The 43,882-nt window shown below is 51.9% G+C and carries 32 protein-coding genes; 22 read left to right on the top strand and 10 right to left on the bottom strand.

The genetic code is table 11. From position 1 onward, the window contains the following. Positions 1–357: 357 nt before the first annotated feature. Positions 358–720 carry a hypothetical protein gene (locus tag NG346_RS11390; protein WP_262288757.1) on the top strand — a complete coding sequence of 121 codons (363 nt, stop codon included), beginning with the start codon at positions 358–360 and terminating at the stop codon, positions 718–720. A gap of 479 nt (positions 721–1,199) precedes the next feature. Next, positions 1,200–2,852 (top strand): glycoside hydrolase family 43 protein, encoded by a 1,653-nt coding sequence (locus NG346_RS11385; protein ID WP_262278903.1) that lies wholly within the window; start codon positions 1,200–1,202, stop codon positions 2,850–2,852. Here the strand turns inward: NG346_RS11385 and NG346_RS11380 are convergent. From NG346_RS11380 to NG346_RS11365, 4 genes are all read right to left on the bottom strand, one after another. Continuing rightward, entirely contained in the window at positions 2,849–3,919 is a 1,071-nt protein-coding gene (locus NG346_RS11380; protein WP_262278904.1) for an FMN-binding protein, read from the bottom strand. The two genes, NG346_RS11385 and NG346_RS11380, sit on opposite strands and share 4 nt — an antisense overlap. Before the next feature lie 329 nt (positions 3,920–4,248). Further along, entirely contained in the window at positions 4,249–4,698 is a 450-nt protein-coding gene (locus tag NG346_RS11375; RefSeq protein ID WP_262288756.1) for a T9SS type A sorting domain-containing protein, read from the bottom strand. 106 nt (positions 4,699–4,804) lie between these two features. Continuing rightward, positions 4,805–7,843: a PEP/pyruvate-binding domain-containing protein gene (locus NG346_RS11370; protein WP_262288755.1), complete on the bottom strand. Its 3,039-nt coding sequence runs from the start codon at positions 7,841–7,843 to the stop codon at positions 4,805–4,807. A gap of 77 nt (positions 7,844–7,920) precedes the next feature. After that, positions 7,921–8,391, bottom strand: coding sequence for a C-GCAxxG-C-C family protein (locus NG346_RS11365; protein ID WP_262278938.1), 471 nt, complete (start codon positions 8,389–8,391; stop codon positions 7,921–7,923). A gap of 293 nt (positions 8,392–8,684) precedes the next feature. On the opposite strand from NG346_RS11365, the gene hemN reads away from it, so the two are divergent. Genes hemN through NG346_RS11350 form a run of 3 tightly spaced genes read left to right on the top strand, consistent with a single transcriptional unit; the run spans position 8,685 to position 12,220 of the window. After that, entirely contained in the window at positions 8,685–10,049 is a 1,365-nt protein-coding gene (gene hemN, locus NG346_RS11360) for an oxygen-independent coproporphyrinogen III oxidase (RefSeq protein WP_262278907.1), read from the top strand. A gap of 1 nt (position 10,050) precedes the next feature. After that, positions 10,051–11,412, top strand: a complete 1,362-nt coding sequence (gene hemG / locus NG346_RS11355; protein WP_262278908.1) for a protoporphyrinogen oxidase — start codon at positions 10,051–10,053, stop codon at positions 11,410–11,412. Between the two features lies 1 nt (position 11,413). Next, positions 11,414–12,220: a uroporphyrinogen-III synthase gene (locus tag NG346_RS11350; RefSeq protein WP_262278909.1), complete on the top strand. Its 807-nt coding sequence runs from the start codon at positions 11,414–11,416 to the stop codon at positions 12,218–12,220. Here NG346_RS11350 and NG346_RS11345 read toward each other — a convergent pair. Next, positions 12,174–13,448, bottom strand: a complete 1,275-nt coding sequence (locus tag NG346_RS11345) for an MFS transporter (RefSeq protein WP_235899276.1) — start codon at positions 13,446–13,448, stop codon at positions 12,174–12,176. The two genes, NG346_RS11350 and NG346_RS11345, sit on opposite strands and share 47 nt — an antisense overlap. Before the next feature lie 31 nt (positions 13,449–13,479). Then, positions 13,480–15,537: a TonB-dependent receptor gene (locus NG346_RS11340; RefSeq protein WP_262278910.1), complete on the bottom strand. Its 2,058-nt coding sequence runs from the start codon at positions 15,535–15,537 to the stop codon at positions 13,480–13,482. A 164-nt stretch (positions 15,538–15,701) separates the two neighbouring features. Between NG346_RS11340 and hemE the strand changes: the two genes are divergently transcribed. The 13 genes from hemE (at position 15,702) to NG346_RS11280 (ending at position 32,497) form a co-directional block, all read left to right on the top strand. Further along, positions 15,702–16,736, top strand: a complete 1,035-nt coding sequence (hemE, locus tag NG346_RS11335) for a uroporphyrinogen decarboxylase (protein ID WP_154534043.1) — start codon at positions 15,702–15,704, stop codon at positions 16,734–16,736. Between the two features lie 106 nt (positions 16,737–16,842). Beyond that, positions 16,843–16,998, top strand: a complete 156-nt coding sequence (locus NG346_RS11330; protein WP_154534042.1) for a hypothetical protein — start codon at positions 16,843–16,845, stop codon at positions 16,996–16,998. Between the two features lie 104 nt (positions 16,999–17,102). Further along, a complete protein-coding gene (locus NG346_RS14640; protein WP_396266821.1) occupies positions 17,103–17,387 on the top strand; it encodes an HU family DNA-binding protein in 285 nt (94 codons plus the stop codon). Positions 17,388–17,398: 11 nt separating this feature from the next. Beyond that, positions 17,399–18,388, top strand: a complete 990-nt coding sequence (locus NG346_RS11325; protein ID WP_262278911.1) for a hypothetical protein — start codon at positions 17,399–17,401, stop codon at positions 18,386–18,388. A 144-nt stretch (positions 18,389–18,532) separates the two neighbouring features. Further along, positions 18,533–18,763 carry a hypothetical protein gene (locus NG346_RS11320; RefSeq protein WP_262278912.1) on the top strand — a complete coding sequence of 77 codons (231 nt, stop codon included), beginning with the start codon at positions 18,533–18,535 and terminating at the stop codon, positions 18,761–18,763. Between the two features lie 398 nt (positions 18,764–19,161). Continuing rightward, the gene (locus NG346_RS11315) at positions 19,162–20,421 is read left to right on the top strand and encodes a dicarboxylate/amino acid:cation symporter (RefSeq protein ID WP_262278913.1); all 1,260 of its coding nucleotides are present in this window, start codon (positions 19,162–19,164) and stop codon (positions 20,419–20,421) included. Between the two features lie 142 nt (positions 20,422–20,563). Then, positions 20,564–21,091 carry a sigma-70 family RNA polymerase sigma factor gene (locus NG346_RS11310; protein WP_262278914.1) on the top strand — a complete coding sequence of 176 codons (528 nt, stop codon included), beginning with the start codon at positions 20,564–20,566 and terminating at the stop codon, positions 21,089–21,091. 32 nt (positions 21,092–21,123) lie between these two features. Further along, positions 21,124–22,146: a FecR family protein gene (locus NG346_RS11305; protein WP_262288754.1), complete on the top strand. Its 1,023-nt coding sequence runs from the start codon at positions 21,124–21,126 to the stop codon at positions 22,144–22,146. 143 nt (positions 22,147–22,289) lie between these two features. After that, positions 22,290–23,687: a TonB-dependent receptor plug domain-containing protein gene (locus tag NG346_RS11300; RefSeq protein WP_262288753.1), complete on the top strand. Its 1,398-nt coding sequence runs from the start codon at positions 22,290–22,292 to the stop codon at positions 23,685–23,687. Continuing rightward, the gene (locus NG346_RS11295; protein WP_262288752.1) at positions 23,608–25,794 is read left to right on the top strand and encodes a TonB-dependent receptor; all 2,187 of its coding nucleotides are present in this window, start codon (positions 23,608–23,610) and stop codon (positions 25,792–25,794) included. Before NG346_RS11300 ends, NG346_RS11295 begins: the two co-directional genes overlap by 80 nt. Positions 25,795–25,849: 55 nt before the next feature. Then, positions 25,850–27,265 carry a RagB/SusD family nutrient uptake outer membrane protein gene (locus NG346_RS11290; protein WP_262278917.1) on the top strand — a complete coding sequence of 472 codons (1,416 nt, stop codon included), beginning with the start codon at positions 25,850–25,852 and terminating at the stop codon, positions 27,263–27,265. 531 nt (positions 27,266–27,796) lie between these two features. Next, on the top strand, positions 27,797–29,134 hold the full coding sequence (gene gdhA, locus NG346_RS11285) for an NADP-specific glutamate dehydrogenase (RefSeq protein WP_262278918.1): 1,338 nt from the start codon (positions 27,797–27,799) through the stop codon (positions 29,132–29,134). 765 nt (positions 29,135–29,899) lie between these two features. Then, on the top strand, positions 29,900–32,497 hold the full coding sequence (locus tag NG346_RS11280) for a fimbrillin family protein (RefSeq protein WP_262278919.1): 2,598 nt from the start codon (positions 29,900–29,902) through the stop codon (positions 32,495–32,497). A gap of 369 nt (positions 32,498–32,866) precedes the next feature. Here NG346_RS11280 and asnB read toward each other — a convergent pair whose 3' ends face one another. The 4 genes from asnB to NG346_RS11260 all read right to left on the bottom strand — a co-directional run bounded on the left by asnB (position 32,867) and on the right by NG346_RS11260 (position 37,895). Continuing rightward, on the bottom strand, positions 32,867–34,588 hold the full coding sequence (asnB, locus tag NG346_RS11275; protein WP_262278920.1) for an asparagine synthase B: 1,722 nt from the start codon (positions 34,586–34,588) through the stop codon (positions 32,867–32,869). A gap of 96 nt (positions 34,589–34,684) precedes the next feature. Further along, positions 34,685–35,923: an ammonium transporter gene (locus tag NG346_RS11270; protein WP_262278921.1), complete on the bottom strand. Its 1,239-nt coding sequence runs from the start codon at positions 35,921–35,923 to the stop codon at positions 34,685–34,687. A 214-nt stretch (positions 35,924–36,137) separates the two neighbouring features. Beyond that, positions 36,138–37,406: an ammonium transporter gene (locus tag NG346_RS11265; protein ID WP_262278922.1), complete on the bottom strand. Its 1,269-nt coding sequence runs from the start codon at positions 37,404–37,406 to the stop codon at positions 36,138–36,140. A 132-nt stretch (positions 37,407–37,538) separates the two neighbouring features. Continuing rightward, a complete protein-coding gene (locus NG346_RS11260; RefSeq protein ID WP_154533482.1) occupies positions 37,539–37,895 on the bottom strand; it encodes a P-II family nitrogen regulator in 357 nt (118 codons plus the stop codon). A 326-nt stretch (positions 37,896–38,221) separates the two neighbouring features. On the opposite strand from NG346_RS11260, the gene dapF reads away from it, so the two are divergent. From dapF to NG346_RS11240, 4 genes are all read left to right on the top strand, one after another. Then, positions 38,222–39,106: a diaminopimelate epimerase gene (gene dapF, locus NG346_RS11255; protein ID WP_262278923.1), complete on the top strand. Its 885-nt coding sequence runs from the start codon at positions 38,222–38,224 to the stop codon at positions 39,104–39,106. Between the two features lie 71 nt (positions 39,107–39,177). After that, entirely contained in the window at positions 39,178–40,416 is a 1,239-nt protein-coding gene (locus NG346_RS11250; RefSeq protein ID WP_154533480.1) for an LL-diaminopimelate aminotransferase, read from the top strand. 184 nt (positions 40,417–40,600) lie between these two features. Continuing rightward, positions 40,601–41,308 (top strand): TorF family putative porin, encoded by a 708-nt coding sequence (locus tag NG346_RS11245; protein ID WP_262278924.1) that lies wholly within the window; start codon positions 40,601–40,603, stop codon positions 41,306–41,308. A gap of 110 nt (positions 41,309–41,418) precedes the next feature. After that, a complete protein-coding gene (locus tag NG346_RS11240) occupies positions 41,419–43,608 on the top strand; it encodes a glutamine synthetase III family protein (RefSeq protein ID WP_262278925.1) in 2,190 nt (729 codons plus the stop codon). Positions 43,609–43,882 lie beyond the last annotated feature (274 nt).

The following is a 43,882-nucleotide window of genomic DNA, read 5'->3' as shown; positions in this document are numbered from 1 at the left end:
TGCTTGTACCGTTCAAGGAGACTCTTGTACTTGTCTTTGCTTGCCATATTCATAATAATTTGTGCGCGCAAAGGTACAGACTTTTAAGCGAGGCTGAAATACGGTAATGCCGAGACGCTTACATTTCACGCTCCCGCTCTCTAAGTCTAATTCACCTATGCGTCAGAACAAAACTCTTAACAAAACATTGTCAACATTTCCAGTCATTCTAGAGAGGAACATGAGTTGAAAATCAGGAAAAACGAGGATGATGACACCAAAAATCGGCCGTTGCAAAGAAAAAACAATGAGTTGACTTGGTCAAAAAGGCCTTTTCATGCGATCAAAAAGGTGAGATGACCGAGTCAAACTACCGAGATGACGAAAAATTCTCTAGAGAATTTTTGGTCAAAGTACCTTTTTGACAAAGAGCAAAAAACGCGGTTTCTCATATCTTATTGTATTTCAGTACTTTATAAAAACATCTCAAAATTCGCAAAAATCGAAGAGAAAGACTGCTTGCTCGATAAAAACGCCTTCTCAGAGCCTGTTTATTGTCAGAAAAGCCAACAAACCTTCTCGGTGTTGCTGGTTGCCGTTGGTGAACCCGACAAGCAATACCGCGGTTGCGTGCAGCCCGTCATGCTGCAACTGCCCCATGACATCATGGACCGGTTGGAAATGAGACAACGGCATACTGCCTTAGCCCTCCCCGTCATCAAAAACGCAGAAAAGGCATAACTTGTTGTTGTTATCGCACACAGCCACTTGATATAGATTAAGAAAGACGGGAAAAAAGATAGTTCTTACAGAAAATATTCGAGGGTACGAAGAATTCGTCGTACCTTTGCAGTGTCAAAAGGTTAATAGATTGTTTAGGTTAGTAATAGATTTAGGTTTTTAGTTATTAGGTTTAAGATTGTAATCAGTAAGGTATTAGTAAAAGGTAAAGAACAAAGATTGTAGGATAACCAAAAAGAGCGAATCGTCGCTCACATTGAAAATTACAAATTTCAGATACGAGACAGCTTGGAAGTGATTCCAGGCTGTCTTTTTTTATAAGTATCCTCCAAGGTTCTTTCGTACTCTATTAAAAACACATCGTTACCACTTTCTACGCGGAGGCTACACAATATCATGGGATGGCCATACGTTAAGTGAGTAAGCAAACGACTTCTGCAAGTTATCCTGTTTGATAAGAAACCCAAAAAGATAGACCAATGAAAAAGAAATCTCTTTTCCTCGCACTCCTGTTATGTGCCGGTATGGGACTGCTCCCAGCCTCAGCACAATACCATTCCAAGGTCTGGGATCCTGACTTGGGCAACGGCATGTACAAGAATCCAGTACTCTTCGCCGACTATAGTGATCCTGATGCCATCGCCGTCGGTGACGACTATTATCTGACGGCGAGCAGTTTTAACTGTATTCCCGGACTGCCCATCCTGCACTCCAAAGACCTCGTCAACTGGGAGATCTTCGGCTATGCGCTCAACCGGCAACAGCCCGACTCGCTTTTCAGTAAGCCGCAGCACGGCAAAGGCGTGTGGGCTCCGGCGATTCGCTATCACAATGGGGAATACTTTATCTATTGGGGAGATCCCGATCAAGGCATCATGCGCGTGAGAGCCCGGCAGCCTCAGGGACCTTGGAGCGAACCGGAATGTGTCATTCCTGGGAAAGGTCTCATCGACTCCTGCCCGCTATGGGACGATGACGGACACTGCTATCTCGTCAATGGGTGGGCCGGAAGCAGAGCCGGATTCAACAGTGTGCTCACCATGTGGGAGCTCTCCGCCGACGGCAGTCACGCCATCAGCGCGCCGCGCATTGTCTACGACGGCTGGCAACACAACCACACCACAGAGGGACCGAAGCTCTATAAACACGACGGCTGGTACTGGATCCTCTGTCCGGCCGGTGGTGTGGAGCACGGTTGGCAAATGGCCATGCGCTCACGGTCGCCTTTCGGACCCTACGAAGCACGCACGGTGATGCACCAGGGACAGACCGACATCAACGGTCCTCACCAGGGCGCATGGGTGCATACGGCACAGGGCGAAGACTGGTTTCTGCATTTCAACGACCGCAATGCCTATGGACGTGTCGTCTATCTGCAGCCCATGGCATGGAAAGGCAGCTGGCCGGTGATCGGCAATGACAAGGACGGCGACGGATGCGGTGAGCCTTACGCCACCTACCGCAAGCCGAAGAGCAACGCCAAGACGCGGGTCAACCCACAAGAGTCCGATGAGTTCAACAATGGGGAACTCGGACTGCAATGGCAGTGGCAGGCCAACTACAACCCGCTGTGGGGTATGCCGACAGCCAACGGAACACTGCGCCTCTACAACGCCGATGAGCAGCCGGGCACCGGTCTGTGGCAGGCAGGCAACCTGCTTTTGCAAAAGCTTCCGGCGCCGAGGCTCACAGCTACGACGAAAGTGCGCATCTCAGCAAAGAGCGACGGGCAGTATGGTGGCGTCGTGGTCATGGGCATGAACTACCAGGCGCTCGTATGCAGACGGCAGGGCAATAAATTCGAATTGCTGCAAATCAACTGCAAGGATGCTGACCGACAGGGAAAAGAAACGGAGAAGGTGCTGACGACCTTGGAGCCTACTGAGGTAGACACCATCCCCTACTCGCCCGCCATCCACGAGGACATCTATCTGCGGATCAGCATCGACAAGGGACAGGCCCGTTTCGCCTACAGCCTCGACAACAAGCACTATCGCGCTGCCGGTGACACCTTCACACTCAGAAAAGGCAAGTGGATCGGTGCCAAGATGGGCTTCGCCAGCATGCGTCCCGGCACCACGGGCAACCGAGGCTGGATGGATGTCGACTGGTTCAGAGTGGAGAGGCTTTAACCCACCATCTTGAACATACTACCCATCGGGCACACGAAACGACAATAAGGTCGCATGACGATGGCAGAGAGAAGGGCAAAGGCCAGCGCAATGGCGATGACGACCCAAGAGGCGGACTCCACCATAAACGCGGAGAACGGCTCGTAGTTGACCCAGTCAAACCACAGCCCTGTCCACAGGCATACCATAAGCGCACCCCACAACACCTTACGGAAAGTGTTGAGACGCCTGATAGTCTTACCACTGATCTTCACCTTGTAGTGAACGGTCTTGCCCATCAGCTCCTGCAAGCTGCCGTAGGGACAGACATGATTGCAGTAGTAGTTTTTCTTGCCGAACATCGGATAGATGAAAGCGATGATGAGCAGTACACAAGGCAACAGCAAGGAAACTACATTCATACCATTGGACATATAGCCAATGATCGCACTATAAGACACCATCGTGCCGCACCAGAAACCCAGCACAACGATGTTGAGCACCTGCTGCGCGATGCGATAGCGCCGGTTCTTGACGAAGAGCGGGATGATGGCAGCCATCAGAGCCACGATGAGTCCGGCTATATTCTTCGCACTGAAGTCGAACTGCATACTCGTCTGAGCCTTTGCACTGGCCTTGTCGGCGTATTGCAGTCCGCGTTGCATATTGGCAATGATGGCTTTGGACGAGTAGGTAGCTCCCGAGACAGCGTCGACTTGCGTAGCTTCGGCTTCCTTCAGGCTCTTGCCTTTCCACGCATTGAACAATGCGCTCGCCCGACCAAAGAACTCAGGAGTCTCACCATTGGGCAATGCCTTCACCTGTGTGACGATTCCCTTCTTATCGACAGAGATCTCCAACGGCACCGCTCCGCCATAGCCCGAGATGTCTTTTCCCAGACTGGTGGTGTTGATGACCATAGTGCCGTCGGGCTCCATACGCAGAGTATCGTTCTTCACAGAGGTCTCGGCCTTTTGCTTGGCACGAAAATCATGTCCCAGCAGCTTGCCGTCACGGCGTAGGGAGACGGCAGCCACCATCAGCAAACAAACAACGAGACTAAGGATTTGTGATAGTTTCTTCTTCATTATTTCTTTCTGTTGAGAGCGCAAAGGTACTCAATAAAAACAGAATTCCGGAAAAAAGAAACATCTTTTAGCAATGCTTCATTGGGTAGTAACCATTCAGCGAATGAAGTCGAGACCTTACTACTTGCTATCTTTTTTTATCAAGAATTTGAGAATTATAGAATATCCGTATATCATTGAGAATTAATAAGAATTGGAGAATATAAGCAGTTTTGCCGCTTATCCTTCTCTAATTCTCATCAAATCCTAATCAAAACGCAGGAAATTCTATAATTCTCAAATTCTTGATAAAAGGAGAACATCAGCATTAAGAATACCATAACGCACCGCTATCCCTTGACAAACTTCATCACGAGACTTTGGCACTTGAGCAAGTAGATACCCGTGGTAAGATGGCCGATGTCTACAGAAAGAATAGGACTGTCGACCGTGCGGGTGGCCAGACAATTACCCATTAAGTCATAAAGAGAGTAGGTGGAGCCCAGCGCCAGACCTTCCACACGCATCTTGGTGGTTTGTACGCCACTGACAGAAAGAATGCGAGCCTCGTCGACACAGTCGCGGCAAGCAAGGTTGATCATCACATCAGCCAACCGCCCCCGCATGACCGTATTGTCGTTCCACCGCAGCGACATCATATTACCCTCCATCTCTATGGACGTCACATGCTTGCTCACCTCGAAGCCGTTGACCCTCACAAATGGTCTTTTCGCTTCGAGACTACCCACTGCCATCAACAAGCAGACGACAGCGACAGCAATTCTCCTAATGATGTCCATAGGCTTAATTCTAAGAGATGTTCATATCAACTGCAAATATAGCCGTTTTCCCGATTCGTTGTTATTTCGACCTAAAGAAATTAATAATTATTAAGTGACAAGTTGCTCAACATTCAACATTGAGCAACTCATCATTCAACATTGTTATCGCTCCTTCTTGCTTGGTTCCGTCCATAAGTATTCTCAGAGGACGCTTGAAGCGGACGTGACGCACATACTGTGTTTCCTCCACGGCAGGCATGGCATCGAGAAGATCCTTGCGCACCATCCCACCTTGATCCGCACTCTGGTTGGTGTCGATCGTGAAATAGCCCACGCCAAACGAGGTGAGATTCTGGAAGAAATGAGTACCCTGGCTGGGATCCACACGATAGTTTTTCAGTGCCACCTCCACGATCACCTTGGCCGCAGAGATATGCGGCCACTTCACAGGCACGCCGAGCCACGGGTCGCTGGAGCCCCACCGTCCGGGACCAATAAGCACATAGCCACGCCCCTCATCGATCATCTGCCGGTTGATATGCTCTATTTCAGAGGCCACAGCCGGATTGTTCATCGCCGTGAAGTGGTCGTCGTATTTCACATAGACCACGTCGGTCACATCGTCAACGATGCCATGACCCAAGGAGCGGTGACTGCGCAACAGACATTCATCATCGGGCAATGCCGCCACGTCCTCCACGAGTGTCTGCTTGCTGTCAACAATCGGACGGATCTGCAAGAGATAGAAGTCGCCCGTGCGGTCAGCGTTGAGGTTACAGGCAAACTCTATTTCCACTGGGCGCCGCATGGCCTCAGCACCATACTTCATCGACATCTGCATGATCTCAGGCAGAGGAAACACATCCTGCTGGAGCACGCCACAGAACGAGATCACCTTGCGGCCACCCTCATAGACACCGTCGCGGATGATCTGGTCATAAGGATCGTAGGTCGACGCGATATATTGCAGCGTACCGTCCTTCTCGGCTTCCTTGACACGCAGGTTGAGGATATTGAATCCGTCGTCCACCTTGAAGTCACTGCCCACATCGCGCTTCATGTCGAGAGCATAGAAGCGTGTCTGGGTCTCGCGCAGTGCCGTCTCCATCTCAGAGAGCTGCATGACCTGATGGGGATGCCAAGGCGAGACGCGCAAAGTCTGCCCGCCGTCGACGATATACTTGCCCAGTCCGAGTGCCAGCGAAGCAATGCCTTCCTCTGCTTTTTCCTCACCCACGGGATAGTAGTTGAGCGAGCGCAGCACACCCGACATGGTCGGATAGTAGCGGTCGCCATGGTTTTGTCCGACCACTTCCTGCAACACGACAGCCATCTTCTCCTGGTCGATGACATTGGATGTCGCCGTCATGTAAGCCTTGGAGTCGCGGTAATAGACCGAAGCATAGACGCTCTTGATAGCCGCGGCGAGCATACGCAGCATCTCGTACTTGTCGTCGAGGTTGGGAATCATATACGTAGAATAGATACCGGCGAAAGGCTGGTAGTGGCTGTCCTCAAGCAACGAGCTGGAACGTATGGCGATGGGACTGTGCGTAGCCTCAAAGAAGGTGAAGAAGTCGGCAATATAACTGTCGGGCAACTGCGCCTCCAGGAAGTGCTGAAGGATGACTTCGTCAGGCGCATCACTAAGCGCAATGTCATAGAGATTGTTCTGCTCCATAAACTGATCGAAGACATCGGTGCAGAGTACCACCGTCTTGGGTATCTGCACGGTAGCACCACTGAAGCGGTTGAAGTCGGGATGCGTCTTGATGATGTTGTCGAGAAAAGCCAGACCACGTCCTTTGCCACCAAGCGAACCGTCGCCGATACGCGCGAAGTGGGCGTAGCGGTCGAACTTGCCACGGTCGAAGACTGCCACGACACCGAGGTTTTTCATGTGACGATACTGCACGATGGCATCGAAAATGATCTGTCGGTGGGCATCCACATCCTGGAGCTTATGCCACGTGACATGCTTGAGGAAGTTGCTCACGGGGAAGATGGCACGGGCACAGAGCCAGCGACTCATGTGGTTGCGCGAGATATGGTAAAGCATGGAGTCGCGCGGTATCTTGAAGATATTGTCCTGCAACTCCTTTAGGGTATGGATGCGCATAATCTCCTGGTGGGTCTTCGGATCGCGGAAGATGAAGTCGCCAAAGCCCATGTGTTCCTCCATGAGGTGGCGCAAGTCCACGCTGAGCATCTTGGAATTCTTGTCGACGAACTTAAAGCCTTCTCTTTCGGCCCGCTCACGGTTGGCCGACTCGGCGCTCTCCATGATAAGCGGCACATACTCGTCCTCGCGTCGGATGGCCTCCAAGAGCTTGAAACCAGCCTCAGGATCTTTCTCCTCCTTGTTGCCGCCCATGGCTCCCTGATGTTCGGGATGGGCATGGATGGGAAAGCGCACGTCGCTGATAACACCCAAGCAGTTGTCCTTGTATTTCTCATAGAGCTGCATGGCCTCATCGTAGGTACGGGCCAGCAACACCTTTGGACGACCACGCATACGCAGTGTGGCGGCATGACGGTTGAGCGCCTCGGTAGCGAAATTCTGACTCTGTTGCAGGATATAGTTATAGAGATTGGGCAGGATGCTGGAGTAGAACCGTATGGAATCCTCCACAAGCAGGATCATCTGCACGCCGGCAGCTTGAATATCGTGATCGATATTCATGCGGTCCTCAATGAGCTTGACAATGGAGAGAATAAGGTTGGTGTTGCCCAGCCAGCAGAAGACATAGTCGAAGATACTCAGATCCTCGTTCTCCATACGTTTACTGATGCCGTGGGAGAAAGGTGTGAGCACCACGCAGTGGATGTCGGGGAACTTCTGCTTGATGCTTCGTGCCACGGTGAAAGCATCGTTGTCGGCGTTGCCGGGCATACAGATGACAAGGTCGATCTTTGTGGAACTGAGTATTTTCTCAGCTTCCTCAATGGTCGACACCTGGGTGAAGGTGGGCGGATAGCGCAGTCCGAGCTGCGCATACTCGTTATAGATCTTTTCCTCCACACGCCCATCGTCTTCAAGCATGAAGGCGTCGTAGGGGTTGGCAACGATGAGCACATTATATATATGTCGCATCATCAGGTTGACAAAGGTCACATCCTTAAGGATGAACCGTGTCCACTCCTGTGGTATCTGTGTTGGCATAAGCTTTCGGTCTTTAGTCTACTGCAAACTTACGCAATTTTTCCGAGAAGAAGAAAAAATCGCAAGTACAAAATGTTTTATTCGTTATTCTTCTTCGCCATCAAGTACGTTGCAAAGATCTTTGCGGCACACTCTACCTTTGCCGCGCACGGACGGGTCTTGTAATACTCGGCGGTACGGGGAGAGGCTACATAACTGGTCATCGCCTTATCATGGCCTTTCAGTCCTAACAGCTCAGCGCAGATAACAGATCCGTTCTGCTCCTTGAACTCCGCCAACAACTGCTGTACCACTTGATAGCAATGTGACTTGCCCATGCGGTCGCTGCCCTCTGTCTGGCCGCAGTCCAGTCCAACCAGCATGACAATTCCCGACACAGCCCCGCACATCATTCGCAACCGCCCTACTCCACCGCCAAAACCGGCAGCCACACGCTTGGCCATCGTGTCGTCCAAGCCATAGAGGTCAGCAAAAGCAGCCACCACGCTCTGACAACAGCCATAGCCCTGCATGAAGTTATCTACCGCACGCTGCACACGAGCGTTCATTTCCTGTTCATCAATTTTCTTCTCCATACTGCGTATCTCTTACGTTGTTTTTATTTACAAAGTTACAATACTTCTACGATAACGACAGCAGCTTTAACCAGAGTTAACGCAAAATAGCAGCAACATAACTGCTCAGCTTAAAAGCCGGATATACCATCTAACAGACATAGACAGCAGTATCCTAAAAAATAAGGATTGCAAAGAAAAAAGAAAAGCCGTAACTTTGTACTACGAAAATAAACAGGGAGGCATTCCTGTCAACGAACTGCCTTCCCGTTAACACACCTTATCCAATGGACAAAGAATTGATAGAAAAGTACAACGTGTCTGTACCACGCTACACGAGTTATCCGCCCGCCAACTATTTCACGACTTTTGACCAGGAAATGTATTTGGAGGCAATAGCAGAAAGCAACCGGGCCCGACAGAACAACATTTCATTCTACATCCACATGCCATTCTGCCGACAGCTGTGCCACTATTGCGGCTGCAACTCGTATCCCATGCAGCGAGATGAGCAGGTGAAGACATATATCGAAGCCCTGCATCACGAGATAGACCTTGTGGCCACACATATCGACAGCCACCGCAAGATCTCACAGATACACTATGGTGGCGGAAGTCCTACTGCCATGCCGGTGAAAGTGTTGCACGAGCTGAACGACCATTTACTTTCCCTGTTCCCCACAATAGACAAACCCGAGATTGCCATCGAATGCCATCCTGGTTACCTGTCGCACCGGGACTGGGAAGGACTGGTAAAGGCTGGCTTCAACCGCTTCAGCCTGGGCATACAAGACTTCGATGAGACGGTGCTGAAAGTGGTCAACCGGGTGCCTGCCATGCTGCCGATAGAAGAGATTATGGCTATCCTGCGGGAAGCCGGTGCCAACATCAACATGGACTTCCTCTTCGGTCTGCCCCGGCAAACCCCAGACAGTTTCAACCAGTCCATCGAACGGGCTGCAGCACTTCGTCCTGACCGTGTAACGACATTCAGCTACGGACATTGTCCCTGGATCTTCAAGCGTCAGCTCATTCTCGAAAAGGCTGGACTGCCCACACCGGAAGACAAGGCACTCATGTTCCAAAACGCTAAGCAGACTTTGCATGAGGCAGGATATGTCAGTGTAGGACTTGACCACTTCGTGCTCCCGGGCGACGAACTGGCCACAGCACTCACGGCTCATCAACTGCATCGCAACTTTCAAGGATACTGCACTCGCCGCACCACAGGTCAGGTCTACGCCTTCGGTGTCACAGGCATCAGCCAACTCGACACGGCCTACGCCCAAAACACGAAATCGATCGAGGAGTATGTGTCGACCATAGCTCAAGGACGGCTACCCGTAAGCAGGGGCTACAGGCTGTCGCATCAGGAGCGTGTGGTGCGCGAGGTCATCGAGATGCTGATGTGCAACTATCGCATTGATTGGAACGTGCTTGCCGCAGAGCTAAAGATGAATGCTGAAGAGATAAAGCAAGCCGTACGCTACGACGAGGCAATACTGGCTGACATGCAGGCCGACGGCGTGCTACACTACACTGCCGACAGCATCGTCATGACCGGCGAGGGCAATCCTTTCGTGCGCAACGTGGCGGCAGCTCTCGACCCGCTGATGTCACACACTACAAAGAAATTCTCAAAACCAATATAGTATGCAACGAAATCGAGAGGTCATCGTCATTGGCGGTGGACTGACGGGACTGACCTGTGCCTGGCAACTAAAGAAGAATGGGCACGACGTGGAGATTCTGGAACGCGACAACCGCATTGGCGGACTCATGCAGACGGTAGAGGCCGACGGCTTCATCATGGAACAGGGGCCAAGTACGGGCACAGTGAAATATCCAGAGGTGGCCGAACTGTTCGACGACCTCCGCGGTCACTGCGAGATGGAAGAAGCAGCCGAGGCAAGCAAGTGCCGCCTTATCTGGAAGGGCTCTCGCTTCCACGCACTGCCGGCCGGCCCGCTGAGCGCACTGACGACACCTTTGTTCACAATGTCAGACAAGCTACGCATTCTCTTCGAACCGTTTCGCAAACGAGGCTCCAACCCCAACGAGACCGTAGGAGAACTGGCCGAACGACGCCTCGGGAAGTCGTTTGTTGACTATGCCGTAGACCCTTTTCTATCGGGAGTGTATGCCGGAGATCCCTACCGGTTGCCTACCCGACTGGCCCTGCCGAAACTCTATCAGCTCGAACAACGCTATGGCAGTTTCATACGGGGCTCGCTGGCTCTGGCCCGCAAACCAAAGACTGCCAGGGAGCGACGCGCCACCAAGGCCGTGTTCTCGGTGAAAGGAGGTTTCGGTCAACTCATAGAAGCTTTAGGAACGTGCATCGGCACCGAACGTATCACCCTTGGATGCCACAACATACGTGTGGAGCCGATGGCAGGCAGATGGAAGGTCAGCTGGGGAACAAACGAGATCATTGCCAACCATGTGGTGACAACATGTCCTGCCTATGCGCTTCCGTCGCTACTGTCCTTTCTCCCGGACAAGCAGCTGAAGACACTCTCCAATCTCTACTACGCACCGGTAGTAGAAATCGCAGTAGGACTCCGCGACACCGGCGGCGTACAATGGAATGCCTTTGGCGGTTTGATACCTTCGTTGGAGCACAAAGATCTGCTCGGCATCCTCATGCCGTCGGCCTGCTTTACCGGCCGTGCACCACAGGGAGGCTCTCTTTTCGCTTGTTTCTTAGGGGGCGTTCGCCATCCGGAAATCATACAGAAGACCGATGAGGAACTGACCGAGATTGCCAATAAAGCCCTCCATGACATGCTGAAATTCCCAAAAGGCAAACAAGCAGACCTCATCCGCATCTTCCGACATCCGCATGCCATCCCCCAATACATGGAAAATACCGACGACCGTCTGACCGCCATTGATACTGTTCAAGCACAATATCCCACACTGCATATCGCCGGCAATATCAAGGATGGCATCGGCATGGGCGACAGAATCAAGCAAGCGGTCGATGTTGCCAACGCCATCTGCCAGAAATAGCATGAAGAAAAAGATACTGATAACAGCACCCGAAGGGTATGCCCGCCGCTTTCGCGACGCACTGCTGACCGTGTCGGGGCCGACGGGGTCAAGTTTCTCCCCTGTCTCCGCGTCCCTGATAAAGACAGAACTTGACACGGCAGCCGAGGCACACAAGAGTTTGCCGACCATAGGCGATGACGACATAGTGGTCTTTACGAGCAGAAAAGCTATAGAAGCCACTGCGCTGTGGCGCCAAAGGCAGGGCCTCGTACTCCCGCCGGCTGCCACATACGTAGCCATCGGCAAAGACGCGTCATGGATGTCAGCGTTGTTGAGCCTGCCACAAGGACTCTCAGGCTGTGAGCCGAGTCTGATGGGTATCGTTAAGGCACTGGGAGAGAGGCCCGATGCCGACAAGAAGCGGGTGTGGGTTCTTGGCCCCCGCGTAGTAGGGATGCGCGAGCCCCCTACCGTACCCGACTTTCTTACGGCCTTAGGCAACCGTGTCGGCGAAGTGTGCTACGTGCCGGCCTATACCACACGCCCTGCCGACAGCGCAACACGGCATACCGCGTACACGCTGATCCAGCAGGGCATAGACTGTGTGGCACTAACCAGTGGTGGCGAGGCCCAGGTGCTCAGAAAAGTTGTAGAGACCTCACCCGAAGGCATGGCTCTTATTAGCTCCACGCCAATAGCCTGCTTCGGTCCCTACACAGCCAAGTGTGCGAAAAGCGAAGGACTACCGGTCGATATCATCTCCGACCGTTATCACTCATTCACAGAGTTTGCCGCATATCTGAAAGACCATCTTTCTTGGGTCTGAACAGTATCAGAACATAGAAGAAACTAAGCAAGGCGATAGCGGTCTCGGTCACGTACACTCCCTGATAGTCGAAATATTTGCCGATACTGCCAGAAGCAACAGCAATGAGCAGTCCGCTGAGATGGGTGATAACCACCTGTATAGTGAAGTCGGTGCCCTCACGTCCCGGGCGTACCATCTGCATGGCAGAGGTATAGACCACCACCGTGGCCAGTCCGTAACAGGCCTTGACATAAAGCATACCGATGACATATACTACGATATTAAACGGCAGAAAACTGGTGACAAGAAAGTAGAGAGGGCCAAAGACAATGAGGGCCGCAATCGTCAGACGCACTTTTGCAATCCCTACCCTGCGCACCAACACGCCGGAGAACCAGGCCATGACAAAAGAAACCGAAGTGCCCAGAATGCCCGTGAGGAAACCGATCTCCTTCATATCGTAGCCCTGGTCAACAAGAAAGGGACGGACAGTAGAGAGTATGCCGATGATTCCCATATAGAAAAGCAGAAGAAAGCCTAGTTGCGGCAGAATGCTGCGACGGGAGAAAAACCATATAAAGTCCGAAGGACGTGCACGCTCCTTGGTCTTTTGTCCTTCCTCTATCCTGATATGCTTGTTGAGCACCAACGGGATGAGCATACAGACAACAAACATGCCCAGACAGGGCACCACCACATGCCAGCCATAATGGTGCAGCACCATCAGCAGCAGACCGCCACCAACCAGCGTGCCGCCAAAGCTTCCCATCGACTGCATACTGTTGACCAAGCTCTGATCCCGTCTTTTGAATGAGAGGATAGCCAGTGCGTCGGTAGCAATGTCTTGCGTGGCCGACGCCATCATAGAGATGAAGACGAGAACAAGGACGAGCATCAGATTTGTCTTCACATCGAAAAAGCCTGCGCAGACCAGCGCGAGGGCATATACCAGTTCGGTGGAGATGATGGTCTTCTTGTAGTCGGCCACCGTCAGACAGTGACGGTCGATATAGGGCGACCATAGAAACTTGAGCAGCCAGGGCAGCCTCACTAAGTGGAGCAGGCCGATGGTCTGCAGATCATAATGCCCTTGCCGCATGGTGACTTGCAAAGTTGTCATGAGGAACGACTGTGGTACGAACTGGGAAATATACAGACACAGGAACGTAGAGAGATTGAGCGTTCTGGCATCAGATCCTTTGGCCGGTGCCATCGTACAGACAGTTTGGTCTTCTATATGTTTCATGTGAGATAAGCGAAGAAAAGTCTGTGTTTGATTAGAAATTGACGCTGACCGACGTGCCGAAAGTCAGTGGCTTACCCTTTTGAGCATAGTTGCCCTTTGAAGACTTGAAGCCGTAGGCCATATAACGGGTATCGGTGAGGTTTTTCCCCCAGAAGTCCCAAGTGACGATACCCTTTGTGAGACTCACCTTAGCATTGACCGTGGCGTAGAAGTTCTGGCTCACCACATTGTCGTCGGCCCAGTAGATGCGTCCCAATCCCGTCATGCCGGCACTGATTGTCACTCTGTCGAGACATCCAGCCGGCTCCAGTGTATAACTGCCATTTGCGGCCAGTGTGTGGCTGGGCACCATGGGCAGCCGGTTGCCGGTGTAGTCTTGCTTCTCACTTTTCTTATAGTCGAGGTATGTGGCGTAGGTGTAGCCATAGTTCAGGTTGAACAGCAATCCCTTCAGCGGCCGATAGGCCACCGCCAGTTCCGCGCCCTTGCTGTTGGCATGCGCCGCGTTGGTGATGAGGTTGCCCTGTCCCAGAATGGTATAGGTAGCCTGCATGTCACGCCAGTCGATATAGAAGATGTCAAACTCAGCCGTCAGCCGTCCATTGAGAAAAACGGTACGTGCGCCAACCTCATAGTTCCAGCTGTACTCCGGATCATAGGAACGCTCATTAGCTTCCTTGGCACTCTCGTTGAATCCACCGGGCTTGTAGCCGCGTGTGATGCTTGCATAGTAGAGAAAGCGATGGGTTGTGAGGTATTGCAAGGTGAATTTCGGGGTGAACTGCCGGAAGTTGGCGGTGCTGTGAAAATCGAGCATCGGTGAGGAAGCACCTGTGCCGAGGTTGAGTTTCTCGCGGTGATAGTCCGACTTGGAGTGTTCATAATCAAAACGCACGCCGGCAGTGGCCGACAGTCCCCGCCAAATGTTATAAGAGCTCTGGTGGTAGAATGCCAGCGATGATTTGGGATTGACATTGTCGGTGGGAGTGGCGGTGCCGGCCGAGAAGGCATTGTTCTGTATGAACTGGTCGACCTGCATCGTCATGCCAAAAAGGCCAGTGATCCACTGGTAACGGGAGTCGTTGTTAGACTTCAATGTGAACTCCTGCGAATACATGCGCTCGTGATAGTTGTTCTCGACAAATGACTTATCCTCGATGGTGAAGTCCTGATCGATAGCCTGGTGCGACTTGATATATTGGAAACAGCTTTGGCTGTTGAAGCTGATACGGTCGTTGGTGTAGCGCGCGTTGAATCCCGTGGAAGAGATGAGTCGCCGGAAGAGGCTGTAACGGTTGTAGTTGATATCCTCCAGTCTGTTTCTCTCCACGTTGTAAGGAGCGTATGGGTATCCGCCCTGATCGCTATACGACAGCGTACTGTTCAGTCGGAGGTACCAACGGTCAGTCGGTTTCCAGTAAAGGCCGATGCGTCCTTCTCCCTCGTCTATGTCGTCAGCCTTATCTTTAAGGTATGCGTTGTAGAACATGCCGTCGTTGTGATGGTACGATCCAGCTACGCTGAAGCCGAAATGAGGATTCAATTTCGTATAGTTGGACATCTGCGCGGTCACGTCGTTGTACTTGCCGTATCCCACTTTGACGCGTGTGTTCTGGTATTCGAGTGGATTGTGGGTATATACGTTGATGATGCCGGCTATGGCGTTGCGTCCGTAGAGTGTGCCTTGAGGGCCGCGGAGCACGTCAATGGCGGCAATGTCGCTCAGGTCTATATCGAAAGCTGACGACTCATAGTGCGGCACGCCATCCACATAGAAGCCTACAGCAGAGCCTTTTGACTTGGCACCGATGCCTCGGATATAGACAGGTGTGTTGGCACGCGAGCCATAATCGGGCATAAAGAAGTTGGGCACGACAGCCGACAGTTCCTTGATACTGACCACCTGCTGGTCTTGCAGCAGCCGGCTGTCAACGCGCGACATGGCTGTCGTCGTGAGGTTTCTGCGGTTTTGCTTGTAATCTGTGACCACTACCTCGCCCAGATCCACCTTTTTATATGTAGTGGTGTCTACCGGCGTGTCGGGTGTAGCATTTAGTGAAAGTGATAATAAAAGTATCTCGTTGAACATCGTGTATGGTTTTGTTAGTTCATTTCGTTGTGTGGCTGCAAAGATACTTGAAAGATATTTCCCATACAATCCTAATTTATAAGGAAATTGCAAGACAGTCAGTATGAAAATCCTTATAAGTGAGGATTGTATGTCTCCAGGGAAGTCATTATTTTTGTGGTTCGATGGAAAAACTAAGAAATACACTATTGCTCGACACGCTTTGCGGTCGGGAGGTGTCGCGTCCGCCCGTGTGGCTCATGCGACAAGCAGGACGTGTGCTGCCCCGCTACCGGGAGCTTTCAGCCCAGTACGGATTTAAGAAACTCATGGCTAATGCCGACTTGGCCGCCACGGTGACACTACTGCCCGTAGACACGTGGGGAGTGGATGCTGCTATTCTTTTCAGCGACATACTGATAGTCCCCATGGCAATGGGCTTGCAAGTAGAATGGACGAGACAAGGGCCACAGATGCCTCGCCCATTGCTAAGCTACGACGACCCTTGCAGCAGGTTAAAAACCGACACCTCTATATTGGAGCAGTCGTTCCGCACCATAGACAGCTTCCAGAAAAAGCGGCACGGGGTGGTGCCCCTCATCGGTTTCTGCGGAGGTCCGCTCACCTGCCTTTGCTACATGCTTCAGGGTAATGGCAGCAAAGACGGATTTACGGAGGCCGTGAAATATTTCTATACCCATCGCCGGACTACCGAGCTCCTTGTGGATGCTTTCACCGAGATGAGCATCATCTACGCCACAGGTCAGGTTCAGCATGGCATAGAAGTCTTCCAACTCTTCGAGTCTTTTGCCGGAGTAGTGCCCGACAATCTCTATCGCGAACTCTTCCTTCCCTCGGTCAGACGTATTCTGTCGGCTGTCCGCTCATTAGGAGTGCCCACCATTTTCTTTCCCAAAGGCATTGGTGCCGGTCTGCCGATGATCACTCCCGATGTCTGCGATACCGTCAGCATAGACTGGCAGACATCCCTCGACGAGGCCTGCTCCCTGCTCCATCCCTCCATGGGCTTGCAGGGCAACATGGATCCACGTCTGCTGCACGCGTCCAAACCTGTCATAGCCCGTCACCTCGAACAATACATTTCCTTTTTCCGCCGGCATCCACGCTGGATATTCAATCTCGGACATGGACTGACAAAGGACATTCCAGCGGAGAACGTGGCGTTTGTCGTCAATTGGGTCAAACAGGCCCATTGGTGACAAACCGCCATGCGGCTTTGGCATCACATGATGCTTCTGGATGCTTACTCATAAATATCTCCTGCTCCTCTTATGTCGTTTTTGATTACAAAGTTGCGATACTTCAATGGTTATAGCCTGTGACCTGACCACCGTTAACGTTTCAAAATACAGACAGCGTGATTTCGCGATTATCCGTGGCGGTCGCTACGGTTATCTGTGGCGGTCGCTCTGCATATCCTCGGCATTCGCCACGTATAACCAAAACGACCGTCACGGATAATAAGAGAAGCCTTCTCGCGTCAACAAGTCTCTTTTTTAAGCATATCACTTTTGTTTCTCACCAAGTTTGATTATCTTTGCGCCAAATAATCGTCAAAGATACAAATGGAAATCAATTACGAGATACACACTATTGCCAACTCCCAAGGTACCGGCCAGGAAAGAGCTTACATACAACTAAGAAGCAAGGCGGCAATGACTGCCGAGCAACTGGAGAAAGAGATCCAAAGCCCTTGCCCAGCATCGTTACATCACGCGCCAGACGATGTGCACCCTGTTCGGCCTGAGCGAGTACAAAACCAAGTAATGGATAACGCAGTTTCTGGGGGGAAGGCAGACTCGTCAAGGAGGGTACTGAGCGTCATCCGCTGTACCTCCCCGCATAATTAAGGAAGAGCAAAATGGCATCACGCAATGAATATTCAGATTGCCGGAAAACGATTATCATCCGCTATGTACTCGCCCTCGCAGTCATCTCGGTAATGGGAGTCGCCGCCACGTCGCTTCAAGACCGCGCGGTGATCTATCCGTCTGCCGCAGCGCTGGCATTAGGGTTGATCGTCAAGAAACAGCGTCCTTGGCACGTGTCGCTTTGGCTGATACCAGGGCTGCTGGCCTTGTCGGCTCTCATGGGCACATTGCTATTCACATGGCTGAGCGCCTACCCCGTCACTGTGCTCTCGCTGGGTTTTCTCTTCACCGGTGCGCTTTTGCTATTGACCCGTGCCACGCTATTTCCCAGTCTTGCCACTTGTCTGTTGCCCATCGTACTGCACACCACGTCGTGGAGCTACCCCTTGAGCGTGCTGATGCTGTCGCTTGTCGTCACACTGCTCTCTTCCCTCATAAACCGTGAAAAATGGAGATTTCCTTCGGCACCCCTACCTTCTTCCCGCCACAGTTTCTCCATCGCCCGCGCACGTCACTGGCTGCTGATGTGGATGGGAACGTTGCCGCTGCTGGCCTTGGCAGAATCTCTCCACAAGAGCGCGCTCATCGCTCCTCCCCTACTCGTTGTCTTCGTCTCGCTCTGTCAGCCCGGTGACCGCCTGCACCGCCATCCCCGTCGTGTGCTCACCACCATCATTCTCTCAGCATGCTGTGGTGTTTTTGGTCGCATAGTTCTGTCCGACTATGCGGGTCTGCCGCTCTTCATTGTCTTACCGCTGACACTACTGCTGTCACTCTTTGTCATGAGCCGCCTGCATATTATCATGCCACCCATCGCCGCCATCAGCCTGCTGCCTTTTGTCATACCCGGCAACGTGCTGCTTTTTCCCGTCTTTGCCTCGACCGGCGCCGCTTACCTGCTGATCTGCGCAAGAACCGATGTCAGGCACTTCCTCGTGCACCGCATGGCACTGCTGTGGCAAAGAACACCATTCAGATAAAGATCTCCATTTCATATCAAGCATTTGAAAAGATGGGCGAACAAGAATGAATTGTTGTGATGAAAAAAAAGATGAACAAGAATGTGATGCATTGAAAAATATTTCTTATCTTTGCAACAACTATATAATATAAGGAGAACGCTTATGCCGCAACAAGTTATAAAATTCAATCAAGCTCAGCGCGACGTACTAAACGTTGTGTCCTTGCTCAAATCCGACGAAGACGTCAAGGCCTTGCGCAAAGTTCTGATCGATTTCGTCAACAATCGCCTACAACAGGAATTGGACAAATTATGGGATTCCGACGAATGGAGCGAGGAGAAACTTCAGCAGATGAGCAAAGAAAATCTACGAACTCATTACGAAGAACCATGAGCCAAAGAAATATTGTTCTGGATACAAATTGCTACAAGAACAACTACTAAACAAACTTCTCCCCTAATGCTTATTGATACAAAGACAAAGTCTCATGTAACTCTCGCAGGAGAGTCATGCAGTCAAGAATGAACTCACTTCGCTTCTCTCTGCTTTCTTTTCTCTTCCTTCTTGTCCTGAATGTGGAAGTATAGTGTCCAAGCTCCTATCATCGCCAACACGGCAAGCAAAAATAAATCAGTCCCTACCATAATATTCTACTTTTCATTCTACGTTTTCCTTTTGTTATTCATATTGCAAAGATAAGGAAATATCAGTTACCAAGCAACATAATTACGGTTTTGTTTATAAAATATTTCCTATCCCTCTGCGTTAGCATAGCAAAAAGGGATTTCTCTATGAATAAAGTAAATCAAGATAACGCACCAGCCACTCAGAACATCGTAAAGAACCGACGACAGCTCGTGCTGTGGATAGGAGCCCTCGCCGTGGGCGCTGTGCTCGGCACACTGGGCCTGCACGGATTAGACGCCTTGATGACGTTCGTCGCTACTGTCTACACCCGCCTGTTCCAGTTTCTCGCCGTGCCCACCATCGTGCTGGCAATCACCACCACACTGGCCTCCATCGGCACACAGAAAGATACGGGACGCATCTTCCGCCACGCCGTGACCTATACACTGCTCACCACCATTGCCGCCGCTGCCGTAGGTCTCATCCTCTACCTGCTCATCCGACCGGGCAACCTGCCTGCGCAGATGGTGGCAGGAGGACAAGGAGCCATCCCGAAGACATTGGGCGGAGAAACCTACTACGACCATATCCTCGCTGTGGTACCCAACAACCTCGTGCAGCCTTTCCTTGAAGCCAACGTGCTCTCACTGCTCCTTGTAGCCGCCGCTGTGGGCATCGCCCTGGCCAAGATGCCGGTGAGCCCACGCCGCGACACGGTGATGAACCTGCTGCTTGGTTTGCAGGATATCCTCTTCATGCTCATCCGCGCACTTATCTGGGCTCTGCCGCTGGGCATCCTCGCCTTTGCCGCACAGCTCAGCGCACAAGTGTCGGCCGGTGTTGTCGCCGACTCTCTGGGCCGTTATATCGCTGTCATCCTTGGCGGCAACGTGTTGCAGTTCTTCGTTGTACTACCTCTCTTCCTATTGGCCCGCGGCATCAATCCCGTGCGCCATTTAGGCCGTATGCTGCCCGCCGTGCTCATGGCGTTCTTCACGAAGAGTTCGGCTGCCACACTGCCCGTGACCATGGACACAGCGGAGAAGCGTGCCGGCGTTGCGCCAAAGGTCTCGCGCTTCGTATTGCCCATCTGCACCACCATCAACATGAACGGCTGTGCGGCGTTTATCCTTGTCACCTCGCTCTTTGTCATGCAGAACGGCGGCACTCACTTCACCCTTCCGATGATGCTGCTGTGGCTCGTCATCGCCGTGATCTCCGCCATCGGCAATGCCGGTGTGCCCATGGGCTGCTATTTCCTCACCCTCTCGCTGATGACCGGCCAGGGTGCTCCCGTCGGCATCATGGGCATCATCCTGCCTATCTATACCATCATCGACATGGTGGAGACTGCCGAGAACGTATGGTCGGACTCCTGTGTGGCAGCCATGACAGACAAAGACCTCCGACGTGTTACTCACTGAGGCACAACAAGGCTTGAATATTATTCGCAATAGTAACTCTGCAAATAGAAAAACTAAACTATAACTACTTTCCCATATTTTTTGTATCTTTGTATTGAAAAATAGAATACCATGAGCCCTTTCCCATGTCAACATGAATGAGATGACCATAGACGTTTTCGAACAGCTGTACCGTGAATACCATTCACGGCTCTATCACTATGCGCTCCATCTCACCCATGATGCCGAGGCTGCCAGTGATGTGGTGGCAGAGGTTTTCGCCATTGCGTGGAAGCGACGGGATGCGCTGGATGCGGAACGTGTACAAGGCTATCTCTACGCCGCTGTGCACAACCAAAGCCTCAACTGGCTGCGCCGGCAAGAGCGGCTCGCACCCATGCCCGACAGCTCACAACACGACTGGACCGACGAAGATCTGGAAGAAGTGCTGGCCCGAGAGGCTCGCATCAAAGAGATAGAAAAGGTCATCGCCAGCATGACGGAACGCACGCGCTATGTGTTCATACAATGCTATTATCAAAAGCGCAGCTACCGCGACGTAGCCGAACAACTAAGCATCACCACCGACGGAGTGAAAAAACACGTAATGAAGGCACTTTCTACCCTGCGACAACATTTTCACAAAGAAAATGCCATTGACGAAGTGCCCGAAAGATCAGATTCGAAGTAATATATATAGCAACCACTATCAACAAGAAACTTATGACAGACAACGAGCACAACATATCCATTAACGGCAAAGAGGACTTCCCCAACCGCCAAGAGCACGACGAGATCCTCGCGGCTCTGGAAAGTCTCTGCCACGCTGAGCCTGACGAGGAGCAGTCGTGGCAGGCACTGCGTGCACGCCTTGAGGCCCAGCCGTCTCCCTTGCGTTCGCGTTGGAAAAGGCTGTGGCCGGTGATAGCTGTTGCCTCAGCAGCCGCTGCCGTTGCCCTGCTGTTGTTGCTTCCCATCCGTCAGAGTCGTCAAGAACAGCAGGTGGACTCTCATGTTTCTCAGCAGCAACGCATCAGTCCGACAACACAGTCAGCGGCAAAGCCAGCAAGCGACGCGACGCAAACTGTCGCCAACACAACGATCACAGCCGAGGCCATCACTATGGACACAGTGACGAGCGGCATAGCACAAGCACTCAACATTGTCCTGCCCGACGAGAGCCATGTATGGTTAGGCGCCAACTCCAAAATCATCTATCCCCACACGTTCCAAGGTCAGACGCGCGAGGTGGCAATGTCGGGCCAGGCTTATTTCCGCGTACACCACGATCCCACCCATCCCTTCATCGTTCATGCCGGCGCACTCACCACCCGCGTGTTGGGTACTACCTTTTATATTAATGTCTACAAAGCGGCCAAACCTTACGTTGCTCTTGTAGAGGGGCGCATCGCGGTTTCGGCCCAAGGCACACAGACTGTGCTCTCCCCCGGCAAACAGGCTACATGGCAGGACGGCAAGATGACCGTGGAAAGAGTCGACACCTATCCTTACACGCAATGGGCGAAAGGCTATTTCTATTTCGCCGACGCATCTTTACTGACCATCATGGAGCAGCTGGCACAATGGTATCACAAGACCGTAGTCTTTGAAAACGAGGACGCCATGAACGTTCGCCTGCACTTCGTAGCTTCCCACCAAGAGGGGCTGCAAAGCATTGTCAACAAGCTCAACGAGCAGGATGGCGTGCGGGTGGAACTGCAACGCGGAGAAATGATCGTCAGGTAGCAACCCATTCTCTTTTCATATCTTTATGTCGGCTTACTAACTTTTTCTTAAAAAAGTTGGTAAATCATAGTACCCTTTATCTTTCTTTTTGGTATTAAGGATATAGCAGTATTATTAAAGAGTCATTTTAAGAAGGAACAGTTATGAAGAGAGAACGCTTACGCCAAGCCATGGTGGTACTGATGTTGCCGCTCAGCATCGCTGCCGCGGCACAGGGCCACAAGGTGTCGTTGCATGCCAACGGGCAGTCCCTGACCGACATCCTCTATCAAGTGGAACGTCAGTCGGACTATTACAAGATCAATTACAATGCCGGTGACCTGAAGGCTTTCAAGGTTACCCGCGACATCGCCGGGCTGTCTGCTCCCGACGCTGTGCGCCAACTGACAGCAGACTTACCTTTGACGGTTTCTGTCAAAGGACGCTATATCCAAATCAACAAAAACAATCAAGACAGTAAGGCACCTACCTTCGTAACAGCTTCCGGCCGCATCCTCGACGCCCAGGGCGAGCCACTCGTCGGCGTGAGCATTCAGGTCGACGGTACTGCTACGGGTACCATCACCGACAGCGACGGACACTACACGCTGCCCGGAGTCCGCTCCGACGCCATGCTCACCTATTCTTATATCGGCATGAAGCCCTATCACCGCCGCGTCTCCACCAAACCCGTGACCATCATTCTGGAAAGCGACGGCATCACCATCGGCGACGTCATGGTCACCGGCTATCAGACACTCAAGCGCGAAGATGTCACCGGCTCGTTCCAGACACTCTCATCGAAGGACATCGACAAGCGCTACGCATCCAGTCTTCGTGGCCGTCTCGAAGGACTTGTTCCCGGTCTCGTCGACTACAACAACGGCAATTCCAGCGGTCTCGTCATTCGTGGCGTGGGCTCGCTCAACGCCAGCACGTCGCCCCTCATCGTCGTCGACGGACTGCCCATCAGCGGCGGACTGAGCGACGTCAACCCGTATGATGTCGACAAGATCACCGTGCTGAAGGATGCCGCTGCCTCGGCCGTCTACGGCGCACGTGCCTCCAACGGCGTCATCGTCATCACCACAAAGAAAGCCAATAGCGAAAAGCTCACAGTAGACTTCAACGCAGACTTGACACGATACAATAAATACAACTACAACGACTACGACTACTGTAATGCCGCCGAGCAGTTGGAGCTGGAGCAGTACAACTTCCAATGGATGATGAACGATGCCGACGCCAAGAGCTATATGGAGAAGCAGTATAAGCGCCGTGGCGGACTGATGTCACCGATCACCAAGCTGATGATGCGCCACCAGCTCGGCGAGATCAGCGGTGACGAATACAACAGCACGATCAAGCAATGGAGCCACAACAGCTATCGCAACGAGTATGCTGATCTGATGGACCGCAACGAACTGCTCCAGCAATACAACCTCGCACTGAGAACCAAGGGACGCTACCTCAACTCCAGCGTTGTCGTCAACTGGAAAGGCGACAACACCAGCACGAAGAACCAACTACAACAACACGCTGACCATGCAGTACAATGGTGACCTCGACGTCACCAAATGGCTGAATATGCGCTTCGGCGTGACACTGAACAACAACCGCCAACGCATGCGTGCTACCGGCGACTATGATCTCAGCAGTCGCACCTCCTTTGCCGACTATCAGAGCATGTACAATGCCGACGGTACGCCCGCCACACTCCAGGCTTACGTAGACCTCAACGAGCCCAGTCTGAAAGACATCTCTCTCGGCCTGAAAGATGAGGGCTATGTGCCTGTCAACGAGATAGACATGAACCATGAGAAGAGTCGAGAGACCTATACGCGATCCTTCGTCCATCTCAACCTCATGCCTCTCGACGGTCTGAAGCTCAGCGCCATGTTCCAATACGAGGATGTCAGCGACCGCAGCGAAAAGCTCATCAACGGCGAATCATATTCCATGCGCCACCTCTATAATCTCTTCACTACCGGTGGTAAGCACAATCTCCCAGAGGGTGGATTAATGACCATAAACAGTGGTGAGGGCAACTACTACACTTTCCGTACACAGGCATCCTACAATACCACACTCAACAAAGTACATGGGATCGAGGCCATTGCCGGTTATGAATATCGTCAGACCTTCGACCGCACCACCTACAATCAGATGTACGGTTACGACGAACAGACGCTGACCAACTCTACAGGCCTCATCAATTTCAACGACCTTATCAACAGCGAGAGCACAGACCTCGGCAGCCTCTACTCACCACAGTATTCTTTCCTCAGCAGCGATGTCGCCGGTGCCACCCATATCAAGCACAAGTACCAGTCCTACTATGCTACAGCCAACTATGTCTACGACAGTCGCTATGCCGCCTCGGCCAGCTACCGCGTCGACGAGGCCGACCTCTTCGGCGCTTCCTCAAAGTTCCGCCATCGTCCCCTTTGGTCGGCAGGACTCAGCTGGAACGCTCACAACGAAGAGTTCATCAAGCAACTCGGATGGATCGACATGCTGAAACTGCGCATGAGCTATGGCGTCACGGGCAATATCAACTCCAACTATTCCAGCTATCTCACCGCTAAGATTCATACGACTGATCTCACCGGTGATAAATATGCTTCACTCAACACGCCGCCTAATGACGAGCTGCGCTGGGAGAAGACACACACATGGAACGGTGGCCTCGACTTCGCTGTTCTCGACCACCGCATCAGCGGATCGCTCGACTTCTACCACAAGAAGGGCTCCGACATCCTTGCCTCCATCGACCTCGACCCCACCACAGGATGGAGCTCGCTGCGCACCAACAATGCAGAGATGGTCAACAAGGGTGTGGAACTGCAACTCTCCTGTGACATTCTCCGCGCCCACAACGACAACGAGGTGGGCCTGAGCATGGACTTCACGCTGGCTTACAACAAAAACAAGATCACCCGCCTCCATCATCAGCCCACCAGTGGTGTCTCTGCCCTCGACTCCTACCGTGAGGGTGATCCGGTGAACAGCCTCTACTCTTTCCGCTTCGGACATGTAGAGACCGACGAAGACGGCTACCAGCAGATATTCTGGAAAAAAGCCGACGGCACGGAGGTCAGCGACAACCTCTACAGCTCAGCCTTCACCAAGGACGACATCGTATTCAGTGGATCACTCGACCCGAAATGGACCGGAAGCCTGACGCCCACCATCACCTGGAAGCGCTTCTCTCTCAGCGGAATGTTTAACTTCTATGCCGGGCACTACTTCCGTGCCAAGGCTTACAAGTGGCGCTCTACGGCATCCTCAAGCTATGACTATGAAGTGCCACGGGCTTATCTCGACTACTGGCGCGCCTCGGAGGAAGACCGTAAGAACATGCTTGGTAACGGATACATGATGATGCACACCAATTTCTATACCGACCAGCTCTACTATTGTGATCAGGACGTTGACCATGCCGACTATATGAAGTTGCGCAACCTTGTTCTTGGCTATGACCTCCCCGACGCGCTCTGCACCCGTCTCGGTCTGCAAGCCATTCGCCTGAGACTTCAGATGAGCAATGTAGCCACATGGGTGCGCAACAGCGAAGGCATTGACCCAGAAAGTGTAAATCCTTCTACTGGAGCTCGCGGGCTGAAAGCGCCAAAGAGCTACACGCTCAGTGTCAACGTCAAGTTCTGACACTGCATCTCTCCTACACCTTATTATATATATATCATCATATTAATTTTCAACTATGATAAGCCAGAAAACAATATATGCCCTCATTGCCGGTGCGGTTATGACCCTGTCGGCCTGCGACACCGATGTGGTGCCCGAGGGTCAGACCATTCTTAACAAAACTTCAGACCTGGAGTTGTTGCTCAACGAGAAGGAAGTCAACAACATCCCTTACGAGTCACTTGGAATTATCGTCAACGAGAGCTATGGAAGTGGTTTCACGCCCGTATCCGACCAGATCAAGAACAAGGGAACCATGGAAGCCGCCATGCTGAGCTATGACGAGACTGCCGACCGGGGCAAACTGGCCAGTAAGGACAGCCGCTATAACAATCTATATAAGTATATCCAATACATGAACGTGCTTTTGGAGAAGCTTGATGGTGCCAGTGGTGACGAAGCCGACAAGCCTGCCATTGCTGCTGAGGCACACATCAACCGTGCTTGGTTCCACTTCCTCGCCTTGGGTTGCTACGCCAAGCAATACGACGAGAAGACCAAGGACAACTTGGGGATCGCCTATGTAACAGAAGCCGACGTGAACCAGAAGCACCAAGAGACCATAGAAGAAAACTACAAGCATATCCTCGATGACTGCTCTGACGAACTCATTGCCCTGCTGCCAGAGAAGCAGACCAATGTAGTGAGGCTCTCTCGCGCTGCCGGCTATGCCATCCGCGCCCGTGTGCTCTTCCAGATGAAAAACTACAAGGATGCGCTGACCTATGCCGAAAAAGCCCTTGCGCTGAACAGCACCATCGAGGACCGGTCGGTCATCACCACCTCTTTCCGTTGGAGCCTGCCGGCAACATCGCCCAATAACTTCTTCTATATCTCCCCCTTGTCGGACCGGGACAACACGCCAAGCTATGAACAGCTCTCTGTCGAGACGACCGAACTCTTCGAGGACGGCGACTTTGTGAAAGACTACGCCTACTCTGGCGGTAAAGAAAGTGAGGGTGAGGAGTTCTGGAATGCTGACTATGGTTATATGGACTCCGGCATAGAGGGCTGTCTGGAAAGTAACGGCAGTGATGCCTACGTCAACGCATGGGGGCTGACGGTAGAGCGCGTCATGTATCTCGCCGCTGAGTGCTATATACGCGAGGGACAGATCAGCAAGGGACTCGAACTGGTCAATGAAGTCAGAGAGAAGCGTATCGATGCCGATCACTACAAGCCTTTCACGGCAACTACCGAGGCAGAAGCCATGAAGGAACTGCAACAAGCTAAATTCATCGAATGTATCGCCACCTTCGAGAACTTCTTCGACCGCAAACGCTGGAACACAGAAGAGAAATACAAGAAGAACATCACACGCCATGTACCTGATTCAGGCGACTATACCATTACGCCAGAAAGCCCGCTTTGGGTCTTCCCGTTCCCTGTACAGGTAATGAACAATAACCCAACGTTCAAACAGAACTATTAACAGTATTGAAAGATGAGGTAACTGTTCAGCGAAAGATTCCTCTTACTATTAAATCTCAAGAATTTGAGAATAAGAGAATTCTTCTATCGATAGGAATCAAAAAGAATTGCCAGAAAGAAAGCAGCAAGCTGCTTATATTCTCCAATTCTTAATCTATTCACAATGATGCGCGGGATTTTCTACAATTCTCAAATTCTTGATAAAAAAACAGCGAGTAGAAAGACTTCAACTTCATTCGCAGAATAGCTACCTATTGAATATTGAAAGATGAACATTGAATCAAAGACACACAACACTAAATTTATTATCTCTATTGACTTGCTCTTACCTTCTCTATCTGTCATATACTGCTGTTCACGTACACACACCAAGCATCTAAGCAAAACGATACTTTTTAAGCAAAATTATCCCTGTTTCCCTTTGCTGTTTACAAAATAAATCCTATATTTGCACCGTCAGAATGACACAATGAAACAACACCGGGAGTATCCAACCCGATTAACCTTTAAGACTAAAAACAAGTTTACTACTATGGAAGTTGAACAAGTATTGAAAGGACTCATGTGGAAACACGCCGCTGAACCGGAGTTTCTGCAGGCTGTGAAAGAAGTGCTGATCTCTATTCATGATGTCTACAATCAGCATCCTGAGTTTGAGAAGGCCAAGATCATCGAGCGCCTCGTTGAGCCGGAGCGCGTGATCATGTTCCGCGTGCCTTGGACCGACGATCAGGGCGAGGTGCACGTCAATACGGGCTACCGTGTGCAGTTCAACAGCGCCATTGGTCCTTATAAGGGCGGACTGCGTTTCCATCCTTCCGTGACATTAAGCATCATGAAGTTCCTCGGCTTTGAGCAGACCTTCAAAAACGCGCTCACCACGCTGCCTATGGGCGGTGCCAAGGGCGGTGCCGACTTCTCGATCCGCGGCCGCTCCGACGCTGAGGTGATGCGCTTCTGCCAAAGCTTCATGCAGGAACTCTACCACTATATCGGTCCCGACGAGGACGTTCCGGCCGGCGACATCGGCGTGGGCGGTCGCGAGATCGGCTATCTCTTCGGCGAATACAAGAAGCTCACTCATCAGTTCCAAGGCGTGCTCACCGGCAAGGGCATGGAATGGGGAGGCAGCATCCTGCGCCCGGAGGCCACTGGCTTCGGCGCACTCTACTTCGTCAACCAGATGCTCCAGACCCACGACATTGACATCAAGGGCAAGACGGTCGCCGTCTCGGGCTTTGGCAACGTGGCCTGGGGTGCCGTGAAGAAGGCTACACAGCTCGGCGCAAAGGTGATCACCATCAGCGGACCCGACGGATATATCTATGATCCAGAGGGCATTTGCGGTGAGAAGAACGACTACATGCTGGAGCTGCGCGCCAGCGGCGAGGACATCTGCGAGCCATACGCTGAGCAGTTCAAGAGCGCACAGTTCTTCGCCGGCAAGAAGCCGTGGGAGCAAAAGGCCGACATCTATCTCACCTGCGCCACACAGAACGAGCTCGACGGCAACGATGCTGACCACATCCTGGCCAACCATCCGGTTTGCGTCGCCGAGGTGAGCAACATGGGGTGCACGGCCGAGGCCGTGGAGAAGTTTGTCAAGGCCCATCAGCTCTTCGCACCGGGCAAGGCTGTCAACGCCGGTGGCGTGGCTACCTCCGGACTGGAGATGACCCAGAACTCCATGCGCCTGCACTGGAGTGCCCAGGAGGTCGACGACAAGCTCCACTATATCATGCACTCCATCCACGAGCAGTGCGTCAAGTACGGCACCATGCCCGACGGATACATCGACTATGTGCGCGGTGCCAACGTGGCCGGATTCATGAAGGTCGCCAACGCCATGATGGCTCAAGGCATCGTATAACGGACAAGAGCCAAAAGAATATCAGCAGCTGAAGTCTGCCACGCAACAACATGCGTGGCAGACTTTTTTGTTTGTCCCGCATATTACGTCCGGAACCCGCACTTCGCTGATTTTTTCAGACAAAACCACTTCCTGCACAACTCACAAAATAGATTAGCGAGCGCTAAGACTCCAATATCATTCGCTGGATAGTTACAAAAATTCACAGGAAGATTTGTCTTCTCTGTATTTAGCACCCGCAAAGCATTCTACTCCCCTCTCCCTTGGAGAGGGGCACGGGGGTGAGGCTTCTAAAAAAAAAACTTGGGCGAGAACGTGGAGATTTCACAAAAACTCCGTATCTTTGCAGCGGAGTTGATGTGCGGCCCGCCGCATGTCTTCGCCGGACATAGTCGTGTCGTCGCCGTCGGCTAAGCGTAGCCGGCACACCAAAGGCTTCGACACATAAAGACGTTTACAAACATTATCTTCGGTTTTCAAACGTAGGAAATTTGAATAGGTTCGAAGATATTGCCAAGTGAATGTCTGCGCTCTGGTGTATATATTCTGCACCCGAAAGGGTGTGGTGTATCATAACCTCAGGCGTGGGCATTCTGTGCAATTGTTCGAACCTGGGTTTCCTACGACCTGAAAACTGGGCAATTTGTACAGATGCCCACGTTTTTTATGTCCTTACATGAACACATTATATATATAAAGGGAGCCGAATCAGGGGCGATTCTATAGGCCACGAAAAAGTAAGTAATATTAAAGGTCTGTAGAATTATGCGATTACGTCACTCTGTTTCTAAGTTCCGCTCTTGTGACCTGCTGCTGTTGTCACTAAGTGCGCTGTCGTTTCTCACCGGTTGCAGTGAGACGCTGACCGACGGTACGCCCGTTCTCTCTTCCGAACCAATCTCGTTTAAGGTGGATGCCATCGACGGCACGCCGGTCGCCCACTCTTCGTCCGCCTCGGCCAAGGGCTCCCGTGGCGTAGCGGCCGCCGCTATTTCCACGGCTTCTGCGCCCGATCCCCAGTCTTATTTTGCCGCTCCGCTGAAGACCACGGGCGGCGGCCACACGCTCTATCTCCATCCGCTCGTCTCCGAGCGTGTGAGCGGCGCTATGGCCGAGAAGGTCGCCGACGAGCCGCTCACGCGCGGCACGCGCATTGAGTCTATCGGCCAACTCAAGCAGTTTGGCGTGTCCGCCATCCCATACGCCAACGACCAAGCCTTTGCCTCGGCCACGCCCAACAGCCTCTTCTACAACGAGACGGCTACAAACGCAAGCTACGGCTGGAAGACAGCCAACGAGCACTATTGGCCTGCCACCGACAAGGTGGCCTTCTATGCCTACGCGCCCATTCCTTCTCCTTCTTCCAATGGTCTGACACTGTCCTCCGGAAGTACAGCGGGCACACCCTATATCGACTATGCCCTTCCCGCCACTGCGGAGAACCAGCCCGACCTGATCGTGGCCACAAACAAAGGCCTGACGCTCGCCTCTGTTGGCACCAACAAGGCTGTGCCGCTCACCTTCGACCATCAGCTCACCTCCATCCGCTTCGTGGCCGGACCGGATATGCCGAAAGGACAGATCACCTCGGTGGGCTTCACAAACATCGCCACCAAAGGACGGCTGTCGTTGGGCGGCAACTGGACGACGACGGCCACGGGCAACTACACCATCAGCAACATGAGTCTACAGCTCACGGGCTCAGAGAACCAGGATATTATCTCCGGAACAAAGACGCTGCTGATGATTCCGCAGTCATTTACCACGGACAATCAGAAGATTGCCATCACCTACGTCTTCGACAACAACACGTATAACCTCACCGGTTCACTCAAAGGCACAAAGTGGGACAAGGGCCAGTCCGTCGTCTACAAGGTCTCGCCTCACTCCGTCTCAAAGTTGCAGTTGGGCAGCATCACCTTTGCCACATCATGGGGCAGCAACTATCCCAAGACGGCCTTTGCCGCCGGCGATGCTGTGGGCATCTATGTGGCTGATGCCAACGGACTGAAATACAGCAATATCAAGCTGACATACTCCAATGGCAAGTGGACATCAGCCTCCCGTGTGCTCCTGCCCGAGAACTGCAGGTTCTATGTCTATTATCCCTATAGCGATAAAGGCCTCGCCAACACGGGCAAGGCTGCCGATGATGCCGCCACGTTCTTTGCCTCCGGCATATCGTCGTGGAGTCCCAAGACGGATCAAAGCTCAGCTGAGAACCTTAATGCCAGCGACTTGCAAGTGGCCGTAGGCGTTGTCTCCACGACTACCGCCTCTACAGTGAACTTTAGCATGAGCCATCAGATGGGGCTGGCGGTCATCAATCTCGGACAGAAGACGCACTATGACTACAGACACTTGTCGACGGACGCGAACTTCAAGTGGGTACATAATCAATACACCGTTACAGCTTCGTCTGCGATAAGTGCAAGTATCACCCCCTATAAGAAAGCCAGTACATGTTACGTTGCTATACAAAAGCCAGCGGCTACTGTAGTCTATAATACCACTTCAACTGGGGAAGATAAGTGGACCAAGACGCTCTCTTATAAATTATCAGCTGACAAATACTTAGCACAAGAAGCTACCTGCTCTCCCAACAATACAGAAACAAGCTATACAATGGCCTTGGGTGACGTGTATTACAGCGATGGCGATATGTCGCATCAAAGTGAAAGTCTGATTAGTGGCAAGACACCAATCGGCATCGTGGGATATATCGGCAGCAACTACTGGACGGAAAAGAATACCAAGTCGAGCAGCGTGGGCGGTCATGCATTGGTGATGTGCTTAAAAACCATTGGCTCAACAGGTACCACAAACTATGGAACAAGCTATCAATGGAAGACAAGCAATACTGATGATAACCGGTCAAAAGTAAACACGTCAGCTCTTATTGTTGGCTCATCTACCCAATCTTACGGCTCAGGCTATAAAGAATCAGTGGCCTTGAACAACTCTGCCCATCCTGCGGCACAGGCAGCACTTGCCTATACCACATTGAAGGCTCCGTCTACCTCTACCGGTTGGTTCCTGCCAACGGCCGGCCAGTATTATGCCATTATGAATGCCATTGGAGACTATCCGTCGAGTGGCTGGAACATTAGTAATTTTGTATCCAACATGATAATGATAGATGTTACCACCAAGGTAAATACCGCTTTGAGCAAGGTGGGCGCGAACAACTATACTGAATTCTTCCAAGCAAATAGCACTTTTGAGTGGACCTCTACGAGGTTTTCCGATACGTACGCGATCGACATCGATTCGGGGGTCGACGACGGGAAGGGACCCGGTTCTGTTCGCTTCGACTACAACACGCTGGGCGGCAGGCCTGTCCGCCCCTTTCTCGCTTTTTAATCCCTTTAATATATAAAACAGTTACTTCGTAATCGCAGTAACACTTGCAAGTCGTGAGACTTGCCACAAGCATCTCGCTAAACTCTAAGAGATGTATATAATTCAACCTTTGGGCTTGTGGGCTGTGAAGTTCGCAAGCCCTTTTGGGTTGGTTATAAAGGTTGGCATACATGCTCTCACTACTCATACTGCTCTTGCAACTCCATGTGCACTATCAGGCGAAGCCTTCTCTGTGTCTCTGTGACTCTGTGTGAGAGATAGCGAAAAAAGGCTGAACCCTTCGCTTGGGATCCAGCCTTTTTGTTATCTTTGAATAAAAACCATGCTTATGCACTATGTGGTTTATGCATTACTGCCATGCAACAACGATTACTCTACGTCCTCGTGCACATCTTTGACGGCACGGCCGCTGGGCTCATTCATGTTCTTGAAGGCTTCGTCCCAAGCGAGGGCTTCAGCAGTGGAGCATGCCACACTCGGCACGCTGGGCACTGAGCGGGCGGCAGAGTCGCTGGGGAAGTGCTCGGCAAAGATCGAACGATAGTAATACTCCTCTTTGTTGCGCGGCGGGTTGATCGGGAAGCGCTCAGCAGCGTGCGCCATCTGCTCGTCGCTGACGGCTGAAGCGGTGATCTGCTTCAAGGTGTCGATCCAACTGTAGCCTACGCCATCGGAGAACTGCTCCTTCTGACGCCAGGCCACTTCCTCGGGGAGCATGTCGGTGAACGCGTCGCGCACCACCTTCTTCTCGATGGTCTTGCCCGGACACATCTTATAGCTCGGGTCTATTGTCATGGCAACATCCAAGAACTCTTTGTCGAGGAAGGGCACACGACCCTCCACGCCCCACGCTGCCAGACTCTTGTTGGCACGCAGACAGTCGTACTGATAGAGTTTGGACAGCTTGCGCACGGTCTCCTTGTGGAACTCCTCCGGCGACGGAGCCTTGTGGAAATAGAGATAACCACCGAAGATCTCGTCGGCGCCTTCGCCCGAGAGCACCATCTTGATGCCCATCGACTTGATGACACGGGCCAGGAGATACATCGGCGTAGAAGCACGCACGGTGGTCACATCATAGGTTTCGATGAAATAGATCACGTCGCGGATGGCGTCAAGACCTTCCTGAATGGTGTAGTTGATCTCGTGATGTACGGTGCCGATATAGTCCGCGACAAGCTTAGCCTTGGCCAAGTCCGGCGCACCTTTCAAGCCGACTGCAAAGCTGTGAAGCCGTGGCCAGTAGGCACGTGTCTCGCCGCCTTCCTCAACACGTGTGGAAGAGAAGCGCTCGGAAATGGCAGAGATCACCGACGAGTCCAGTCCGCCGGAGAGCAACACGCCGTAAGGCACGTCGCTCATCAGCTGACGCTTCACGGCCGACATCAGTCCCTGACGGATCTCCTCAACGGCCTGACCGTAAGACAGGGCAGTTTGGGGGCGAGTCTTTCCTTCCATCCAATCACGGTGATAATAGCGCTTCATGCCCGGATCCTTGCTCCAATAGTAGTGACCGGGCAGGAACGGCTCGTAATGATCGCACTGTCCTTCCAGTGCTTTCAACTCACTGGCGACATATACCTTGCCGTCAGGATCGTAACCTATATAAAGAGGTATCACGCCGATAGAGTCGCGGGCTACGAGAAATGAGCCATCCTCGGCATCATAGAGCGCAAAGGCAAAGATGCCGCTGAGCTTCTCTATCATGCTGACGATGGAAGCATGCAAGGACTCGGCCGATGTCTGTGAGCGCGCTGCCTCCTTCCACTGACGGTACAGGGCAAGGATCACTTCGCAGTCGCTGCCCGTCTGGAAAGCATAGTCGGGGAACGACGACCGGATGTCGAGGTGGTTGTAGATCTCTCCGTTCACGGCGAGCACTTCCTTCTTGTCGGGCGAGAACAGTGGCTGCTTACCGCTCTCCGGGTCTACAATGCTCAGTCGCTCATGACAGAGGATGGCTGAGCTGCCGGTGTAGATACCACTCCAGTCCGGTCCGCGATGACGGATCTTCTGACTCATACGCAACGCCTTCTGGCGCAAATCAGGAGTCTGCTCCTGAATGTTGAAAATTCCTACTATTCCACACATGGTTGTAAAAGCTGTTAAGTTTGTGAATGTATACGTTGAAATTCCCAAGGGCAAGCGTCACCGGAGTGACGATGCCCGTGGGAGATGTGTCTTTCATTAGATATTGTATGCTGATTCTCCGTGCTCGTAGATGTCGAGTCCTTCTTCCTCCACACGCGTGTCTACACGCATGCCAATGGTCTTATCGATGATGACAAAGATGATCCATGTCAGCACGCCACTGAAAACGATGCCGAAGACTGTGGCGATGAGCTGCACGCCCAGCTGATGCCAGTCGCCATAGAGTGCGCCACAGACGCCACCGGTCACCGCTTTGGTGGCAAAGACACCGGTCAGAACAGAACCGATGATACCACCGATGCCGTGAACACCAAAGGCGTCGAGTGCGTCGTCGTAGCCGCAGACTCGTTTCACGAAGGCCACCATGAAGTAGCAGATCGTGGAAGTGATGAGTCCTATACAGATAGCTCCAAGTACGTCCGTGCTGCCGGCTGCCGGCGTGATGGCCACCAAGCCAGCCACTGCACCCGTGCACATGCCCACGCAGGTGGGACGGCCGCTGTAGATCCAGTCGATCGTCATCCACGTGACGGCGGCTACTGCTGTTGCCAGATGAGTGACAAGGAAAGCGTTGGCGTCAAGACCGTCGGCGGTCAGGCCGCTGCCTGCGTTGAAACCAAACCATCCCAGCCACAGCATGGCGGCACCGATGAACACAAAGGGAACGTTGGTGGCTGGAATAGGACGACCCGGACGATAGCCGGTACGACGACCCAGCATCAGAGCGGTCACCAAGGCAGCGACACCAGCATTGATATGTACCACCGTGCCACCGGCAAAGTCAATGGCACCCATCTGCTGGAGGAAACCGCCACCCCAGACGAAGTGGGCCATGGGATAATAGACGATGACAGACCAAAGAATGGTGAACAGCAGAAAAGCCGAGAAGCGCATGCGCTCGGCAAACGCACCAATGATCAGCGCAGGAGTGATCACGGCAAACATGCACTGGAAGAGTACAAACGTCAACTCGGGGATATGGGCCGGAGCCAACACCGAGTGAATGGTCACGCCATGGAGAAATGCCTTATCGAAACCTCCGATCACGCCTCCCAAAGCCGTACCCTGAAGACTGGTACCAAACACCCAGCTGTAGCCAATGGCTACCCAGAGAATGCTGCCCACGGCAGTGCAGATGAGACACTGCATGAGAATGCTAAGGATGTTCTTTGAACGTACGAGGCCGCCATAGAACAATGCCAGGGCCGGAACGGTCATAAACATCACTAAGATAGTGGCAGTGGTGATCCACGCTGTATTTCCTGTATCAATCATAATGGTTGAGTTGTTTTACTATTCGTTTGCTTCTGTCCTTGTCTTGATGGTTACTTACACAGAATCTTTTTGAATCAGTTGATGAATAATGAGTTGTAATGCTAACAAAGTTTGGAGACGTGTTCCGATGATGTTTGGAAACGTGTTCCGATGGAAAGACCTCGGTCTCCCCGAAGGGAGGCTGAAGTCTTCAAGTATTAGAGTTAAGTGGATACTATCCGTTGTAGCAGCTCTCGCCGTGCTCGTAGATGTCAAGTCCCTCTTCCTCCACGCGCTTGTCAACACGGAGTCCAACGGTGTGCTTGATCGTCCAGAAGAGTACTATACCGCAGGCGGCTGCCCAAGCGTCTACACAAAGAACGCCGAAGGCCTCTGCACCAAAGAATCCGAAGCCGTGACCATAGAAAGCACCCTCACTGGTGGAGAACAAACCGGTCAGCAAAGTACCGAGAACACCATTGACCCAGTGAACGGAACTGGCACCGACAGGGTCGTCGATATGAAGTTTCTGGTCGATGAACTCAACGGCAAACGGCAGTGCGATACCGCAGCAGACGCCGATGATGATAGAACCAACCACTGACACGCAGTCGCAACCGGCTGTGATACCTACCAAACCGGCAAGAATACCGTTCAGTGTCAATGAGAAGGATGGCTTGCCATACTTCAGCCAAGTGAGGAACATGGTTGCCAGACCGCCACAGGCGGCTGCCATGTTGGTCGTCAGGAACACGTGGCTGATGGCCTCACGGTTGACCTGACCACTTGCAGCAAGCTGAGAGCCCGGGTTGAAACCGAACCAGCCAAACCAGAGGATGAACACACCGAGAGAAGCCAGCGTCAGGCTGTGACCCGGAATAGCGTTGCTCTTGCCGTCCTTGCGGTACTTGCCCAAACGGGGACCAAGGAAGATGGCACCCACCAAAGCCAGTACACCACCAACAGAGTGCACAACCGTGGAACCGGCAAAGTCGTGGAACGCATGACCGAAGGTGTCCATCATGAAACTGCCGTCAGCAGCGTTGCAAAGCCAGCCGCCGCCCCAGGTCCAGTGACCCTCGACAGGATAGATGATCAAAGAAATGAAGAACGAATAGACAACATACATGTTGAACTTCGTACGCTCTGCCATGGCGCCAGAAACAATGGTAGCTGACGTAGCACAGAAGACGGTCTCGAACATCAGGAAGCCCTCTGTTGGCAAACCGTTGGCATTGTGGTAGAAAGAGAGATCGCCGAAGTTGGGCATGCCGATGAAGCCCTGACCATCAGAACCGAACATAAAGCCGAAACCGACAAACCAGAAAAGCACTGAGCCCAGCATGAAGTCGACGAAGTTCTTGAACAGAATGTTTGTGGTGTTTTTACGCCGGGTGAAACCCGCCTCACAATAGGCGAAACCTGGTTGCATAAAGAATACGAGCATGGCTGCAAGCAGCATCCATACGGTATCTATGGAAATGCTTAAATCTTGAACTGTCATAATACGATTGATTTTTTTGTTACCCTAATTGTGTTTCTATGTTCTCTCTATTGCATCCACCTTCTCTCTATATATAATAATAGGAAAGCATCCGTTTCCTTTATATATTAGGAAAGAAAGCGTGCAGAAGCGTTACTTCTCCTGCTCTGCATTATACAGGGCAATGTCTCCGCGCTCGCCGGTGCGGATGCGGATGGTGTCCTCAACCGGAATGATGAAGATACGTCCATCGCCGATCTCACCAGTGCGGGCGGCGTCTGTGATGGCCTTGACGGTCTTGTCGACGTTCTTGTCACGCACGACGATGTTCATCAAAACACGCTCAATACTGCTCGTATCGTACATCACGCCACGATAGATTCGGGCCTGGCGCATCTTTCCCTCACCACGGACATCGTAATAGGAAAACCATTCGATGTCAGCGGCAAGCAATGCTTCCTTTACATCCTCAAATTTAGTCTTACGGATGATCGCTTCAATCTTCTTCATAACTTACCTTTCTTTATGGTTAAACTTATGGTTGCTTACGTATTGTAATCTTTCGAGTGCAAAGTTAATACATTTTGTTTATACAGACAACTAACTGTGCTCTTTTTGTTAGCGTTATTTTTTTATTGCTTGCAACGTGCCTCGTAAAAGGGTGGTTTCATTGATAAACTGTAATGACTTTCGGCCACAGACATTACAATTTCACACTTCCATAGAAAAAGTTACTAAAAAATGTCGTGCTTCTCTTTGCAGTTCTATCTTTTTGTATTAACTTTGCAGCGTATTCAAAACATTAAGTCAATCAATAAGAAATAAATTGCTTCATTATGTCAAAGACCATTCACTTCACAAAGATGCACGGGGCTGGTAATGACTATATATACGTCAACACCTTATTATATAATATCCCCGATCCGAGCGCAGCCTCCATCGCATGGAGCAAGCCGCATACGGGCATTGGCAGCGATGGACTGGTGCTTATTGGCAAACCGAAGGACGGGGAGAAAGCCGACTACTCGATGCGCATCTTCAATGCCGACGGTTCTGAAGCTATGATGTGCGGAAATGCCAGCCGGTGCATCGCCAAGTATCTTTATGAGAAAGGTATCACCGACAAGACTACGATCAGATTGGAGACGCTTTCCGGTGTGAAGATCCTCAGCCTGCATCTGAAAGCTGGAAAAGTGGAGAGTGTCACGGTAGATATGTTAGAGCCTGCCTTTGATGTCAAAGAGCAATACACTGGGCATACACCCGACGAGTTGAACAGCGTCAAAGCCTTGGCTGACCACGTCCTACGGACAGAAGACGGAAAGCCCAAGAGTCTCTTCGTGAGTATGGGCAACCCACATTACGTCATCTTCGTGGACGATGTTCAGCACATGGATATCACAACGTTAGGAAAGTTATTGGAGAGAGAGAAAGCCTTCCCACAGCGATGCAACATTGAGTTTGCACAGCTTGTGGGTGAAGGCAAGCTTCGCACCCGTGTCTGGGAACGGGGTAGCGGCATCACCATGGCTTGCGGCACAGGCGCTTGCGCCACAGCCGTAGCCGCAGCAAAGCTCGGTGTCTGCGGCAGACACGCTGTCATCGCCATGGACGGCGGCGATCTCGACATCACATGGAGTCCGAACGACAACCATGTATATATGACCGGACCGGCTGCCTTCGCCTTTGAGGGCGACATAGAACTGCCGGAAGATAAATAGGCAGACACGCTGAGAGACATAGAAAACGATAATGACAAACTTAACACACAACATAAAAGGAATTTAAGAATATGGCATTAGTAAACGAACACTTCCTGAAATTACCCGGCAACTATTTGTTTGCTGACATTGCCAAAAGGGTCAACGCCTTCAAGGTGTCGCATCCCAAGGTCAAGGTAATCAGCCTGGGTATCGGCGATGTGACGCGGCCGTTGGCTCCTGTGGTCATCGAAGCTATGCACAAAGCTGTGGATGAGATGTCCAACAAGGCCACTTTCCGTGGCTATGGACCAGAGAGAGGTTACGACTTCCTGCGCGAGGCTATTCAGAAAAACGATTTTCTGCCAAGAGGTATCCACATTGATCTCAACGAGATCTTCGTCAACGACGGTGCGAAAAGCGACACCGGAAACATTCAGGAAATCCTGCGCTGGGACAACAACATCGGCGTGACGGATCCTATCTATCCCGTATATGTCGACTCCAATGCGATGATCGGACGCGCAGGCGTCTTCGAAAATGGCAAATGGACAGACGTCACCTATTTCCCATGTACGGCAGACAACAACTTCGTACCACAGATTCCTGACCGTCACGTGGACATGATTTACTTGTGCTACCCCAACAATCCGACAGGTACTGTGCTTCCGAAAGAGGAACTTCGCAAGTGGGTGAACTTCGCACTGCGCAATGATTCCATTCTCTTCTACGATGCCGCTTATGAAGCATACATCACCGATCCGGAGATTCCCCACTCTATCTATGAGATCAAGGGAGCACGCAAATGCGCGATAGAGTTCCACAGCTACAGCAAGACGGCTGGCTTCACCGGTGTGCGTTGCGGCTACACGATCATCCCGAAAGAGTTGACAGCCGTGACCGTTGATGGCAAGCAGCGCGTCAATCTCAATCAGTTGTGGGATCGCCGACAGAGCACGAAGTTCAACGGAACAAGCTATATCAGCCAGCGTGCCGCCGAAGCCATCTACACACCAGAGGGCAAGAAACAGATCCAAGAGACCATAGACTACTACATGGAGAACGCGAAGATCATGCGCGAGACGCTTAGTAAGCTCAGCTATAAGGTCTATGGCGGTGTCAACGCTCCTTATCTGTGGGTCAAGACGCCCGACGGCATGGACAGCTGGAAGTTCTTCGAACAGCTGCTCTACGGATGCGGTGTTGTCTGCACACCGGGTGTGGGCTTCGGACCAAGCGGCGAAGGCTATTTCCGCCTGACGTCCTTTGGCAACCGTGAAGACGTGCGTGAGGCTATGCGACGCATCGCCGAGTGGTCACTGAAGAAGTAAGATATATCCGGAATGCAGCAGTAGCCGCGAGAAGCAGCAAGAAACTGCAAATGCAGAGAGAGACCCACATGTCGAAAGACATCGGTCTTGAAGAGAAAACAGAGAGAAACGCAAGTGAGAGAAAACGGCAGACTGTCTTTCAGGATCGTACTGCCAAAATATGAACAATTAAAAATAAGTCGTTATGAAAAAGGTAAGAAGAATGATGTGTCTGGCTGCCATTGCCATGACAGCACTCACTGCAAGTGCTCAGGACAAAGTAGAGGGTACGATCAGTACCGATGTTGTCAACCAGTATATCTGGCGTGGACAAGACTTAGGCGACGTGAGCATCCAGCCAACGCTGGGCATAGCTTACAAAGGGTTTTCTCTATCTGCATGGGGCAACGTGGGCTTGTCTGACAAAGACGACACCAAAGAGTTGGACCTCACTGCTACTTACACGACAGGAGGCTTCCACATTGGGGTGACAGACTACTGGTTCAATTCGCCCAACGACAAATACTTCGCTTACAAGGCTCACGAGACGAGCCATGTGTTTGAGGGAAACATCGGTTACGACTTCGGTCCGCTGGCTGTCAACTGGTATACCAACTTCGCAGGAAACGATGGAGTGAACAAAGACGGAGACAGAGCCTACTCGTCCTATTTAGAGTTGGCCGCACCTTTCAAACTGGCTTCTCTTGACTGGACCGCCACAGTAGGTGCCGTACCTTACCGCACTTCGTTCTACGCCAAAGCCGACGGTTTCGCTGTCACAAACCTGGGATTGAAGGCTTGTAAAGACATTGAGATCACCAAGTCCTTCTCTGTTCCGGTCTTCGCCGGCGTGTATGCCAACCCCAGCACACAGAAGGCTTACTTCACTTTCGGCTTCACTCTGCATCCATAACCCACAACCGACAGCAGGAACAGCCTGCTAATAAAAACAAGAAACAACGTGGTGACCTCCTCAGCGAGGCACCACATCTATAAAGAACTTTAACATCAACATTAAGAAATATGACTAGTTTACGATTTGATGCCGTCGCTGAGGCATCACGCAGAAAGCCCGTTGAGGTCATCTCACCGGTAGAGCGTCCTTCAGAATTCTTCGGCAAGAAAGTGTTCAACCGTCAGAAGATGTACAAATATCTTCCGTCGAAGGTGTATGACAAGCTTATTGATGTTATCGACAACGGTGCACAGCTCGACCGCAGCATTGCCGATGCAGTGGCAGCAGGCATGAAGCAGTGGGCCGACGAGAATGGCGTCACACACTATACTCACTGGTTCCAGCCTCTGACAGAGGGAACGGCAGAGAAGCACGATGCCTTTATCGAGCATGACGGCAAGGGCGGTATGATTGAGGAATTCTCCGGTAAGCTGCTCGTACAGCAGGAGCCTGACGCATCCAGCTTCCCCTCTGGCGGTATCCGCTCGACCTTTGAGGCACGTGGCTACTCTGCTTGGGATCCTACATCACCTGTGTTTATCATCGACGACACGCTGTGTATCCCGACGATCTTCATTTCGTATACCGGTGAGGCACTGGACTACAAGGCACCTCTGCTGCGCGCGCTCCACGCCGTGAACGTTGCCGCTACCGATGTCTGTCATTATTTCTATCCCGACGTGAAGAAGTGTATCAGCAACTTGGGATGGGAGCAGGAGTACTTCCTCGTCGACGAGGATCTCTATGCCGCACGTCCTGACCTTATGCTGACAGGCCGCACACTGATGGGCCACAGCTCTGCCAAGGACCAGCAGATGGACGACCACTACTTCGGAACCATTCCCGAGCGTGTTCAGGCCTTCATGAAAGACCTTGAGATTCAGGCTTTGGAGCTTGGCATTCCCTGCAAGACACGTCACAACGAGGTCGCTCCTAACCAGTTTGAGTGCGCCCCTATCTTCGAGGAAACCAACTTGGCTGTCGACCACAACATGCTGTTGATGAGCCTGATGAAGAAGGTTGCCCGCAAGCATGGCTTCCAGGTACTGCTTCACGAAAAGCCTTTCGACGGCATCAACGGTTCCGGTAAACACAACAACTGGAGTCTTTCTACCGACACGGGCATCCTGCTCCACGGTCCAGGCAAGACTCCTGAGGACAACCTTCGCTTCATGGTGTTCATCGTCGAGACGTTGATGGGTGTATACAAGCACAATGGTCTGCTGAAAGCTTCTATCATGAGTGCTACCAACGCTCACCGTCTGGGTGCCAACGAAGCACCTCCAGCAATCATCTCTTCCTTCCTTGGCAAGCAGGTTTCTGACATTCTTGACCATATCGAAAAGGCCGACAAGAAGGATCTGTTCAATATCAAGGGCAAAGAGGGCGTGACGATTGACATCCCAGAGATTCCTGATATCTTGCGCGACAACACTGACCGCAACCGTACTTCTCCATTTGCTTTCACCGGCAACCGCTTTGAGTTCCGTGCTGTAGGCTCTGAGGCTAACTGCGCCAGCGCCATGATCGTACTGAACACAGCTGTCGCTGAGGCTCTGACAGACTTCAAGAAGCGTGTAGATGCTATCATTGCCAAAGGCGAAGACAAGTTCTCTGCCATCATCGACGTGTTGCGTTCTGACATCAAGACCTGCGCTCCTATCCACTTCGACGGCAACGGCTACAGCGACGAATGGGTTGCTGAGGCTGAGAAGCGCGGTCTGGACACCGAGAAGAGCTGCCCCGTGATCTTTGACCGCTACCTCGACGAGGCAAGCATCAAGATGTTTGAGTCGATGGGCGTGATGAAGGAGAACGAGCTGAAAGCACGTAACGAAGTGAAATGGGAGACCTATACCAAGAAGCTTCAGATCGAGGCTCGTGTACTCGGAGACCTGAGTATGAACCACATCATCCCGGTAGCTACTCACTATCAGAGCCAGTTGGCCAAGAATGTGGAGAACATGATGGACATCTTCGGAGCTGAGGAAGGCAAGAAACTCAGTGAGCGCAACCTGAAGATCATCAAGGAAATTGCTGAGCGTACCTCCATCATTGAGAAGGGTGTAGAAGACCTTGTCAATGCCCGTAAGGTCGCTAATAAGATAGAAGATGCCCGCGAGAAGGCTGTCGCCTACCATGACACCGTGGAGTCGAAGTTCCAGCCGATCCGTTATCAGATCGACAAGTTGGAGCTGGTAGTTGCCGACGAGCTTTGGACCCTGCCGAAGTATCGCGAGCTTCTGTTCATCCGATAAGCAAGGACAATCTATTTCTTTTATTGGTTGTTTAAGTTTGCTTGGTGCTTTTGCCGTGAGGCAAGGGCACCTTTTTTATGCATATATATAATGAGCAACAGACGTATATTTAATAAGGAGCATACATCTGGCGAATAGCAAACACAGATCTTGTGTATCCATCCATTTTAGGCCGCCTTTTCTATAAGCTGTAAATTTTCGACCTTTGCCGAAAATTTACAGCTTTATGTTTAATCTCAACGAGAATAACCAGTTTTTCCTCTCCAATTCCCCA

The sequence above is a fragment of the Hallella absiana genome (assembly GCF_025457485.1).
GTDB lineage: Bacteria > Bacteroidota > Bacteroidia > Bacteroidales > Bacteroidaceae > Prevotella > Prevotella absiana.
This window is presented reverse-complemented; position numbering and strand designations above follow the sequence as displayed.

Coding starts and splice junctions, on each gene's coding strand:
- NG346_RS11290 (WP_262278917.1), top strand. CDS start 25,850: ATGATAAGCCAGAAAACAATATATGCCCTCATTGCCGGTGCGGTTATG.
- hemE (WP_154534043.1), top strand. CDS start 15,702: ATGGAAAAACTAAGAAATACACTATTGCTCGACACGCTTTGCGGTCGG.
- NG346_RS11320 (WP_262278912.1), top strand. CDS start 18,533: ATGCCGCAACAAGTTATAAAATTCAATCAAGCTCAGCGCGACGTACTA.
- NG346_RS11330 (WP_154534042.1), top strand. CDS start 16,843: ATGGTTATAGCCTGTGACCTGACCACCGTTAACGTTTCAAAATACAGA.
- NG346_RS11260 (WP_154533482.1), bottom strand. CDS start 37,895: ATGAAGAAGATTGAAGCGATCATCCGTAAGACTAAATTTGAGGATGTA.
- NG346_RS11315 (WP_262278913.1), top strand. CDS start 19,162: ATGAATAAAGTAAATCAAGATAACGCACCAGCCACTCAGAACATCGTA.
- NG346_RS11250 (WP_154533480.1), top strand. CDS start 39,178: ATGGCATTAGTAAACGAACACTTCCTGAAATTACCCGGCAACTATTTG.
- NG346_RS11325 (WP_262278911.1), top strand. CDS start 17,399: ATGGCATCACGCAATGAATATTCAGATTGCCGGAAAACGATTATCATC.
- NG346_RS11340 (WP_262278910.1), bottom strand. CDS start 15,537: ATGTTCAACGAGATACTTTTATTATCACTTTCACTAAATGCTACACCC.
- NG346_RS11380 (WP_262278904.1), bottom strand. CDS start 3,919: ATGAAGAAGAAACTATCACAAATCCTTAGTCTCGTTGTTTGTTTGCTG.
- hemG (WP_262278908.1), top strand. CDS start 10,051: ATGCAACGAAATCGAGAGGTCATCGTCATTGGCGGTGGACTGACGGGA.
- NG346_RS11370 (WP_262288755.1), bottom strand. CDS start 7,843: ATGCCAACACAGATACCACAGGAGTGGACACGGTTCATCCTTAAGGAT.
- NG346_RS11280 (WP_262278919.1), top strand. CDS start 29,900: ATGCGATTACGTCACTCTGTTTCTAAGTTCCGCTCTTGTGACCTGCTG.
- NG346_RS11350 (WP_262278909.1), top strand. CDS start 11,414: ATGAAGAAAAAGATACTGATAACAGCACCCGAAGGGTATGCCCGCCGC.
- NG346_RS11305 (WP_262288754.1), top strand. CDS start 21,124: ATGACAGACAACGAGCACAACATATCCATTAACGGCAAAGAGGACTTC.
- hemN (WP_262278907.1), top strand. CDS start 8,685: ATGGACAAAGAATTGATAGAAAAGTACAACGTGTCTGTACCACGCTAC.
- NG346_RS14640 (WP_396266821.1), top strand. CDS start 17,103: ATGGAAATCAATTACGAGATACACACTATTGCCAACTCCCAAGGTACC.
- NG346_RS11270 (WP_262278921.1), bottom strand. CDS start 35,923: ATGATTGATACAGGAAATACAGCGTGGATCACCACTGCCACTATCTTA.
- NG346_RS11375 (WP_262288756.1), bottom strand. CDS start 4,698: ATGGACATCATTAGGAGAATTGCTGTCGCTGTCGTCTGCTTGTTGATG.
- NG346_RS11390 (WP_262288757.1), top strand. CDS start 358: ATGACGAAAAATTCTCTAGAGAATTTTTGGTCAAAGTACCTTTTTGAC.
- NG346_RS11240 (WP_262278925.1), top strand. CDS start 41,419: ATGACTAGTTTACGATTTGATGCCGTCGCTGAGGCATCACGCAGAAAG.
- NG346_RS11300 (WP_262288753.1), top strand. CDS start 22,290: ATGAAGAGAGAACGCTTACGCCAAGCCATGGTGGTACTGATGTTGCCG.
- NG346_RS11345 (WP_235899276.1), bottom strand. CDS start 13,448: ATGAAACATATAGAAGACCAAACTGTCTGTACGATGGCACCGGCCAAA.
- NG346_RS11310 (WP_262278914.1), top strand. CDS start 20,564: ATGACCATAGACGTTTTCGAACAGCTGTACCGTGAATACCATTCACGG.
- NG346_RS11365 (WP_262278938.1), bottom strand. CDS start 8,391: ATGAACGCTCGTGTGCAGCGTGCGGTAGATAACTTCATGCAGGGCTAT.
- NG346_RS11265 (WP_262278922.1), bottom strand. CDS start 37,406: ATGACAGTTCAAGATTTAAGCATTTCCATAGATACCGTATGGATGCTG.
- dapF (WP_262278923.1), top strand. CDS start 38,222: ATGTCAAAGACCATTCACTTCACAAAGATGCACGGGGCTGGTAATGAC.
- gdhA (WP_262278918.1), top strand. CDS start 27,797: ATGGAAGTTGAACAAGTATTGAAAGGACTCATGTGGAAACACGCCGCT.
- NG346_RS11385 (WP_262278903.1), top strand. CDS start 1,200: ATGAAAAAGAAATCTCTTTTCCTCGCACTCCTGTTATGTGCCGGTATG.
- NG346_RS11245 (WP_262278924.1), top strand. CDS start 40,601: ATGAAAAAGGTAAGAAGAATGATGTGTCTGGCTGCCATTGCCATGACA.
- asnB (WP_262278920.1), bottom strand. CDS start 34,588: ATGTGTGGAATAGTAGGAATTTTCAACATTCAGGAGCAGACTCCTGAT.